This is a genomic window from Nitrincola alkalisediminis (assembly GCF_009821115.1).
Taxonomy (GTDB): Bacteria; Pseudomonadota; Gammaproteobacteria; order Pseudomonadales; family Balneatricaceae; genus Nitrincola; species Nitrincola alkalisediminis.
Genome location: NZ_VYTY01000014.1, coordinates 1 through 57,671, shown reverse-complemented (window position 1 = coordinate 57,671; position 57,671 = coordinate 1). Strand labels below are relative to the sequence as shown.

At 46.5% G+C, this 57,671-nt stretch carries 51 protein-coding genes, 5 tRNA genes and 1 riboswitch (1 of these 57 running past the window's edge); of the genes, 28 read left to right on the top strand and 28 right to left on the bottom strand.

The window, feature by feature from the left end:
• From F5971_RS16785 to F5971_RS16745, 9 genes are all read left to right on the top strand, one after another.
• Positions 1-22, top strand: partial view of a ribose-phosphate pyrophosphokinase gene (locus F5971_RS16785; RefSeq protein ID WP_089503636.1) — the end only. It extends 920 nt beyond the left edge of the window; the window shows 22 of its 942 coding nt (coding positions 921-942); its start codon lies off the left edge, out of view; the stop codon is at positions 20-22.
• Positions 23-156: 134 nt separating this feature from the next.
• A complete protein-coding gene (locus tag F5971_RS16780; protein WP_036512613.1) occupies positions 157-741 on the top strand; it encodes a 50S ribosomal protein L25/general stress protein Ctc in 585 nt (194 codons plus the stop codon).
• Positions 742-765: 24 nt separating this feature from the next.
• On the top strand, positions 766-1,353 hold the full coding sequence (gene pth / locus F5971_RS16775) for an aminoacyl-tRNA hydrolase (protein WP_036512610.1): 588 nt from the start codon (positions 766-768) through the stop codon (positions 1,351-1,353).
• 22 nt (positions 1,354-1,375) lie between these two features.
• Positions 1,376-2,467 carry a redox-regulated ATPase YchF gene (gene ychF, locus F5971_RS16770; RefSeq protein ID WP_036512608.1) on the top strand — a complete coding sequence of 364 codons (1,092 nt, stop codon included), beginning with the start codon at positions 1,376-1,378 and terminating at the stop codon, positions 2,465-2,467.
• A gap of 143 nt (positions 2,468-2,610) precedes the next feature.
• Positions 2,611-2,687 (top strand) — tRNA-Met (locus tag F5971_RS16765).
• Between the two features lie 21 nt (positions 2,688-2,708).
• A tRNA-Gln gene (locus F5971_RS16760) sits at positions 2,709-2,783 on the top strand.
• Between the two features lie 10 nt (positions 2,784-2,793).
• A tRNA-Met gene (locus F5971_RS16755) sits at positions 2,794-2,870 on the top strand.
• Between the two features lie 20 nt (positions 2,871-2,890).
• Positions 2,891-2,965 (top strand) — tRNA-Gln (locus tag F5971_RS16750).
• 122 nt (positions 2,966-3,087) lie between these two features.
• Positions 3,088-5,202, top strand: coding sequence for an EAL domain-containing protein (locus tag F5971_RS16745; RefSeq protein ID WP_193496202.1), 2,115 nt, complete (start codon positions 3,088-3,090; stop codon positions 5,200-5,202).
• A 102-nt stretch (positions 5,203-5,304) separates the two neighbouring features.
• On the opposite strand, the gene serB is transcribed toward F5971_RS16745, so the two are convergent.
• From serB to queA, 7 genes are all read right to left on the bottom strand, one after another.
• Positions 5,305-6,522, bottom strand: coding sequence for a phosphoserine phosphatase SerB (gene serB / locus F5971_RS16740; protein ID WP_193496200.1), 1,218 nt, complete (start codon positions 6,520-6,522; stop codon positions 5,305-5,307).
• Positions 6,523-6,537: 15 nt separating this feature from the next.
• Positions 6,538-8,934: a ribonuclease R gene (gene rnr, locus F5971_RS16735; RefSeq protein WP_193496198.1), complete on the bottom strand. Its 2,397-nt coding sequence runs from the start codon at positions 8,932-8,934 to the stop codon at positions 6,538-6,540.
• 126 nt (positions 8,935-9,060) lie between these two features.
• On the bottom strand, positions 9,061-9,987 hold the full coding sequence (secF, locus tag F5971_RS16730; RefSeq protein WP_193496196.1) for a protein translocase subunit SecF: 927 nt from the start codon (positions 9,985-9,987) through the stop codon (positions 9,061-9,063).
• 9 nt (positions 9,988-9,996) lie between these two features.
• Complete coding sequence (secD, locus tag F5971_RS16725; RefSeq protein WP_193496194.1) at positions 9,997-11,853, bottom strand: protein translocase subunit SecD; 1,857 nt, start codon at positions 11,851-11,853, stop codon at positions 9,997-9,999.
• Between the two features lie 62 nt (positions 11,854-11,915).
• A complete protein-coding gene (yajC, locus tag F5971_RS16720) occupies positions 11,916-12,242 on the bottom strand; it encodes a preprotein translocase subunit YajC (protein ID WP_036512593.1) in 327 nt (108 codons plus the stop codon).
• A gap of 35 nt (positions 12,243-12,277) precedes the next feature.
• The gene (gene tgt / locus F5971_RS16715; protein WP_036512590.1) at positions 12,278-13,399 is read right to left on the bottom strand and encodes a tRNA guanosine(34) transglycosylase Tgt; all 1,122 of its coding nucleotides are present in this window, start codon (positions 13,397-13,399) and stop codon (positions 12,278-12,280) included.
• Positions 13,400-13,413: 14 nt separating this feature from the next.
• Positions 13,414-14,460 carry a tRNA preQ1(34) S-adenosylmethionine ribosyltransferase-isomerase QueA gene (queA, locus tag F5971_RS16710; RefSeq protein WP_193496192.1) on the bottom strand — a complete coding sequence of 349 codons (1,047 nt, stop codon included), beginning with the start codon at positions 14,458-14,460 and terminating at the stop codon, positions 13,414-13,416.
• A 128-nt stretch (positions 14,461-14,588) separates the two neighbouring features.
• On the opposite strand from queA, the gene F5971_RS16705 reads away from it, so the two are divergent.
• From F5971_RS16705 to F5971_RS16690, 4 genes are all read left to right on the top strand, one after another.
• Positions 14,589-14,675: transfer RNA gene (locus F5971_RS16705), tRNA-Leu, on the top strand.
• Positions 14,676-14,917: 242 nt separating this feature from the next.
• On the top strand, positions 14,918-17,506 hold the full coding sequence (locus tag F5971_RS16700) for a putative bifunctional diguanylate cyclase/phosphodiesterase (protein WP_246187833.1): 2,589 nt from the start codon (positions 14,918-14,920) through the stop codon (positions 17,504-17,506).
• Positions 17,507-17,630: 124 nt separating this feature from the next.
• Positions 17,631-18,275, top strand: coding sequence for a histidine phosphatase family protein (locus F5971_RS16695; RefSeq protein ID WP_193496190.1), 645 nt, complete (start codon positions 17,631-17,633; stop codon positions 18,273-18,275).
• Positions 18,276-18,281: 6 nt separating this feature from the next.
• Positions 18,282-20,441, top strand: a complete 2,160-nt coding sequence (locus F5971_RS16690; RefSeq protein ID WP_193496188.1) for a putative bifunctional diguanylate cyclase/phosphodiesterase — start codon at positions 18,282-18,284, stop codon at positions 20,439-20,441.
• Between the two features lie 106 nt (positions 20,442-20,547).
• On the opposite strand, the gene minE is transcribed toward F5971_RS16690, so the two are convergent.
• The 8 genes from minE to F5971_RS16650 all read right to left on the bottom strand — a co-directional run bounded on the left by minE (position 20,548) and on the right by F5971_RS16650 (position 28,413).
• Positions 20,548-20,808, bottom strand: a complete 261-nt coding sequence (minE, locus tag F5971_RS16685; RefSeq protein WP_036512581.1) for a cell division topological specificity factor MinE — start codon at positions 20,806-20,808, stop codon at positions 20,548-20,550.
• Between the two features lie 2 nt (positions 20,809-20,810).
• Positions 20,811-21,632: a septum site-determining protein MinD gene (minD, locus tag F5971_RS16680; protein WP_036512578.1), complete on the bottom strand. Its 822-nt coding sequence runs from the start codon at positions 21,630-21,632 to the stop codon at positions 20,811-20,813.
• Positions 21,633-21,673: 41 nt separating this feature from the next.
• Positions 21,674-22,408 carry a septum site-determining protein MinC gene (gene minC / locus F5971_RS16675; protein ID WP_193496185.1) on the bottom strand — a complete coding sequence of 245 codons (735 nt, stop codon included), beginning with the start codon at positions 22,406-22,408 and terminating at the stop codon, positions 21,674-21,676.
• A 257-nt stretch (positions 22,409-22,665) separates the two neighbouring features.
• Positions 22,666-23,880 (bottom strand): D-amino acid dehydrogenase, encoded by a 1,215-nt coding sequence (locus F5971_RS16670; RefSeq protein ID WP_193496183.1) that lies wholly within the window; start codon positions 23,878-23,880, stop codon positions 22,666-22,668.
• Positions 23,881-24,028: 148 nt separating this feature from the next.
• Positions 24,029-24,123, bottom strand: a riboswitch (glycine riboswitch).
• 124 nt (positions 24,124-24,247) lie between these two features.
• On the bottom strand, positions 24,248-24,955 hold the full coding sequence (locus F5971_RS16665) for a pseudouridine synthase (RefSeq protein ID WP_193496181.1): 708 nt from the start codon (positions 24,953-24,955) through the stop codon (positions 24,248-24,250).
• A gap of 307 nt (positions 24,956-25,262) precedes the next feature.
• Positions 25,263-26,474, bottom strand: coding sequence for a 4-hydroxybenzoate 3-monooxygenase (gene pobA / locus F5971_RS16660; protein WP_193496179.1), 1,212 nt, complete (start codon positions 26,472-26,474; stop codon positions 25,263-25,265).
• Between the two features lie 127 nt (positions 26,475-26,601).
• A complete protein-coding gene (locus F5971_RS16655) occupies positions 26,602-27,486 on the bottom strand; it encodes a helix-turn-helix domain-containing protein (protein ID WP_193496177.1) in 885 nt (294 codons plus the stop codon).
• Positions 27,487-27,492: 6 nt separating this feature from the next.
• On the bottom strand, positions 27,493-28,413 hold the full coding sequence (locus F5971_RS16650; RefSeq protein ID WP_193496175.1) for a LysR family transcriptional regulator: 921 nt from the start codon (positions 28,411-28,413) through the stop codon (positions 27,493-27,495).
• A gap of 327 nt (positions 28,414-28,740) precedes the next feature.
• On the opposite strand from F5971_RS16650, the gene F5971_RS16645 reads away from it, so the two are divergent.
• From F5971_RS16645 to F5971_RS16635, 3 genes are all read left to right on the top strand, one after another.
• Positions 28,741-29,781 carry a TRAP transporter substrate-binding protein gene (locus F5971_RS16645; RefSeq protein ID WP_193496173.1) on the top strand — a complete coding sequence of 347 codons (1,041 nt, stop codon included), beginning with the start codon at positions 28,741-28,743 and terminating at the stop codon, positions 29,779-29,781.
• Positions 29,782-29,857: 76 nt separating this feature from the next.
• Positions 29,858-30,367 carry a TRAP transporter small permease gene (locus F5971_RS16640; protein ID WP_223116352.1) on the top strand — a complete coding sequence of 170 codons (510 nt, stop codon included), beginning with the start codon at positions 29,858-29,860 and terminating at the stop codon, positions 30,365-30,367.
• A gap of 1 nt (position 30,368) precedes the next feature.
• Positions 30,369-31,694 (top strand): TRAP transporter large permease, encoded by a 1,326-nt coding sequence (locus F5971_RS16635; protein WP_193496168.1) that lies wholly within the window; start codon positions 30,369-30,371, stop codon positions 31,692-31,694.
• A 71-nt stretch (positions 31,695-31,765) separates the two neighbouring features.
• Here the strand turns inward: F5971_RS16635 and F5971_RS16630 are convergent, their stop codons facing one another.
• Genes F5971_RS16630 through F5971_RS16615 form a run of 4 tightly spaced genes read right to left on the bottom strand, consistent with a single transcriptional unit; the run spans position 31,766 to position 35,760 of the window.
• A complete protein-coding gene (locus F5971_RS16630; RefSeq protein WP_193496166.1) occupies positions 31,766-32,578 on the bottom strand; it encodes a sugar phosphate isomerase/epimerase family protein in 813 nt (270 codons plus the stop codon).
• A gap of 12 nt (positions 32,579-32,590) precedes the next feature.
• Positions 32,591-33,208 carry an NIPSNAP family protein gene (locus F5971_RS16625; protein WP_193496164.1) on the bottom strand — a complete coding sequence of 206 codons (618 nt, stop codon included), beginning with the start codon at positions 33,206-33,208 and terminating at the stop codon, positions 32,591-32,593.
• A 20-nt stretch (positions 33,209-33,228) separates the two neighbouring features.
• Positions 33,229-34,947, bottom strand: coding sequence for an FAD-dependent oxidoreductase (locus F5971_RS16620; RefSeq protein WP_193496162.1), 1,719 nt, complete (start codon positions 34,945-34,947; stop codon positions 33,229-33,231).
• A 9-nt stretch (positions 34,948-34,956) separates the two neighbouring features.
• Positions 34,957-35,760 carry an IclR family transcriptional regulator gene (locus F5971_RS16615; RefSeq protein ID WP_193496160.1) on the bottom strand — a complete coding sequence of 268 codons (804 nt, stop codon included), beginning with the start codon at positions 35,758-35,760 and terminating at the stop codon, positions 34,957-34,959.
• Positions 35,761-35,937: 177 nt separating this feature from the next.
• Between F5971_RS16615 and F5971_RS16610 the strand changes: the two genes are divergently transcribed.
• From F5971_RS16610 to F5971_RS16585, 6 genes are all read left to right on the top strand, one after another.
• On the top strand, positions 35,938-37,677 hold the full coding sequence (locus F5971_RS16610) for an FAD-dependent oxidoreductase (RefSeq protein ID WP_193496157.1): 1,740 nt from the start codon (positions 35,938-35,940) through the stop codon (positions 37,675-37,677).
• A 13-nt stretch (positions 37,678-37,690) separates the two neighbouring features.
• Positions 37,691-38,500 (top strand): shikimate dehydrogenase family protein, encoded by an 810-nt coding sequence (locus F5971_RS16605; RefSeq protein ID WP_193496155.1) that lies wholly within the window; start codon positions 37,691-37,693, stop codon positions 38,498-38,500.
• A 79-nt stretch (positions 38,501-38,579) separates the two neighbouring features.
• On the top strand, positions 38,580-39,569 hold the full coding sequence (locus F5971_RS16600; RefSeq protein WP_193496153.1) for a tripartite tricarboxylate transporter substrate binding protein: 990 nt from the start codon (positions 38,580-38,582) through the stop codon (positions 39,567-39,569).
• A gap of 419 nt (positions 39,570-39,988) precedes the next feature.
• Positions 39,989-40,984 (top strand): tripartite tricarboxylate transporter substrate binding protein, encoded by a 996-nt coding sequence (locus F5971_RS16595; RefSeq protein WP_036512562.1) that lies wholly within the window; start codon positions 39,989-39,991, stop codon positions 40,982-40,984.
• Positions 40,985-41,061: 77 nt separating this feature from the next.
• Positions 41,062-41,565 (top strand): tripartite tricarboxylate transporter TctB family protein, encoded by a 504-nt coding sequence (locus F5971_RS16590; protein ID WP_036512560.1) that lies wholly within the window; start codon positions 41,062-41,064, stop codon positions 41,563-41,565.
• A gap of 12 nt (positions 41,566-41,577) precedes the next feature.
• The gene (locus tag F5971_RS16585; protein ID WP_193496151.1) at positions 41,578-43,077 is read left to right on the top strand and encodes a tripartite tricarboxylate transporter permease; all 1,500 of its coding nucleotides are present in this window, start codon (positions 41,578-41,580) and stop codon (positions 43,075-43,077) included.
• A gap of 112 nt (positions 43,078-43,189) precedes the next feature.
• Here the strand turns inward: F5971_RS16585 and F5971_RS16580 are convergent, their stop codons facing one another.
• Both F5971_RS16580 and F5971_RS16575 read right to left on the bottom strand, forming a co-directional pair.
• On the bottom strand, positions 43,190-44,038 hold the full coding sequence (locus F5971_RS16580; protein WP_036512557.1) for a class III extradiol dioxygenase family protein: 849 nt from the start codon (positions 44,036-44,038) through the stop codon (positions 43,190-43,192).
• Between the two features lies 1 nt (position 44,039).
• The gene (locus tag F5971_RS16575) at positions 44,040-44,387 is read right to left on the bottom strand and encodes a protocatechuate 4,5-dioxygenase subunit alpha (protein WP_193496149.1); all 348 of its coding nucleotides are present in this window, start codon (positions 44,385-44,387) and stop codon (positions 44,040-44,042) included.
• A 233-nt stretch (positions 44,388-44,620) separates the two neighbouring features.
• Between F5971_RS16575 and F5971_RS16570 the strand changes: the two genes are divergently transcribed.
• From F5971_RS16570 to F5971_RS16550, 5 genes are all read left to right on the top strand, one after another.
• Positions 44,621-45,844, top strand: coding sequence for a LysR family transcriptional regulator (locus F5971_RS16570; protein WP_193496147.1), 1,224 nt, complete (start codon positions 44,621-44,623; stop codon positions 45,842-45,844).
• A 137-nt stretch (positions 45,845-45,981) separates the two neighbouring features.
• Positions 45,982-46,926: a Gfo/Idh/MocA family oxidoreductase gene (locus F5971_RS16565; RefSeq protein WP_036512548.1), complete on the top strand. Its 945-nt coding sequence runs from the start codon at positions 45,982-45,984 to the stop codon at positions 46,924-46,926.
• A gap of 66 nt (positions 46,927-46,992) precedes the next feature.
• Positions 46,993-47,985, top strand: coding sequence for an aldo/keto reductase (locus F5971_RS16560; protein ID WP_193496145.1), 993 nt, complete (start codon positions 46,993-46,995; stop codon positions 47,983-47,985).
• 62 nt (positions 47,986-48,047) lie between these two features.
• On the top strand, positions 48,048-48,788 hold the full coding sequence (locus F5971_RS16555; RefSeq protein WP_051514526.1) for a hypothetical protein: 741 nt from the start codon (positions 48,048-48,050) through the stop codon (positions 48,786-48,788).
• Positions 48,789-48,792: 4 nt separating this feature from the next.
• Positions 48,793-49,611 carry a sugar phosphate isomerase/epimerase family protein gene (locus F5971_RS16550; RefSeq protein ID WP_036512545.1) on the top strand — a complete coding sequence of 273 codons (819 nt, stop codon included), beginning with the start codon at positions 48,793-48,795 and terminating at the stop codon, positions 49,609-49,611.
• 68 nt (positions 49,612-49,679) lie between these two features.
• Here the strand turns inward: F5971_RS16550 and F5971_RS16545 are convergent, their stop codons facing one another.
• The 7 genes from F5971_RS16545 to F5971_RS16515 all read right to left on the bottom strand — a co-directional run bounded on the left by F5971_RS16545 (position 49,680) and on the right by F5971_RS16515 (position 56,727).
• Positions 49,680-50,522 (bottom strand): class III extradiol dioxygenase family protein, encoded by an 843-nt coding sequence (locus F5971_RS16545; protein WP_036512542.1) that lies wholly within the window; start codon positions 50,520-50,522, stop codon positions 49,680-49,682.
• A gap of 1 nt (position 50,523) precedes the next feature.
• Positions 50,524-50,877 (bottom strand): protocatechuate 4,5-dioxygenase subunit alpha, encoded by a 354-nt coding sequence (locus F5971_RS16540; protein ID WP_036512539.1) that lies wholly within the window; start codon positions 50,875-50,877, stop codon positions 50,524-50,526.
• Positions 50,878-50,892: 15 nt separating this feature from the next.
• Complete coding sequence (locus tag F5971_RS16535; RefSeq protein ID WP_036512535.1) at positions 50,893-51,762, bottom strand: amidohydrolase family protein; 870 nt, start codon at positions 51,760-51,762, stop codon at positions 50,893-50,895.
• Between the two features lie 37 nt (positions 51,763-51,799).
• Complete coding sequence (locus F5971_RS16530) at positions 51,800-52,852, bottom strand: 4-oxalomesaconate tautomerase (RefSeq protein ID WP_193496142.1); 1,053 nt, start codon at positions 52,850-52,852, stop codon at positions 51,800-51,802.
• Positions 52,845-53,522, bottom strand: coding sequence for a 4-carboxy-4-hydroxy-2-oxoadipate aldolase/oxaloacetate decarboxylase (locus tag F5971_RS16525; protein WP_036512530.1), 678 nt, complete (start codon positions 53,520-53,522; stop codon positions 52,845-52,847). The genes F5971_RS16530 and F5971_RS16525 overlap by 8 nt, the downstream gene beginning before the upstream one ends.
• An 11-nt stretch (positions 53,523-53,533) precedes the next feature.
• Positions 53,534-54,544 carry an amidohydrolase family protein gene (locus F5971_RS16520; protein ID WP_036512527.1) on the bottom strand — a complete coding sequence of 337 codons (1,011 nt, stop codon included), beginning with the start codon at positions 54,542-54,544 and terminating at the stop codon, positions 53,534-53,536.
• 332 nt (positions 54,545-54,876) lie between these two features.
• Positions 54,877-56,727: a bifunctional sugar phosphate isomerase/epimerase/4-hydroxyphenylpyruvate dioxygenase family protein gene (locus F5971_RS16515; RefSeq protein WP_193496139.1), complete on the bottom strand. Its 1,851-nt coding sequence runs from the start codon at positions 56,725-56,727 to the stop codon at positions 54,877-54,879.
• Between the two features lie 170 nt (positions 56,728-56,897).
• On the opposite strand from F5971_RS16515, the gene F5971_RS16510 reads away from it, so the two are divergent.
• Positions 56,898-57,557: an AEC family transporter gene (locus tag F5971_RS16510; protein ID WP_193496137.1), complete on the top strand. Its 660-nt coding sequence runs from the start codon at positions 56,898-56,900 to the stop codon at positions 57,555-57,557.
• The last annotated feature ends 114 nt before the right edge of the window (positions 57,558-57,671 follow it).

The following is a 57,671-nucleotide window of genomic DNA, read 5'->3' as shown; positions in this document are numbered from 1 at the left end:
CATCAGTGCAATGTTCAGATAATATTGTACGGATACAGGCAATTCAGCCTGAAAGCACTAGCATTGCTAATGCTTTACTCCCTTAGGGGACAACCTAACACTGCAAATATTTGGTCGCGAGTCTTTGCAGTTTTTAACACCAAAAGGTAATTTATAATGTCAAAGTTTATTGTTAATGCAGTTAGCCGTGCAGATCAGGGGAAAGGTGCGAGCCGCCGCCTGCGTCACCTAGGCATGGTTCCAGGTATCATCTACGGAACTGAAACACCAACAGCCGTTTCAGTTATCGGTAAAGATCTCTACCGTATGCTGTTAGAAGACGGTTTTTACTCTTCTATCCTAACTGTTCGCTTAGACGGTAATGACACAGCTGTTATCATCAAAGATTTGCAGCGTCACCCATCTAAACCTGTTGTACTGCACGTTGACTTCCAACGCATTGCTGATGATCAAAAAATCAAAATCCAGGTTCCATTGAACTTCATCAACTTCGAAAAATCTGCAGCGTCTAAAGCAGCAGCTAAATTCGCAGCTGAAGCTTCAACGGCTGAAATCCTTTGCTTGCCAAAAGATCTGCCAGAAGTTCTAGATGTTGATTTGTCTAACATCGAAATGGGACAAATTGCCCACTTGTCAGACATCATTTTACCAGAAGGCGTTGAAATCGTTGCATTGCGTCGCGGCGAAGACCACGACCAAGGTATCGGTTACTGCTACGCTCCACGTGGCGCTAAGAAGTAAGATTCTTGACACTAGGTGTCCGGCATGAATGACCCAATAGCTCTGATTGTAGGCTTAGGAAACCCAGGCACACAATATGCGCACACCCGTCACAATGCCGGCGCCGACTTGGTGGAGCAGCTTGCTGCCCACCTCAACTCCCCTCTCAAGCCTGAACCACGCTTCCACGGATTCACAACGAAAGTCAATCTGAACAACCTCAGCGTTCATTTACTTATTCCATCGACTTTTATGAATCTGAGCGGTCAATCCGTTGCAGCGCTCGCAAATTTCTATAAAATTCAGGCCAATCAAATTTTAGTGGCGCATGATGAACTCGACCTACAGCCCGGTACTGCCAGACTCAAGTTTAGCGGCGGACATGGTGGCCACAATGGACTTAGAGACATCATCTCACGTTTAGGCAATACGAAAGACTTTTATCGCTTGCGCATCGGCATTGGTCACCCAGGCCACGCTAGCCAAGTCTCTGGCTACGTATTAACCAAAGCACCCAAAGCCGAACAATTGCAAACTCAAGCCGCTATAGATGAAGCACTGCGTTTCTTACCGTTAGCCGTCTCCGGTGAGTGGCAACGAGCAATGAATCAACTGCACAGCTTTAAAGGCTGATTAAAAAATACAGGATCTGATCATGGGTTTTAAATGTGGTATCGTCGGACTGCCCAATGTCGGCAAATCGACTCTTTTCAACGCACTAACCAAAGCTGGCATCGAAGCACAGAACTTTCCCTTCTGCACCATTGAGCCCAATGCAGGCGTTGTCCCTATGCCTGATGCTCGCCTCAATGAGCTTGCAAGCATCGTCAAGCCTGAGCGCGTCGTACCCACCACCATGGAGTTTGTCGATATCGCTGGATTAGTTGCGGGTGCATCCAGAGGTGAAGGACTTGGAAACAAGTTTCTAGCCAACATTCGTGAAACAGATGCCATCGCCCACGTTGTCAGATGCTTCGAAGACGACAATGTAATCCACGTTGCCAACCAGATCGACCCCTTAAACGACATTGAAACCATCAATCTTGAGCTTGCACTGGCAGATCTCGATTCGGTTGAAAAACAGCTACAGCGCGTTACCCGTAACGCCAAAGGTGGCGATAAAGAGGCCGTAGCCGCCAAAGCATTACTTGAAAAGCTACTCCCTCATCTCAGCGAAGGCTTACCCGCTCGCTCGCTTGAACTCAACGAAGATGAGCAGCGCTTAATCAAAACCTTCCATCTACTGACTACAAAGCCCACTATGTATATCGCAAACGTGGCCGAAGATGGATTTGAGAACAACCCACACCTCGAGACGGTCAGAACCCTTGCGGCTTCAGAAGGCGCTAGTATTGTCGCCATTTGCAACAAACTTGAATCTGAAATTGCAGAACTTGACGACGAAGAAAAACTAGAGTTTTTACAAGAAATGGGCATGGACGAACCAGGCCTAGATCGCGTTATCCGCTCAGGATACGAACTGTTAGGCCTGCAAACCTATTTTACAGCAGGCGTTAAAGAGGTCAGGGCTTGGACGATTAAAGTGGGTGACACCGCCCCTAAAGCGGCAGCAGTGATTCACACAGACTTCGAAAAAGGCTTTATTCGGGCAGAAGTCATTGCCTACCAAGACTTCGTGCAATTTAAAGGCGAACAAGGTGCAAAAGAAGCCGGAAAATGGCGCCTTGAAGGCAAAGACTACATAGTCAAAGACGGGGATGTTGTTCATTTCCGCTTTAACGTATAAAATCTCGCGCGTAATAATGGATGGGGCGAGAGGAAGATTAACCTCTTATCGCTTCATCAAAAAGGCATTTTAAAGTTTTTTACACATAGACTATTGACAACTAAGCGTAAAAAGCGAATAATTTGCCGCCTTCAAAGCACAGTGGCAATATAGCTCAGTTGGTTAGAGCAACGCATTCATAATGCGTGGGTCGCAGGTTCGAGTCCCGCTATTGCCACCACTTTGAGGACAAAAGGTTTTTAGGGGTATCGCCAAGCGGTAAGGCAACGGGTTTTGATCCCGTCATGCGGAGGTTCGAATCCTCCTACCCCTGCCATATTCATGTTGGCAATATAGCTCAGTTGGTTAGAGCAACGCATTCATAATGCGTGGGTCGCAGGTTCGAGTCCCGCTATTGCCACCATACAAAAGACCTGATTTTACAGGGGTATCGCCAAGCGGTAAGGCAACGGGTTTTGATCCCGTCATGCGGAGGTTCGAATCCTCCTACCCCTGCCATCTATTTTAAAACCCTCCTTTATCCAAACATTCGTTTTTTGTTACTGACATTTCTGAATTTAACCGTTACTATTAAGCCAATGACCCTAACCACGCATTAAGCTATGGTAAACCTAAATTCAATGGATGAGTTAAACGCCTTCTCTAACGATCCGCAACAAAGTACCGATCAATCAGTTTCTGCGTTATTTATCGGTTTTAGTCGCGAGTCTGCAGCCAGCTTGCAAACCTTGATGCTTTCGGGAAATACCAGCCCGAGATATAAGCTCATTAACGATATTGATGGCTTTTCCAACAGCCTCTCCGAACGCAGTTGGGATATCATTCTATACAGCAATGAGCAGGTGCCACTTTTAACCGCTGAGCGTGCAGCCGAAAAGCTCCAGGAGCTTAACAAGGACATTCCTTTTTTATTTCTGACTGACGCCTATCTAAGCGAAGAAGATCACTCAGAACTGCTGACAAAAGGCATCAGGCCAATCTTCACCCAATCACAACCCTTATTAACCTTGATGTATATCACTCAAGAGATTGAACAGCTCAATCATCGGCGGCGCTGTCGACTCTTAGAGTACCAACTTGAAAAATGCGAAAGCCAAATTCAACTCCTAACTGACGACCTAAGATCTGCAGTTTGCTACCTAGCTGAAAATGACATTACCTATGCCAATGAAAGCTTTTTTTATCTATTTGGCCTAGACTTAGAAACGCCCCTTGATGAAATCAGTATCGACACTCTGATTACCCCCCCTTCAAAAGAACTGTTTAAAGAGGCTTTAAACTCAGTAAGAACCGAAGAGAGCACCGAAGTAGACGTTATGCTTCATATTTTAACGTCAACTAGTACCAAAATCGCAGCAAGCGTCAAGATCTCGCAAGCCACCGACGAATCCAAAAACATCCTTCGCCTTGAGTTCAAAGATGAAGCCGCCCAAAGCCCCAACTTTATTCATTCGGCTGATCCAATTAGTGGGCTTAGAAACCGCAATTTTTTAATGACCGAATTGGATAACTGCATCAGCAAAGCAAGCCAGGGCGGACATGACAGCCATCTACTCTATTTGACGCTCGATGCATATAAAACGGTGTTTAACGCACATGGCAGTGAGGGTACGGATCTACTAAGCCAGCAGATAGGAAACTTTCTGCAAACCTTTCTAGACCCTGCTCTTCATCCCATGTCGCATCTTGAGGATGAAGCCTATGGCATCATCCTGCCCAGCTCCAATCTTGAAACAGCACACAGCATCGCAAAAGACCTCGCATCATCGATTAATCAGCTCCGTATTACACTCGGCACGGAGACTCTTTCAACGCAATGCTCGATTGGAATTGCCATATTAAATGAAAACACGGTTCGCAGCAGCGAAGCGCTGAGCCGTGCCCGTATGGCGGCCAAAGACATCCAACATAGAGATACATCCGACAATGCCACAAATGTATACCGGAGTCATTCGAGCCTAACACGACGAAATAACCACTATTCAGCCACTGAAGTCATGGTTGATGCAATTAAACACAATCGCTTCACTTTCTTGTTTCAACCGATCGTTCCATTGAACTGTGATGATCGAATACCGTCGTATGAGCTGCTGTTACGCTTAGTCGATGACAAGGGCAAAGAAATGCAGCCCAGCACATTTCTTGATCCCCTGCACAATGACAAACTTTTAAGCCGAATGGATCAATGGGTTTTAGACAAAGCCACGCATCTATTGCGAGATGCCATCATCGATAAACGTCGCAGCCGCTTATTTATCAATATCACAGGCATCACCCTTCGCAACAAATCGATATTGATAAAGCTGTCTGAACAACTTCGCAGCCTCAGACTACCTGCCGACCACCTCGTGTTTCAGATCAACGAATCCGACGCTTTATCCAGTCCTGAATATTTTAAAGCCTTTGCAAAAGCCCTTAAATCACTCCATTGCAAAATATGCTTAAAGCACTATGGCAGCTCGTCCGAGTCTCAGCACTTGCTTGCGCTTGCCAAGCTGGATTTCATAAAATTGGATCCTAACTTCATGAAAGATATGCTTAGCCAGACAATGACCCTGGACCAGCAACATGAGTTACTCGATCCACTCAAAGAGCGTAATTTAACGCTGATCATGCCGATGGTCGAGAGCACTCAAATTATGAGCAGTCTATTTAAACTAGGGATACATTACGTCCAGGGGTATTACTTACAGCCCCCTCGCCCTAAAATGGACTATGTATTTTTTGAAGACTGAGCTCCATCCATGTGAACCAAACGGATGAAGCTCTAGAGCAGAAAATCAGCAATATTGCGCAAGAGCCATCACCCAATCGGGCGGTGAGCAGTCACAGACGGATTACAACTCGTCTCTGTCACGAAACCCAATTAGATACAGAATTCCATCCAAGCCTAACGTAGAAATAGACTGTTTCGCACTCTGCCTCACTAAAGGTTTGGCACGAAACGCAATTCCCAACCCTGCAATCGACAGCATAGGCAAATCGTTCGCACCATCGCCTACTGCAATGGTTTGCTCAAGACGAACACCTTCTTTTTCAGCAATCTCTCGCAACAACTGAGCCTTACGCTCACCATTCACGATTTGACCTTTAACTTCTCCAGTGACCTTACCTTCTTGAATATCAAGCTCATTTGCGTAGACATAATCAAAGCCTAAACGCCGTTGCAAACCTTCTGCAAAGTAGGTAAAGCCGCCGGAAAGGATCGCCGTTTTAAAGCCTAACGCTTTAAGCTGAGACACAAGCGTCTCTGCACCTTCGGTTAGCCTTAGACTCTGCGCAATCTCTTCCAGCACGCCTGCATCAAGCCCTTTAAGCAAGGCAACACGTTTTCTAAAGCTTTCATTGAAATCTAACTCACCCCGCATCGCCGCTTCCGTGATGGCTGCCACCTGCTCACCGACACCAGCGTAGCGTGCAAGCTCATCAATCACTTCAGCTTCAATCAGCGTAGAGTCCATATCAAATACAACTAAACGTCGATTCCGGCGATAGATATCATCTTTCTGGAACGCAATATCAACATCGTATTCAGAGGCTGCTTGCAGAAATTCCTCACGCAGTGCGGACGCATTGGCAGGAATCCCCCTGACAGAAAACTCAACACAGGCATTGTTTTTCTGGTCAACAAGCTCAGGCTTTAACGAAATACGACCGGATAAACGACTGATATTATCAATATTAAGCCCATGGCGTGCCGCAATCTCCGTAACGCTTGCAATATGATTAGCACGGATTCTCCGCCCCAAAAGCGTGATGATATGGCGTGATTTACCTTGCCCATCAACCCAGTGCTCATAAGCTTCATCAGACACTGGCTGGAAGCGTACATTCATATCCAATTCATGCGCTTTAAACAACACATCCCGTAACAGCGGCGACGACTCGGCTTGGACAGGCACTTGCACCAAAATTCCCAATGAAAGGGTATCGTGGATAACGGCTTGCCCGATATCCAAAATATTAACGTCAAAATTTGCCAAGGTTTGCGTGATAGCAGATGTCACGCCCGGCTTATCTTTACCTGAAATGGTCAGTAAAATTATTTCATTCATTGATTCAGTCTTTAACTAGGCTTTTTTAGCCGCTCTAGGTTTTCTTGAGGACCTTTCCGAAGACCTTGAACGTCCCGAAGAAGGCCGCTTGCCATCTTTGCTTGAGGCTTCTTCAACCTTACCCTTTTTTAGCAACTCACGCTTGCTCGGTTTTGGCGGTGCTTTCTGGCTCAAGGTTTCTTCAAGTTCGAAGTCAATTTTACGCTCATCCAGATCAACACGCACGACCCTGACGGACAAATGATCGCCTAGCTTGAAGACTCGACGCGTTCTATCCCCCACAAGACGCTGTTTCGCAGCATCAAAGTGATAGTAATCGCTCGGTAAAGCCGTAATGTGCACCAAACCCTCGATATACAGATCGCTTAACTCAACAAACAAACCAAACCCAGTCACCGCAGCCACAACACCTCGATAGTGATTGCCGACCTGATCCAACATATACTCACATTTTAACCAAGACACCACATCACGCGTCGCTTCATCGGCTCGACGCTCTGTCATAGAGCAGTGCTCACCCAACGCCAGCATTTGTTCAATACTGTAGGTTTTATCAAACGCCGGATTCGGCACAAACCCTGATGGACGTTCAACCTCTTTTATTCGCTTACCGGAATGAATCGCAGAACGAATCGTTCGATGCACCAACAAATCAGGGAAACGGCGAATCGGTGAAGTGAAATGCGAATAGGCTGGATACGCTAAACCAAAATGCCCTTTATTCTCAGGGCTGTAGATGGCCTGCTGCATCGATCGCAACATCATGGTTTGAATAACATGTTGATCTGGACGCCCCTCAATGGCCGTCGCTAAGGACAAATAGTCCTTTGGCTCGGGTTGACTTCCACCCGGTAAGTTCAAACCCAACTCACTCAAAAAGGCGCGTAGGTTCTGTAATCGCTGATCCTTAGGCCCTTCATGTATGCGGTAGAGTGCGGGCTTCTTGTTCTTCTCAAGAAAACGTGCCGTTGCCACATTGGCGCACAACATACACTCTTCAATGATCTTATGTGCTTCATTGCGATGAACCGGAATGATCTCTTCTATTTTCCGGTCTGGCCCAAACTGAATACGTGTCTCGACGGTATCAAAATCAATGGCACCACGCTCATCACGCGCCTTGCGTAAGGCTTTATACAAGCTAAACAGCTGCTCTAGATGTGGCACAACCTCTCGATATTGCGCTCTGAGTTCATCTTGCTGACCATCTTGAATATCACCCAGGATCGAAGCCACTTTCGTGTAGGTAAGGCGTGCTTTAGAATTGATTACCGCTTCGTAGAAACGATAATCCGTGAGCTTGCCTGACCGATTCAGGGTCATCTCGCACACCATCGCCAAGCGATCCACATGTGGGTTCAACGAGCACAAACCGTTCGATAAGAGCTCTGGTAGCATGGGCACAACATAGCCTGGGAAATAAACAGAATTCCCACGCTTAATACCCTCTCGATCCAAAGGACTGTCGGGGCGAACATAGTAGGACACGTCCGCTATTGCCACCCATAGACGCCAGCCGCCAAGACGCTTTTTCTGAGCATACACGGCATCATCAAAATCCTTGGCATCTTCACCATCAATGGTAACAAAAGGCAAATCACGCAAATCAAACCGATTGGTCTTATCTGACTCGGCAACCTCAGGACTCAGATTACTTGCTGCTTCCTGAACATCAGCAGGCCATTCATGCGGAATGTCATAATTATGAATAGCAACTTTGATTTCCATCCCTTCTGCCATTTGCTCGCCAAGCACTTCTACAACTTTTGCTCGCGCTGGCTGACGACGCGTCGGATATTGGATAATTTCTGCAACCACTAACTGGCCTGAATGGTATTCGAGTGCCAAGCCTTCGTCAGGAACGATCACCACTGACTGCGTAATTTTTTGACTTTCAGGAATTAACGTACCAAATCCATTTTGACCGTCAAATCGACCGACCAGCTTGCGCGTGCCACGCTCCAAGACCTCAACGACTTTGGCTTCTTTGCGACCTTTGGGATCGTAGCCAACATTTTGAACCAATGCTCGATCACCATCGAACACTTCTTTCATATTGCGGGCGCTCAGAAAAAGATCATCTCCGCCTTCATCTGGACGTAAGAAACCATAGCCGTCTCGGTGGCCGATAACTCGCCCGGCTATTAAATTCATTTTTTCGATTAAACCGTATTCATTACGGCGGTTTGAGATTAATTGCCCATCACGGCACATGGCAATTAAACGTCGACGAATCGCTTCTCGATCCGTTTCATCGAACAAACCCAACTCATCACACACATTTGCATGAGAAATGGGTGCACCCCATTTTTTAAGAAATGCCGTCAGAAATTCACGACTTGGTACAGGGCGCTCGTATTTTTGAGCCTCTAATTCGGCTGCGGGATCTTTATCAACCCATTTTTTACTCATATGTCTTCCATTTTAATTTTATTTCTTGAGGACTTTCATCAGCCTCAGACACTACCTTAACTCTAACACCCGCAATGCTCCAGTAAAACATTAAAAAAGCCGGCAACTGCCGGCTTTTTTGTTTGATCAAGGAACTTCTTCAACCTCAATGTCTTCTTTGGGTGGTGGAGGTATCAAGTCTTCACGAGACACCTTCAACATCAACAAGATATTTCCTGCGACATAGATGGACGAATAGGTTCCGACAACCACACCCACCAACAGTGCAATTGAGAAACCATAGATCATTTCACCGCCAAACATTGCCAATACCACCAATACCAACATCGTCGTTAAAGACGTGACAATGGTACGACTCAACGTTTGATTGAGCGAAGTATTCAATACCTCTATCGGCTCTTCCACGCGCAGTATACGAAAGTTTTCACGAATTCGATCATAGACAACGATGGTATCGTTCAATGAATACCCTATCACCGCTAAGGCGGCGGCCAGCACTGTCAAATCGAAGTCGATTTGGAAGATAGAGAAGAACCCTAACACCAAAATCACATCGTGCGCCAAGGCCAAAACCGCGCCCACCGAGAACTTAAACTGAAAGCGAAAAGCCAAATAAAGCATCACCATGGCAAGCGCCACCAGTAAGCCTAAACCACCCTGCTCTCTCAGCTCTTCCCCAACCTGCGAGCCGACAAACTCATTACGGCGCAATGTCACCGTATCGTCTGTGCTCGCCTGAAGGATACTCAGAATTGTATTCCCCAGCTGCGGATCATGCGCTTCGCCCAAGCGAATAAGGATATCATTCGCCGCACCAAAGGTTTGCACGACAGCATCGGCATAGCCTTCAGCACGAAGACTCGCACGCACATCCTCTAACTCAACAGGGTTTCCATAGGTAACCTCAACCAGGCTCCCCCCTGTAAAATCAAGGCCAAATTTCAATCCGTTGATCGCCAAAGAACCAAGCGAAATGAGAATTAAAAGAATAGAGAAGGCCGCTGCAAATTTGCGCGCCCCCATGAAGTTAAAATCACGTTTAAATTGAATCATCATTTAACCTCATAACCACAACTTCTGGACTTTACGACCACCATAGGCCAAATTAACCAAGGCACGTGTAATCACAAGTGCAGCAAACATCGAGGTAACAATACCTACCGATAAGGTCACTGCAAAGCCTTTCACTGGCCCGGTGCCCATAGCAAACAAGATAATCGCAGCTATAAAGGTCGTAACGTTCGCATCCAATATTGTGCTGAATGCCTGACTAAAGCCTGAATGTATGGCTGATTGCACCGGTGTTCCCCTTCGTAACTCCTCTTTAATCCTTTCAAAGATCAATACGTTTGCATCCACCGCCATGCCCACGGTCAAAACGATACCGGCTATACCGGGCAACGTCAGCGTTGCTGACATAAGGGACATCACTGCAATCATTAAGACAAGGTTCAAAGTCAAGGCAATATTGGCTATCAAACCAAAGGCTCTGTAAAACAAGATCATAAAGATCAGCACCAGCGCAAAACCGATTTTAACAGAGGTGATCCCCATCTCGATATTGGCTGCACCCAAGCTTGGTCCAATTGTTCGCTCTTCAACAAAGTAAATAGGCGCTGCTAACGCACCGGCTCTCAGCAAGAGGGCTAACTCAGAAGACTCCCTTGGCGAATCCAACCCTGTAATTCTGAATGAATTACCTAACACACTTTGAATGGTCGCTAATGAAATCAAATGTTTTTCAGTATACGGAATCCGGCGCTCGACCGACTCTCCATCTACGCGCTCGATCACGGTGCGTGTTTTGTGTTCAACAAAGACCACGGCCATACGGCGCTGAATCGCATTCCGAGTGACACGGCTCATCATTTGCCCACCACGTGCATCCAGAGTAATAGATACTTGAGGCATGCCGTTTTCATCAAAGGTCGCATTGGCATTGGCGACACTGGAGCCTGTGATGATGATATCCCGCTCTAATGTTCCTCGACGATTTGGATCGTTACGGAACTCAAAAACCTCAGTGGCCGCACGACTTGCATCGGAGGTAGCCTCTAAACGAAATTCAAGATTGGCCGTTTGACCGATAACACGCTTAGCCGCTGCCGCATCTTGCACACCCGGTAACTGGACAACAATACGGTTACGACCTTGTCTCTGCACTAATGGCTCAGCAACACCTAATTCATTGACGCGATTACGCAAGGTTGTCAAGTTTTGCTGGATCGCATAGTCTTCTATCTCACGCACGGTTTGCTCATTCAATGTGACGTATAAGAAGAAGGCATCATCCACCTGAGTAGACTCAAAGGTGAACTCTGAATAATCACGACGCAAGCGCGACAAAGCCTGATCACGAGACTCTTGATCTGCAAAACGAGCCGCCAATTGACCTGAGCTTTCGTCTAAATCCACCGAGCGATAGCGTATACGCTGCTCACGCAGTGTCGTACGTATATCACTTGCATAAACTTCCAAGCGCTGCGATACCGCTTGAACCGTGTCTACTTCCATCAAAAAATGCACGCCACCGCGAAGGTCTAAGCCTAGTTTCATTGGGCCTGCACCAATGGCCGTTAACCAATCAGGCGTCGTGGGAGCTAAATTCATAGCGACAACAAAATTCTCACCTAAGGCTCTTGCCAAGGTAGCTCTTGCGCGCAGCTGAGTATCTCCATCGGAAAACCTCAGCATTCCGGCGCCGTTTTCTAATTCACTCGACTTAAACGTAATTCCATCACTTTCAAGCGCTCGCACAGCGTTTGACATGACATTTTCATCAACCTGGTGCACAGCTCGGGAGCCTGAGATCTGAACAGCATAGTCCTCAGGAAACAGGTTAGGTGCAGCATAAATACCTGCAACCACCAGCACCAATAAAATCAGTAAATTTTTCCACAAGGGATAACGATTGAGCATGTTGCTCTGTCCTCAGTCATACAAAAAGCGCCACGTATCGTGGCGCTTAGGTGTGTCTAGCCTTAGATATCCTTGATCGTACCTTTTGGCAGTTCCGCAGCAACATGTGCTTTCTGGAACTTCAGCTCTACACCGTTACTTACTTCTAGTACTACATATGCGTCTGTTAAGCGTGTGACTTTACCAATGATACCGCCAGCCGTAATGACTTCATCACCTTTAGCCAAGCCGTTAATCAACGCTTTGTGCTCTTTTGCACGCTTGGCCTGAGGGCGCCACAAAAAGAAATAAAATATCAAGGCAAAACCGACTAGGAACAGCATGTTAAACATGCCTGGGTCCATGCCCGCAGCACCGTCTGCATATGCAGGGGAAATCAAGAAGCTCATTAAGGCTCTCTCCTGAGTGTTGTTTAAGAAACAGGTTATTGGTCAGTCAAGGGCGGTGTTTCAAGCCCCCTTGCCTGATAAAAATCATCAACAAAGTCGCACAATTTACCTTGTTCAATCGCTTTGCGCAAACCTGCCATCAGCGTTTGATAGTAATACAAATTATGCAAGGTATTCAGTTGTGCTCCGAGCATCTCACCACATTTATCCAAATGATGGAGATACGCCCGACTAAAATTGCGACAGGTGTAACAATCGCAATTTTCATCCAAAGGCCGCGTATCCGTTTTATTCACTGCATTGCGAATTTTCACAACCCCAGTCGAGGTAAACAAAAAACCATTACGCGCGTTGCGGGTCGGAATGACGCAGTCAAACATATCAACCCCACGGCGAACGGCTTCGACGATATCTTCTGGCTTGCCAACCCCCATTAAATAGCGAGGTTTGTTTTCTGGCATTTTGTAGGCTAAATGATCCAGCACTTTGATCATTTCATCTTTAGGCTCTCCCACTGAAAGCCCGCCTATTGCATAACCATCAAAATCAATTTCAGCCAATCCAGCCATTGACTCATCACGTAGATCTGGGTACATCCCGCCTTGAACAATACCAAACAAGGCTGAAGGACTGTCGCCATGCGCATCTTTGGAACGACGTGCCCAGCGCAACGACATCCGCATCGACTTAGCCGCTTCATCTTCTGTAGCGGGGTACGGCGTGCACTCATCAAAAATCATGACGATGTCAGAGCCTAATGCCTTTTGTACTTCCATTGAGCGCTCGGGGCTTAAAAAAACCTTACTGCCATCAACTGGAGACTGGAAAGACACCCCTTCTTCAGTGATTTTACGCATTTTGCCAAGACTAAAGACTTGGAAGCCACCCGAGTCCGTTAGGATCGGGCCTTGCCATTGCATAAAATCATGCAAATCACCATGCAGGTTGATGATATCCGTACCCGGTCTCAGCATAAGGTGAAAAGTGTTTCCCAAAATAATTTGTGCACCCAGTGCTTTAATATCCCTTGGCAACATACCCTTAACGGTCCCGTAGGTCCCCACAGGCATAAAAGCAGGTGTTTCAACGGTGCCGCGCGGAAAAGTTAAACGTGCTCGACGCGCCTTTCCATCGGTTGCCAGTTGCTCAAACTGCATAAAACACTGTCTACTCACACTAATTCCTCTGACTGGGTAAGACGCGTTAAAAACATGGCATCGCCATAGCTAAAAAAACGGTAACGTTGCTCAATGGCTTCTTGATACGCCCGCATTATATTGTCATACCCCGAAAAAGCGGAGACCAACATCAATAACGTGGACTCAGGTAAATGAAAATTGGTGATCAACGCATCCACACTTTTGAATTCATAACCTGGGTAAATAAAAATCTGGCTGTCTCCATAAAAAGGGGCGATTTCACCCGCTTGGCTCGCACTTTCTAGCGAGCGAACACTGGTTGTGCCTACGGCAATGACACGTTTTCCACGCGCTCGTGCCGCCTTAACAGCATCGACAACATCGTCTGGCACCTCAATGTATTCAGCATGCATCACATGATCTTCGATACGATCCACTTTTACGGGTTGAAAGGTCCCTGCTCCTACATGGAGGGTCACAAAGGCAATATCAACCCCTTTACGCTTAAGTGCATCTAGTAATGCTTGATCAAAGTGCAATCCGGCCGTCGGCGCCGCAACCGCTCCCGGTTTACGATTATAAACCGTTTGATAACGCTCACGGTCTGACGCCTGATCCTCACGCTGCATATACGGAGGCAAGGGTATATGACCCACGGCGTCTAACACCTCCAGCAAATGACCTTCAATGTTGAAACTAAGTTCAAATAAATTCTCTTTGCGTCCGGTGACCTCAACGTCGACCCCGCCTTCTAACTGCAGTCGACTGCCAGGTTTTGGTGAACGGCTTGAGCGCACATGTGCCAACGCAGTATTAGGAGTCAACACGCGCTCAATTAACACCTCCACCTTACCTCCACTGGCCTTTTGACCATGGAGACGAGCAGGTATCACGCGAGTGTCATTAAAAACCAATAAGTCACCCGGTGTTAACAGCTCAAGAATATCACTGAAGATGCGATGTTGAAGACGCCCCTCTTGGGCGTCAAGACATAACAGCCGACTGTGTGATCGTTCCTGCAACGGAAATCGAGCAATCAAGTCATCGGGCAACTCAAAATAAAAATCACGAACACGCATAGGGCTTCTTCATTACTTAAAAGGTACTGCATTTTAACTGATTAAAATTTTTTTTTCAGTCATCATTGACCTTCTTGTGAAAGTCTCTATAATGCGCACCACGAAATGCTTAGGAAGTTACGAATTACGCCAGTGTGGTGGAATTGGTAGACACGATGGATTCAAAATCCATTGCCCTTAAAAGCGTGCCGGTTCGAGTCCGGCCACTGGTACCACGTAAAGTACACTTACATGGGCGTTTCAATACTTAAGTTATGCCTCCCCTCGAACATCAAATCAGATTTAAACATTTGACCTTTTAAATTTCTTCTGATTCTTGTCAGACATACAAATTTGATTTGTATCAAATTACTTTCAATTTAGAATCTAAGACTTGTCGCTAGATTGACAGTTTCGTGTTTTATCCCTATTTTGTCCTTTTTCGAATTTGTAACAAGACAATAAGAGTGCAATAGGGTTGAAGAATATTTTTAGGCTGTTTAAAACCTTGCGGGGTTTTGTCGTAGCCGCCATTATGGCGGTAACACTTTTTGTGTTTCTAGGTGTCACCTTAGCTGCATCCATTCTTTACGAGAATATTTTCACACGCCAAGCCCAACAAACGTCTGAATCAATCGCTGATCACACCTTCAGTTTGATGTTTGAAATCATGAGTCAAGGATGGACACGAGAAGAGCTTGAGCACTTTATTAGCACCACAAAAGCCGCCTATGAAAACAGCCCTTTCGAATTTGAAATTTATCGAAGCGACAAAGTTTCTGCACTTTACGGCGTTATTAATCAACGGGATGCGGATACGCACGTCCAACAACTTTTTACTGGCAGCGACGCGAAAGTCATTGAAAATGCTAGCCATACTCGCCGACTATTCCCGCTAAAAGCTGAGCAAACCTGCCTTAGTTGTCACACAAACGCATCAATCGGTGATGCCTTAGGCGTGATTGAAATAATAGAAGATAAGCGCTTAATCAGCGATGAAATTCGTCGTGGACACCTGCTTTTATTCATTATTTGTGGCATTTTAACGCTGATTGTGTCACTGATCATTGCCAATAAAGTGGCCAAACGCATCAATCTGTCCATGGATCATTTACGAACCCGTTTAGAGTCAGTTAATACCGTCACTGATTTTAAACACTTGGACATCAGTGATGTTGACTTCTACTTTGAAGAGTTCAACAACACCTTCTCGCATATCCGTATTTTAACTGAGCGCCTGAAAGATGTCGCCGTCGATAAAGACATTCTCGAATTTGAGATTCGTTTACTCAGCAAATTCATCATCACGTCTGAAGTCGTCAAAGATTGGCGAGATTTCATCAAAGACCTTTTGATCGATATCAACAGTATTATTACGGCCCATACACTTGTGACCATCTTTCAAATTGAAGAGGAAGGCTATGAGCTTGAAGTCTTCTGGCATCACGATGTCTGCAAAAAGACGCAGTCCGATTTTGAGGCCGTTGTATCAAAACAACTGGCCTCGAGCCATCATTATCAAAAAGACTGCCCAATCCTCAAAATTGTTCATCACATCGCTCGCCCTTCTTCAGCGAAGGATTCAGACAAACTTACACTGGGCATCCATGAAATAGAACTGCAAACCAAATCCTTATTGCTTGAAACCCCAAAAATCGGTGGTGTCGTGGGCATCGGTGTGCAGTCGGAGATGGCACGCGACCCGATCCGACATATCGTCATTGATAGCATTCTGACAACCTTACTTAACCTGGTTGGCTCAGTAAAAGCCATCTACAAATACACAAAAGATCTTGAATACTATGCAACTCGAGATCCTTTAACCGATTTACACAATCAGCGCATGTTTCACGAGCTTTTAGGCTATGAAGTCGGCCGATCTCAACGCCATCATCAAGAATTCAGCCTCTTAATGCTGGATCTTGATAACTTCAAACACGTGAATGATCGATACGGTCACAGCTTTGGCGATCAATTTTTACACTCTTTTGCACGGGTACTTGCCTTGGCCGTTCGCCCCGGTGATTTTGTGTCGCGCTATGGTGGCGATGAGTTCACCATTATTTTACCTGAGACCAGCGAAGAGCAAGCTCACAGTGTTGCTCAACGTATTGCCAGTTCACTTGAAACATTGGTATTAACAGCCCCTGATGGTTCAAAAGTCAGAGGAACCACATCCATTGGTATCGCTATTTACCCTCGGCATGCAGCTGACCCACGAGACTTGTTTGTGGTTGCAGACAACATGATGTATAAGGCAAAACGTGAGGGTAAGAATCAAATTGCCATTCCAAATGAAGATGAAATGGCTGAGGTATTTAAGGCCGTTGGTGAAAAAAACCTGATGGTACTGAATGCATTGGAAGAAAAACGCATCGTACCTTATTTTCAACCGATTCTCGACGTAGAATCCAAACAGGTCAAAATCCATGAGTTGCTGATGCGAATTGACTTAGGTGATCGAATCGTTTCAGCTGTTGAGTTCATTGATATTGCTGAATCGATAGGTGTTGTCCATAAGATGGACTATTTATTGATTGAAAAGGCCTTTGAACAAATGAATGAGCAAGCCTACGATGGCATGCTCTTTATTAACCTTTCCCCCAAATCTTTGATCATTGGTGAGTTTATTTCAAGAGTGCGGCAATTGGCTTTGGAGTTCTCAATACATCCAAGTCGAATCGTGTTCGAGCTAACCGAGCGCGAAACCGTGAGCAATATGGCTTTACTTGAAAAATTCGTACAGGATTTAAAACTAGAAGGCTTTAATTTTGCAATTGATGATTTCGGCTCTGGCTTCTCTTCCTTTCACTACATCAAGCATTTTCCGATTGATGTCATCAAAATCGAAGGGGATTTTGTACGCAACATGCTAACTGATACAACAGATCTTGCCTTCGTTAAGAGCATTGTTACCCTAGCACAGGGACTGAATATCAAGACAGTTGCTGAGTTTGTCGAGGATGAACAGATCATGGAAGCCATACGTGCCATGGGTATCGATTACGGTCAAGGCTACTATATCGGCAAACCCAGCCCCAAACTGGTGAAGCAAGTGGATATCTAACCTCTTAATTCACATGAACAAATATCCTAAGACGTTCGTCTTAAAGACGATTTTTTTAATCGTTGATATTGAAGTACCCGAATGACTCCGCTAGTCTATTCAATATATTTCATAAGGATATTATATGTTTAAAACATATGCGATGCTTGGACTCTGGACCCTGTTACTCTGGCCTCAATGGTCGTTAGCACAGGCAACCCCTGCGAGGTTTACACCCTTTATCCCTGCAACCGAGACACTCCAACAACTCAACCAAGGTGGATTCATCTTTTTCTTGCGCCACGGCCCATCCGACTCCTCGAAGCCGGATCAAGTCCCGGTGGATTTAACCGACTGTTCAACCCAGCGCCCCCTTAGTGACGATGGCCGTATTCAAATGCAACAACTTGGGACTCAACTGCCCGTTTTGATCCCAAAAATTACTCAAATATTTTCAAGCCCTCTGTGCAGAGCAACAGACACCATCCAACTTGTCTTGCCCAATCACACCTACACCATTGATGATCATTTAATTTATGTAGCCGCCCTAACCACTGAAGAAAAACAACCTATTATTGCCCGAACTCGTGAACTTTTAAGCACCCCACCCCAAGCCGGTGAAAACTATCTACTGGTAGCACACGGCCCCAACCTTGTTGAAGTGATGGATTATTTCCCAACAGAAGGCGCGCTTATTATCTTTAAACCGTCCGGCCAAGAGAGCGGATTTGAGTACCTCGGCACCATTGAATTGCATGACTGGTCATCCTTGATCAGTACGATGGAGTAACGAGGGATGAAAGCCGGTAAAACACTGTTCATGTTGTTGATTCTACCGGCTACACTCACGCTCATAGCGGCTTTTATCTTTAACTATGTGGCATTATCACAGCTGAAAAATCACTTTGTCAAAAACAGCCGCATTTTAGAAGCCAATATTGACACATTAGCACTTGCCGCCCATTTTAATCAAACCGTTGCGCAATTGAACTTCCGAGTCATTGAGCTTTTAAAACAAGCAGATGAGCAGCAACTCAGTGAAATTGAACTTTACTATGCTCATCGAGAAATTGTCGATGAACTTGCTCTGCAAAATCAAATTGTGGATCGCTTAGCGAACTCCGAGTTAGTCAAAATAGTTAATCATGGCTCTGCTATATCTCTACAAGAAGAGTTTAAAAACTACCGCCGCTTAATGATTATGTCGACTGAGATCATTGCAATTGATCCAAATATCGCTTCACGTTTCTTTTCGTCTGCCCAAGATAGCTATGCCCAGTTTTCCTTGTTTAGCAATCGACTTAGCGTACTCCTAACCGAACAATCGAAGAGGAGCCATCTAGCAGAGCAACGGATTTATGAAAAAGAGTTTTTTTATTACCTTGTGTTAGCGATGATTACCGCCTCCTTGCTGATGGTGTTGGTCCTCTTTGTTAGCCACCGAACCTCCAGTCGCATTCGTGTGATTGCCGATGCCCTGAGTCAACTTGCCTACAATCAATCACCCTCAATCAAGCTTGCCAAAATTGAAACCCTCGCCAATAGTGCTTCTGGCGAGTTTAAACGGATTGCGGATTTACTGCTAAACTTCCGAGACGACATGGTACGGCGTATTCGCGCCGAAGAAGAAAACCACCGCTTAATATACTCTGATGCCCTGACTGGACTCCCGAATAGACGCCTCTTAATTGATCGATTAGAACATCTAATCAGCACACTTGCACATCATCCGGCCCATTATGCGCTCTTGTGGATTGATATGGATCGCTTTAAATCAGTTAATGATTTAAAAGGGCATCAAGCAGGTGATCAAATCCTGCAAGAAACGGCTGTCCAATTGGCGTCACTGATCCCTGAGGCAGATACGTTGGCCCGCGTTGGTGGGGATGAATTCGCACTCTTACTTGAGTTACGCTCGAATAGCCTAGCCGAGGCCGCACTTGAAATTGAACCCTTGTCTGAAAAACTCTGCTCACATTTAACAGTAGATTATACGCTAGAAGAGTACACGCATTTTTCCAGCGCCAGCATTGGTGTGACATTATTCTCAGGTTCAGAACTCAAAGCAGAAGCACTGCTAAATCATGCCGAGATTGCCGCTTATCAAGCAAAAGAAGCGGGACGAAACACCGTTTGTTTTTACGATCCTGATCTACAAAAGGCACTTGAACAGCGCACACTTTTAGAAAATGAGCTAAGACTGGCGACTGAGAAGGCACAATTACGTCTTTACTACCAACTTCAATACAACCATCTAGGAAGAGTTATCGGCGCTGAAGCGTTAATACGCTGGCTACATCCAGATAAAGGATTGATTCCTCCTTTTAATTTTATACCGCTTGCCGAACAAACAGGATTGATTATCCCGATGGGGCAGTGGATTCTCAAGACAGCTTGCCAACAACTGGCAAAATGGGCCAACTCTCCAACAACCGAGAGCCTGACGATCTCAGTGAACGTCAGTGCTCGCCAATTCCGTGAGGACAGCTTTGTTGCGGATGTCAAAGACGCGCTACAACACTTTCAGGTCAACCCCAAACGCTTAAAGCTTGAAATTACGGAATCTATTGTCCTTGAACATATAGAACAGACCATTTCAAAAATGCTTGAGTTACGAGCAATTGGTGTCACCTTCTCGATGGATGATTTTGGAACAGGTTATTCGTCCTTGCAATATCTTAAGAGGCTGCCCCTAAACCAACTGAAGATTGACCAGTCCTTTGTACAAGACATCACCACAGACAATGAAGACTCCGTAATTGTTAAAACCATTATTGCAATGGGGCAAGCCTTATCACTGGAGATCATTGCAGAGGGAGTCGAAACCCTAGAGCAACAAAAACAACTTGAGCAGTTTGGCTGCTTAGCCTACCAAGGCTACTACTTCGCTAAACCCAGCCCGATTGATGTGTGCATGTTAGACATCACCAAGGCCAATGCTGAAAAGCCGCTTTAACGTCTTACGCCTTTGTTCACGGAGTGAACTTAACCGATAGCCTGTTTCAAAGCTATCGGTTATGTACTCAACCAAACGTCGCAACCTTAATGCTGGCACCCACGGCTTATTTGCCGATTGGATAGTCAACATTGATTTCGATAACCGATACGTTCTCGCCCTCGTTACGTACTTCCATTTTCAAATCATCACTGGCAATAGGCACGTATTTACGAATCACCTCGAGAATCTCACGCTGCATTTTCGGCATCCAGTCTGGCTGCTGATTGGCAGAGCGCTCGTGAGCAACCAACACTTGCAGCCGATCCTTTGCGATACTGGCCGATGTTTTTTTGTTTGCTCTCCAGAAGGTAAAAATACCTGACATCTTTATCTACCTCCGAATAAGCGTCCGAGGAAGCTTTTTTTCTCAATTTCCGTAAATCTCATAGGGACATCGTCACCCAATAAACGCTTTATCACATCTTCGTAGGCTTGCCCGGCAGGATCTTGTGAGTTCAGTACAACGGGCTTACCTTGGTTCGATGAATCCAAAACGACTCTCGATTCGGGAATAACACCAACCAGAGGAATGCTCAAAATATCATCGATATCTTGTATGCTCAGCATTTCGCCGCTCTCCACCCGATCCGGCGAGTAACGCGTGATCAACAAGTGCTGAGGGATGCGCTTGCCCTCTTCTTCGGCCAAGCGTGTGGAACTGTCCAGGAAGCCAAGGATTCGATCAGAATCGCGCACTGAAGAAATTTCAGGATTGGTCACGACAATGGCTTCATCCGCAAAATACATGGCCATTTTAGCGCCCTTTTCAATACCTGCGGGTGAATCACAGATCACGTAATCAAAATCTTCAACCAACTGGCTGATGATTTCTTTAACGCCTTCGTGCGATAAATGATCCTTGTCACGCGTTTGAGATGCCGGAATCATATACAAATTATCACTAATTTGCTTAACATGAATAATCGCTTGATTCAGCTTGCACTCTTTTTTCAAGGCTTGAATAAAATCAAACACCACTTTACGCTCACAGCCCAAAATCAAATCCAGGTTGCGCAAGCCTACGTCAAAATCGATTACAACGGTTTTTTTACCAGCCAATGCCAGACCTGCCGCAACTGAGGCACTTGTTGTGGTTTTACCCACTCCACCCTTACCTGAGGTGACGACAAATACTTTACCTTTACTCATGTATTCCTCCCGAAAAAGCCCAAACAAATCAACAAGGCCAGTTAAAGTAAATCAATAATCATTTTTTGATCGTGCTTAAACGTCTGACACGGTTTATGCAATACATGCTCGGGTATGGAGTCACGTATTAGGTAATCACCGTCAATCAACAGCAACTCAGCATCCATCGATGAACAAAAGATCCGAGCATTTTCATTTCCAGTTACACCAGCCATTGCACGCCCACGCAACGCCCCATAGACATGAATACTGCCATCCGACATGACTTCTGCGCCATTACTGACGTTCGAGACAATAATCAGATCACGCTGTCTTGCGTAAATTTGCTGGCCTGAACGCACGGGCGTGGTGATAATAAGGGCTTCATTTGCGATCGGTGTTTCAATGATCACAGGGGCTTGGCTAACACTGGGCTCAGATTTTACGGGTGCTGCACGACGTTGAGTGTCGAGTTGATCACCTAAATAGCTAACGCCCTGTGCTTCGTACAGATCTTGATACTCTGGACAACCTCGAACCGCAAAGGGGTTTGCTCCCACACGCCGAACAAGACTTACAATGCCTGCAAACACTCGGCTATCTAAGTAACAGTTCGACATTTCCAGAATCACGGGCATGCCACGAATAAGTGCCGGTGCATTATCAATAAAATCATCTAACTTATCTTGCAACAGGTATAGCTGATGCTCATCCATTCCTGTTAACTGAATACAGGCTACACTGGTCATACTTCCTTTTATACGCACACTTGCCTGTGCTGAAGAGGTCATATCCATAACCACTCCTTCAGGTGAACAGATTCATTCATATCGTTACTCTTAAAACCAGACATCGGATCGACGCACTTACTATTTGAATTGTGCCTTGATTACGCTTTTATAAGCGTCAGCCGTTATCGACAGAACATGATACCTTATTCAACAAACCGAAAAATACTGATTAGGCCCTGTTCAACCATAAAAAAACCGCACACCTCCGTCTTTTTCAGAGATATGCGGTTATTTATGCATTAAAACGATGTTGGCAATACGCCTCAATCGAGAGGAATAGACTCAGCCAAGATATCGGCGGTAATGGCCGAGAGCGTCCAGCCCAAATGGCCGTGGCCTGTATTGTAAAAGACAGTGGGTAAGTTGCCTTTGCCGACTTTAGGCATCATATTCGGCATCATCGGACGCAATCCCGCCCAAGGGACAACGCTGCGGGTGCATACCCCAGGAAAGCAGGTTTCGACCCAATCAATCAAGGGTCGAATACGATCCGCTCGAATATCTTTGTTCAAGCCATTAAACTCAGCCGTTCCCGCCACACGGAAACGATCATCGCCCAAACGACTGCTCACCAGCTTGGTTTCATCGTCCAGCAGACTCACCGTCGGCGCAGACTGCTGGCTGACCTCATCCGTCAAATTGACGGTAATTGAGTAACCTTTTACAGGGTAAATGTTGACTCGATCACCCAGCGATGCGGCCAAACCACGACTGGCGGTTCCAGCCGAAATCACAATCGCATCGAAGTCAGAGGTTGAGACTATCCCTTCCGACTCCGCAGTGACTTGCGCAAAAAACTTGTCGGCACGAACCGACTTAACGGTTTGCCCATATAAAATTTTGACACCACGTTTTTCGCAAGCCGATGCTAAGCCAAGGGTGTATTTATGAATATCGCCCGTTGCATCACTTTCTGTGTAAAAACCACCGTAATACTGGCCTGCCAGGGTAGGTTCTATCGCGCGCATTTCTTCTGGTGTGACGGCGTAACGCTCAAGCCCACCTTTAGCCAATAAAGCACTCACGGTTTGGGCATGGTCAAAGCCTGACTTGTCACGGTAAATATGGAGAATTCCACGTTTTTTCAAATCAAAGTCTATGCCTTCGTCCTCCGCCCAGCTGAAAAGATGCTGACGCGCGGCGATGGCTAAACGTGTGGTTTCAATGGTGTTGCGCTCATATTGGGGAATTGATGCGATAAATTCAGCAAACCAAGACAACTTGTGCCAAGAAGGCTTAGGATTGACTAATAGGGGAGCATCCGATTTTAAAATCCATTTCAAGCCTTTGAAGATGGTTGACCAATGCGTCCAAACCTCAGCATTAGAGGCCGACAGTTGTCCTCCATTAGCAAAGGAGGTCTCCATTGCGCAATAACGGCTTTTTTCAAAGAGAGTGACATCAAAGCCACGTTTGGAGAGTGCATAGGCGGAAGTAACACCAGTGATGCCACCACCAATGACAGCAATACGTTTCATATTTTTCCCAAAAACGTCAAAGGTTAAATCCCACCTTAAAATGGAATACCCCCTCCGTTTCGGGACCTGAGAGATTCACCCAGCATAACGCCAAGCTTGCTCCTTCGGTGTGCCGGGTGACGATTCACCGACAGCTCTTCGGAGTTTTAATCAATAATCGGTCCATTTGCCTGAGAGTTTCCGGGGTGGTTGCTCCTTCGGCGCTGCTACGGCTATGCCTGCAGTCTCTCCCGATATATTTCAAAACGCCGTGAAGTTTAGCAAATACGACACAAATGAACAGCCCATATCGACTAAAGTTATAGAAAAATACAGGAGCAGTCATTATGTGAGATCCGATGTATTCTATAACTTCAAAATCACAGACTTAATAAAAAACCTGTGCCTTAATGGCGTCAATTTCACTCTGCGTTAAATAACGCCACTCCCCTTCAGCAAGCCCTTGCACACTCAACTGCAGAATGTGTGTTCGTTGCAAATCAACCACCTGATAGCCCAGTGCTCGGCACATTCGCCGAATTTGTCTATTTAGACCCTGAGTTAAGCCTATCTTAAAACGATCTGGGGAGCGTAATGTGACTTGACAAGGGTGAGTGAGCCTTCCGTCCAGCATCACCCCCTGCTCCATTTTTTCTTTAAACTCAGTGGTAAGGCCTGTGTGTTGAAAATGAGGGATAACCTGAACCTCGTATTGCTTAGGATGCTCGTATTGAGGTGAAAGCAATCGATGGCACAAGTGACCATCGTTTGTTAATAACATCAAACCTCGTGAGTCCTTATCAATCCTACCCACTGGAAATAGACGCTGTGGCAAAGAGAGATGATGAAGAATACTGGCAGGATCATCGACTCGACAATTGCAATCAACGCCTACGGGTTTGTTATAGAGCACATATAAATGCTGCTCAGACAAGAGAATCGGTTGGCCATCAACCGCCACATGCTCATCGCCTCGAAAAGGTGTATGAGGCGTAGCGATTGTTTGATTCAGCTGAACACGCCCTTCTGCAATTAAACGACTCGCTGCTCTTCGTGAGCACACGCCTGCTTGACTTAAATACTGTGTCAGCCGCATCTTTCATCGATCACTGTAAAATGAACGAATCATAGCATTAACGCAGTGTATAGTGACCCACATCTTTTGCCATTTGCCCAAACGCCGTGGTCATTTGATCGAGGGAAGCATTCATATGAAGAACAGGATCACGGGGAGATTGCGCTAAATTAGCGACATTTTGATCGGATCTCTATCAATAGTTGTTGTGACCTTTGTCACAACAAAGCCTAGTTGCAAAGACACCTGGATTCTAAAAAAGAGTGCTGACAGCAACTGCCAGCACCCAACCTATGAACCCTATCTCAAAAACATGCTTTTCCAAGTGTCACTTTGGATCTTCGTAAGGAAGGCCAACATACTGTTCAGCAATCACGGCTTTTCCTGATTCTGACGTTAAATAATACGAAAACTCTGAGTCCATAAAGCGTGAAAAGGTGTGGGAGTCGGTTCCATAGGTACTGACATCACCAAAATCATGCATCATATTGGTCATCCACCAAGAGAAACGCTCACCATGCCATACGCGACGCAAGCAGATTTCGGAGTACTGCTGAACACAGGCCTCATCCCCATCATTGATTGCCCTTGTTAAGACTTTGTAAAGCGTAGCAACATCGGAGGCGGCTAGATTCAAGCCCTTGGCTCCGGTGGGCGGTACGATATGGGCCGCATCCCCAACGAGGAACAAACGCCCATACTGCATCGGCTCGCAGACGAAAGAGCGCAAGGGTGCAATGCTCTTCTCAATGCTCGGCCCCGTTACTAAATTCTGTGCAACCTCTTCGGGTAAGCGTTTTTTGAGTTCGTCCCAAAAGGCCTCATCCGACCAATCTTCAACCTTATCGGTTAAGGGTACTTGGAGATAATAACGTGAGCGAGTCTCAGAACGTTGGCTGGCAAGCGCAAAACCACGCGAATGCTTTGCATAAATCAATTCATCATGAACTGGCGGGGTGTCAGACAGTAAACCCAACCATCCGAAGGGATAAACACGCTCATGTTCTTTTTTAAGATCACTGGGGATTGTCTTGCGCGAAACGCCATGGAAACCATCACAGCCAGCAATGTATTGGCAATCCAGTCGGTATTCTTCATTTTCAAATGAAAAGGTCACGTAAGGTTCGTTGGAGGCAACATCATGAAGCTGAACATTGGACGCTTCATAGTAGGTTGGCAAGCCTGCAGCTTGACGAGCATTCATCAAATCCGCAGTGATTTCGGTTTGCCCATAGCACATCACTGTTTTACCAGCGGTTAATGCTTTTAAATCGATGCGGTAGCGTTCATTTTCAATCGAAAATTCAACCCCCTCATGTACGTGACCTTCACGATCCATGCGTTCGGCAACGCCAGCTTCTCGAACCAGATCAACAAAGCCTTGCTCTAGTATGCCCGCTCTGATTCTGCTCAAAACGTATTCACCATTCACCCGTTCGAGAATAACGTTATCAACACCTTGTTTGGCCAATAGCTGACCGAGCAATAGCCCTGAAGGACCGGCACCGATGATAGCAACTTGGGTGGTTAAGTGTTTCATGATCGACCTCTTTTCTGATTATTGTCTGTCGGCTGACACGTTACAGCCAAAACGCATTTTTATAATCGAGAAAAGTTCGAACTGAATGAATGCACTTAAACAACAAAAAATTGTACTTTTGAACTCTTTACTTCGAATCAAGATCGCTCAAAACGCGATAACGAAGTGGTGTCTGACCCGTATGACTTTTAAAAAAACGTGAAAAATATCCTGGATCATCAAATCCGAGATCAAACGCGATTTGATCGATATTGCCACGTGTATACATGAGTTTACGTTTCGCTTCGAGCAATAAACGTTCAGATAAAAGGACTTTCAAACTTTTACCAAATGCTGTATTGCACAACCGATTGAGGCGAGTTTTAGTCATGTTCAGAGCTTGCGCGTAATCAGTCACCCGCCAGTGTTCAACATAATGATCTTCGATTAGCTCACGAAGCCGAGTCAACTCCAGCATCGCTGGCTGCTCAGCGCCCATTTCCCTATGCGTCTGTAATACTCGACTCAGCGTCATCATAACTGCACGAACCAACCACTCACACATCAGAGTTCGACCTGCATAGGCACCTCGAAACTCATCTTGTAAGGTGTCCAAACACTGAACTAAGCGTGTAAATAACATAGGGGCCTCATCAAAGTGCAAGCAATGTCCCTGACTTAAAAGAGGTTCGAAATAGGGACGTGTTCTGTCAGCATCCTGCTGCAGTAAAGACTGTGCAAAAGTGAGTACATACCCCTCGGTTTCAGGCTGGAATTGAAATCCATGCACAACACCCGCTGGAATACTTACGCTCATACAACCTGTACCTTCGAAACGGGTTTCATCAACGATCGCTCGTACTTGACCTCGAACGATAACTATAATCTGAAACAAACGACTATGCCGATGTGGATCAATCACCCAGTCATTTTCGCGACTGCGTGCAGAGATGCGTTCGATGTGGACAAACTCTGTCGTCTCTTGTGAAACAGTTTCACCGTACAACACAAAATGGGGCACTTGCAGTGACATACGCGATTACCTTTCAGAAAGTTGCCCTGAAACATAGAATTGGGTTTGCTCTTGTATCAATTTAAGCATCGCAAGTTGAGTGTGTGTTGAGGGCCGTCGATTACTCGTGGCAAGATACAGCTTAATACTGAGATCAGGATCCACTATCGGATGGATATCGAAGCAATGATGCCTTCCCAAACTTTTGACCGCATTCATGGACAACACACCTGCACCTTGCCCACTTGCAACCAAGTCTAAAATGATCGCAACGCCATCGATTTCTAGAATAATATTAGGACGCAATCCTAAGTTAACCATCTCGGATTGAAGAAACAAACGCATCGCATTGTGAGAACTGGGCGTAATCAAGCGCTCATGAGTCAACGTTTTTAATGAAATAGCGTCTCCGACATGAATCCGATCCGCCGTTGTTCCTTTTCGAACCAAGTAGAGTCGCTCACGCCCCAACGGCAGTAGTTCTATATCATCAGCGGCTTGCGCATTATACAAAAGGGCAATATCTAGATTTCCCGATTGCAAGGCTTCCGCCATTTGACTCGATAAACCTTCAGAAATGGATAAACTCACATCTGGCAACACTTGATTGAAGCGATTGACCAACGGCAAGGTTAACAGCTTAGACAGACTGGGGGGCATACCGACCGCCACGCGCCCTACTAGACTCCCTTTCAATTTTGACAACTCTTCGCGCGTTCGCTCAATTTGATACATGATACCTCGTCCATGCTCCAGCAAGAGCTTACCGCCCTCTGTTGGAGAGACACCGCGACCATTGCGAAGCAATAACGACTGACCTAATTCCACTTCAAGCAAGCGCACTTGGCGACTCAATGCTGGTTGAGCAATATTGAGGTCGATGGATGCTTTGGTGAAACTGCCGAGCTCTGCCACTCGAACAAAGTATTCGATTTGTTTTAAGTCCATGAGGCTAAGCCTTTAGTCGTATAAAGATTAACGTGTGCGTTGAATCCACTCATTGAAAATGCGTCTCATATCACCAGCAGCATTCACATTCCGATTTTTCACGCCTTTTTATAATTCAAACAGTTACTGGCTTTATTTATATTAAAGATGCTTATTTTGACGCTGAAAACGATCAAATACCAATAAGATTGCAGCACAAGCTATAGCAATTTGATATAGCTGATAGATTCATTCAGCTATGGCTCATAACGCGCTCTGACAACATTATCACCTACATCCGACCTCGAATCGGCTTTCCCAAAACAACTATAATTTGAAGGTACCCCCATGAAACTCCGAAAACTACTACTCGGTTTGTCTGTACTTTCCATACTGCCTATGGCCTCTCACGCCTTAGCCAGTGAGGTAAAACTGCGTGTCCATCACTTTCTCCCACCCATGTCCCCTGCTCATCGAGACTTCATCGAGCCTTGGTGTGAAAAAATCAAAACTGAATCAGAAGGGCGCTTGGTGTGCGAGATCTACCCCTCCATGCAGCTCGGCGGCTCTCCTCCACAATTAATTAATCAAGTTCGAGACGGTATTGCTGACATTGTCTGGACGTTACCAGGCTATACCTCTGGACGCTTTCCCTTGTCAGAAGTCTTTGAGCTTCCCTTCATGACGGCGGCACAGCAACCCGCCTCCAAAGCACTCTGGGACTTTGTTGAGCAATACGCACAAGATCGAGAATTTCGCGGACTCAAGCCAATTGGCATTTTTGTTAACGGCGCGAACCAAATTCATCTACGCGATAAGCAGGTCAATAGTCTAGAGGATTTGAAAGGGATGCGAATTCGCGCACCTTCGCGGATGGGTAACCAAATGCTGGCCGCATTAGGTGCCACTCCAGTGGGTATGCCCGTTCCACAAATGGCAGAAAGCTTGTCTCGTGGAGTTATTGATGGCGCCCTCGTTCCTTGGGAGGTCATTCCAGCCACACGTGCACATGAACTGACTAAATTTCATGCTGAAGCCGACAACCAACGAAGTCTGGTCACGTCAACCATGATCTTTGTCATGAACCAACGTAAATACGATAGCTTACCGGATGATCTAAAAGCCGTGATCGATGCGAATTCAGGTCGTGAAACATCGGCTTGGATTTCAGCTCAATTTGAAGCGGCCAATGAAGCCGGTCGTCAAGCCGCTCTGGGCCGTGGCAATACGGTGTATCAAATTGACGCAGATGAATTGCAACGCTGGGAAGCCGCTTCGCTATCCGCTCATCAGGACTGGATCAACGACGTGAATAAACTCGGTGAAGATGGACAAGCTCTGCTGGATGCAGCCAAAGCGTTAATCGAAAAATACTCTACGGCGAACTAACACCTTTTTGATTATGGCCTGCTTTTATCTGAAAGCAGGCCATTTCCGTTTTATTGATTACGAGATGATGACACTCATGACACATCCAATGCCCAACAAAACAGCTCAGCTTTTCATTAGGGTGATTGAAATACTTTGTATTGTGTTTGCTTTTCTAGGGGGAGCACTGTTTGTAATTGAAGCGCTAATGACCTTTACCAGCGTGGTTGGACGCACGTTTTTTAATCGTCCGATTGCGGGAGATTACGAATTGGTTCAAATGCTTTCAGCGATGGGAATCGTCTTATGCCTTCCCTACTGCCAATTACAATTTGGACATGTGTTCGTCGATTTTTTTACCCTTTGGGCCCCAACATTACTTAAACGAATCCTCGACATGTTCGCCGCTGCCTTGATGTCTGTATTTGGCTTCTTTATTGCGTGGCGGGTCTGGCACGGCATGCAAGATATGATTGATTACCAGGAAACATCAATGGTGCTTCGACTTCCACTTTGGTGGACCTATATCCCGATGGTACCGTCCTTCGTTTTACTCGGGATTAGCTCAATCCTGACAATCTTCATACTGGCCAAAAAGGAGTACTAACATGAGCGGTACTACTATTGGTATTATCATGGGCTTGGCATTGATGGGGATGCTGGTCATTCGCATTCAAATTGGAATTGCGATGTTTCTGACAGGCGCTATCGGCTACGCCTGGATCACAGGCTTAGAGCCTCTCATTAACTTTATGAAAACCATGCCCTACAGCCGATTTTCGATTTACGACTTATCCGTGGTCCCACTGTTCTTACTGATGGGGCAGTTTGCAACCAATGGCGGCTTATCTCAGGCCTTGTTTCGTGCCGGAAATGCCTTTATTGGTCATTGGCGCGGCGGCATGTCCATGGCGGGGGTTGCCTCTTGCGCCGGCTTTGGTGCCATCAGTGGTTCATCCTTAGCCACCGCGGCAACCATGACACAAGTTGTCCTCCCAGAACTGCGCCAGCGTCAATATAAAGATACCCTATCAACGGGTTCCTTAGCCGCAGGAGGATCCTTAGGAATATTAATACCACCGTCAGTGCCCTTGGTCATTTATGCCATGCTGGCCGAACAGAATATCGCAAAGCTGTTCATTGCGGCCTTTATTCCTGGCATTCTTGCCGTCGTCAGTTATTTAATTGTGATTGATATCATTACGCGTATTGATCCCGATGCCGCAGGCCCTCGCCAAGCACCGCATTCGTGGAAAGAACGCTTTTTCACATTTATTGATACCTGGCCTGTGCTACTGATCTTTGCAGCGGTTATCGGCGGAATTTACAGTGGCATTTTCACCCCAACCGAGGCTGCATCCATTGGCGTGGTCGCCACAGGCTTTATGGCGTGGAAAAACGGGGGGCTCAAAAATGGAGGATTAAAAACCTGCATTTTGGGAACCGCTGTTGCGACGGGTATGATGTTTTTAATCTTACTGGGCGCAGATATGCTCAATTCGTTTCTGGCGTTAAGCCAGATTCCTGTGAATTTTGCCAATTGGATACAAAGCTTAGGGCTTAACCCCTTCTTGGTTTTGTTCTGCATTATTCTGATTTACTTGGTTTTGGGCTGCGTTATGGATTCACTGTCCATGATTTTGCTGACCGTGCCCATCTTCCTACCCGTGGTGCTCGGACTCGACCTGTACGGACTTGACCCCGAAGCCAAAGCCATTTGGTTTGGAATTGTCGCCCTCGTGGTGATGGAAGTAGGCTTGATCACTCCGCCCATTGGGATGAATGTCTATATTATTGCGAATATTGCCAAAGATATTCCAATGACGACCATCTTCAGAGGCGTGATTCCTTTCTTGGGCGCAGATATTATCCGCATTCTCATCATCATCGCCTTTCCAAGCCTGTCATTAATCATGTTGACCTGGATGGGCTAGCCCATCCTTGACCATAAAAAAGCCTTTCGACTCGACAGTCGAAAGGCTTTTTCCAATCTGAATCTATGTCTTTATGCACCCAAACTAGCGATGACCTTCTGCATCCCTGCTAAGGCTCGTGCCGCACGTTCATTCGCACTGAACGTTTGATGCAATGCCTTCGAAGGCACTTCGATACTCAGCAGCATATCCCTTGGCAACACCGCTAACAAGCCTGCCAAATCAATGCCTCCGTCCCCAGGATTCATTCGAGCATCACGTGCAATCCGAATCATTTCACTAAAATCAGGGTCAAATTCTGCTGGCGCATCGCAAAATTGCACATAGTGCAAATACGCTGGATTGATAGCGGCCACCGCCTCTGGCTGCACACCGGCTCGATGATAATGCAGTGCATCAATCAATATACCCGCATTGGGTTGATTGACCGCTTGTACGATACGATGTGCTTTTTCCAGATTGGGCACCTGCGTCCAAGGCATGAATTCCAAATCAGCGGTCATGCCAAATGACGCGGCGTGCTCACAAAAACGGCCAAAATTATCTGTGAGACGCGACTCATCTGGATCATCACCCGCAACCAGAATATTTTGAGCCCCTAACTGCTGCCCTTTATCCAAAAATGCATCGGTCGATCTCAGATCAAACGGCTCATTAATCCGCACAATTTCAATGTCCGCCAACTGAATCCCTGTGGACAGTAACGCTTGCTGAGTTTCTTTAAACAATGCGGCATCCGACATAATCGGAAAAGGGCCTTCTGTCGATGCAGGCAGGAGCCGAAAACCGATATGTGAATACCCGGCTTCAGCCGCAATACGCACAGCCTCTGGGGGACTTACATCCATCACCGTCAGATAGGCCAATGAAAACTGATAACTCATCTCCCCTCTCCTTTACTGTAAAGGAGAGAAAGGCATCGGAATCGCTAAGGTCGACGTCATATCCGACGTCAGCCAATCAGGTCCTCCTTTTGGTGGCCACACGCCCTCCGCTACAGATTTAGCACGTACCTCTGCACGCTCATTGGCCGAGGCATAGGGCCAAATTTGTGTAAAACGAGGGCTGCCGTCAATGGCATACATCGCAATCGTCAGTGCAGACATTTCAGCTCGCGCAGGCACCGCTTCACGCCATTTTTCAATGGTCGGGGCCAGTCCATTTAAGCGAGTATGGTATGTCCGAATCTCATACACCTTGCCAAACTCACCCGTTTGTACAGGTGGCATAAAATCAAAGGGTAAGTAACTTTGCATATCAATATTTAACAATAGATCAACACAGTTAAAGGGGTTGTCGGACAAGCGTACCCGCTTACGCTCAGCAATCAATGCGTCGTAATTTTCAAAGCCTTTAAGCAGATACACTTCATTCAAGCTGCCAATATCTGAAAACCAAGCACCCAACAGGGTTCCTTGCGCATCAGGCGCGGCCAAAAATTCTTGTATACCTGGAGCCGCTTTACCAGCCCCAAAAATAACCGTTTTTAAGGTGGTTAATTCATAATATTGCATAGAAACCTCTTTATTTAATTTTAGGAGAGCGATTGAGACGCGGCATGCAGTGCTGCGATGTAACCAAAGGTCATTGCTGGCCCTAGGGTAATGCCACCACTGGGGTAGTGACCGTTGAAAATACTCGACATGTCATTACCCACCGCGTACAGGCCCGGAGTAACCTGGCCATTGGCATTGAGCACCCGTGCATGGGTATCGGTTGGAATACCTGCAAAGGTTCCCAGACTACCTGACTGAATTTTGACGGCATAAAAGGGCCCCTGATGTAAGGGAGCCAAGGATGGGTTAGGCCGATGATCAGGGTCACCTTGAACACGGTTATAGGGTGATTCACCTCGATGAAACTCAGTATCGATGCCCTTTTCCGCATCGGCATTAAAACGCTTGAGTGTGTGATTCAAGGTGTCGGCATCGATTCCACACTGCTCAGCCAATTCTGTGAGCGTTCGCCCAGATTTAAGATAGCCTGAACGCACATAAGGCGATAACGGAAAAGGAAAGGGTTTCGCCCACCCCAGCCCCCAGCGACGCTGGGCTTTATGATCGGCAATTAGCCAGCATTCGGGCTCTTCCCCTTCACAGGTCACGTCAAATAAAGCACGCATAAAATCATGATAGGATTCGGCCTCGCTTACAAAGCGACGCCCTTGACGTGTCACTGCAATAATCCCAGGCTTCGCGCGCTCAATTAAGTGCGGGAAATGAATTCCGCTTTGATCCGCACTCGGCACAACGGACACCGGTGCCCAAGCACCCGCTTGCACAAGCGAGTCCTGTATCGTGACACCGATACTCTCCGCTAAACGTAACCCGTCACCGGTATTGGCTTTCGGAGCCGCCGAGAAATGCCGATGCCCTGCTCTAGCGGGAAAGAGTTCGCGTTGTCGCTGCGGATCATGAGGAAAGCCTCCTGCTGCAATCACAACGCCACAGCGCGCAGTCAAAGACAGGGTTTGCCCTTGAATCACGGCCTTTAAGCCCGTCACACGCTCATTTTCTGTCTGCAGCGCTAGCACCAGCGCAGATGTTTGAATTTCAACCTTTCGATCCAATGCGCTTTTAAGCAAAGCCGCCATTAACGCATTCCCATTCACCAACTGCATTCCGCGTCGAAAGCGAATCAGATCCCACAGGTGCTGACTCAAACGCTTAGTGACATACCAAGCCGATTTGAGTGAGCGGGTCGCATCAAAAAAATGCTTGAGGTCTTGACCACTTGCAATCCCCATACCCTGTAATGACAGGACACTTAAAGGTGACCGTAACTGATGTATCCAAGCCCCCAGTTGCTTACCATCAAATGGGGCCGCGGCTACCGAACGTCCGCCAGCAAGGGCTCCAGGAACTTCATGAAAGTCCGGTACTCGGTTGCCATCAATAAACTTAAGCGCCGTATGGGATTGGAAAAACTCGACCATCTCAGGGCCTTTTTCCAAAAAATGGTCGATACGAGGATCTTGGCTTTCATACCCCAGTACACTGTTAATATAGGTTTTAGGGGCTCCCTCTAGTTCGTGGATACCTGCGGCTTTCGCCAAAGGGTTTCCTGGAACCCATAACCAGCCACCTGACCACGCAGAGGTACCGCCAATAACGGCTGCTTTTTCCAACACCAAAACTTTAAGGCCTTGATGAGCTGCAACGACCGCCGTCGACATGCCTCCAGCCCCCGATCCAATGATAATTAAGTCCCAATTTTTCTCGATTTTCGATTGGCTTGAGGGCTGATCTTGCATCATCTGTTCCTAATCTGGTGTTGTCACAATTTTTGAAAAATACACTGAGGCTCGACTCGCCTCTCCTAATTCTTTTGCAGCGTCATACAGTGCCGGAACCAGTGTCTCCATCCGCTGAAGCGTCAGCCTCACAGAGGGGCCGGCGATACTGACAACGCCGATGGGCGCACCCGTTGATGGGCTGTGTATGACTTTTGCCATCGCCGCCATCCCGGCTAAAAAACTATCCGCATTACGGCTGTAGCCCTGAGTACGCACCTCTGCCAGTACGGACAATAAATCTTTGACCGTCGTGGGGGCCGACTGCCCTGGCTGTAAAGGCTTGAGTAAGCCTTGCTTCATCACGCGGGCGATGGCTTCTTCATCTGACATTTCAGCCAACCACGCTTGCCCACCAGCAGACGACGCCAAGTGCACCACCTGCCCTTGCTCACTGCCTGGGTCATACCTCAGTCCAGATGTCGCACCTTGAGCGACGCCCACCCAAATCAATTGCTCACCGTCGGCTAAGGATAACCGCACGAGCTCTCCGCATTTGGCGGCCAAACCATCCAGTATTGGCTGGCTAATATCGGCAATGCCGGTCTGACCTAAAAAGGCAAGGCCTAAGGACGCAAGCTTTATGGTCAGCTCGTACTCGCCCATATTCCGGTTTTGTCGGACGTACCCAATACTTTCCAATTCTTTTAACAGTCGATGCACCCCACTGATCGGCATATCGAGTGTTTTAGCAATATCACTCACCGTCGCCCCCATTGGGCACATCACCATGTATTCGAGCAAAGACAACGCTCGATTTAACGCACTGCTCATATAACTCACCTCTTTGCTTCAGCCTGAAGTCAATTTCAATGAGTCATTGTATTTACAATACCAAAAATTCTCCACTTGTAAAACATTTTTTAAAGTTGAAACTGTTTCCATTTTATGAAATGATGCAAAAAATATAACAAAGCGCTCAGTCACGAGCACCCCATGCAGGAGAACACTATGCCCACGCTCTACGCCACAACATCCTTTAACGCATTAAAGAACGATGAGGTCTTCGACCAAGTGGTTATTGGCTCTGGCGCGGGCGGCATGGCCGCCGCACTATTCGCCGCCATCAAGGGCTTTAAAGTTCTGATCGTTGAGCGAACGGAGTATGTAGGCGGCACTACGGCCCTGTCAGGGGGCACCACTTGGGCACCCTTAACGCGTTATTTAGCCGACACAGCAACAGACGACTCCTTTGAAAAGGTCATGACCTTTTTAGATGCAGCAGTGGGTGAGTTCAGTGATCGGAGTCAACGCGAAGCCTTTGTCAGCGCTTCTGCCAACGCAATTCATACCCTAGTTGATCACACTGAGGTTGCGTTTCGCGCCTGTGGCTTTCATCCTGACTACCTGGCCGACCTGCCTCATGCCACAACATGTGGACGCGCCTTAGAGCCCCTACCCTATGTTGGTCGGGCCTTGGGCACTCATCTATCTTTATTGCGCCCCCCTATCCCTGAATTCACAGTGCTCGGTGGGATGATGGTTAATCGTGAAGACATAGGTCATCTACTCAAGCGCTTCAAAAGTCCCAAATCCTTTGCCTACACGGTTAAACTCCTGCTCAACTATCTGTATGACCGTATCCGGTTTAAGCAAACCTCACGCAGCGTAATGGGGCATGCACTGATCGCGCGCATGTTGAAATCCGCCTTGGATCGAAACGTTTATTTAGTCACTGAAACCGAATTGACCGCAATAAACTCAGCTCAGGATGGCGGAGTTGATTCCATCCAGTTAACACAAGCAGGGCAAAGCAAACGTCTGAACATACAGCATGGGTTGATTTTGGCATCCGGTGGATTTTCTCGTCACGCCCAACGCCGTCAGCAATTGATGCCAAGTGGTTTATCAGCCTACAGCCCAAGCGCACCCGGCAATACGAGTAATCTTCATGATCAAGTCGAAGCCCTAGGTGCCTATTATGATGACGATGCTGATCAACCTTCTTTTTATGCGCCGGTCTCGATTCGACAGCGGGCAGATGGATCAATCGCCGTTTTTCCCCATTTTGTTTTTGATCGCAGCAAGCCGGGGACCCTATGTGTTAACAATGAGGGACAACGCTTTGTCAACGAAAGCCTGTCCTATCACGACTTTGTCAAAGAGATGCTCAAAGGGGGTGCTAACACTCAGACCGCATGGATCATTGCCGATGCAAACGCGATAGCTAAGTATGGGTTAGGTATGGTGCGTTTAGGCGGTGACGACCTTCGCCCCTATATTGACGATGGCTACTTGATTAAAGCTGACTCGTTGGAAGAATTAGCCGAAAAAACAGGGACTCAATCTAAGTATCTCATTGAGAGCATCAGGCAGATCAACCAAAGCGCTGAAACGGGTATAGATCTCTCTTTTCATCGAGGCTCAAATGTATACCAGCGCGCCAACGGTGATCCACACCATACACCCAACCCAACCTTAGGCAAGCTTAGCCAAGCCCCTTATTACGCGGTCAAGCTCTACGCAGGTGATATTGGTGCGGCAAAGGGCTTTAAGGGCAACGCTAATGGACAATTGCTCAAGCGTGATGATCAGCCCATTCCCCGCCTGTATGCCTGCGGTAATGATTTAGATTCAATTATGGGCGGCACCTATCCAGGTCCTGGCATCACAATCGGTCCAGCCATCGTGTTTGCTTACTTAGCCATTGAACACCAATTCACACTTTCGCAACGCAATAACAACAAATAAAGGAGCCAATACCATGTTTTTAAACGGTGAAACCCAACTCTACCCCATTTTGGGGGATCCGATTGCTCAAGTCAGATCGCCCCAATTTTTAACCGCCCTTTTGCATCAACGTGGAATCAATGCACAAGTGCCACCCTTTCACGTTTCGTCTAACGACTTTGCAGGTGTCATTCATGCGCTAAAACAGGTCCAGAATGTGAAAGGGTTTGTCATAACCATTCCTCATAAAATCCCTTCACTTGATGTATGCGATCAGGTGTCTGAGCGGGCTCAGTTTATTGGCTCCGTCAATATCATTCATAAGTCGGAAGACGGCCTTTTGCACGGGGACAATGTCGATGGGCTTGGCTATCTAGACGGCATAGAGAAGGAGGGCTTCTCTGTATTCAATAAACGTGCATTGTTAATAGGTGCAGGTGGAGCCGGATCTGCGGTTGCGTTTGAAATACTTCAACGCGGTGCCACACACCTGTCGGTGTATGACGTCGACACTCAACGTCTTGAACGCCTGATCAACGCACTGAATCTACACTTTCCAGGACAAGCCAGCCTAGGTTCGACCAACCCTGAAGGGTATGACTTAATTGCCAATGTTACTCCCGTGGGTATGCGACCCAATGACCCCTACCCTGTTGAAGTTGAAAAGCTTTTACCCCACCAATTTATTGCCGATGCGATCACCAAACCCGAAATCTCTCCGATGGTTGAATATGCCCGTTCATTGGGCTGCAACACCATGGTCGGTGCCGGGATGTTTAATGCTGAAGCGGAAATACTGGTTGATTTTATGGTGACAGGAGGTGTTGCACAACACACAAAATAGCTCATTGATAACGCGATGAACATGACTCAGATACGCCACACCTGAGCATTAAAAACCGACAAACACTTTGGAGAAAAACATGAAAAAAACAATAATGACAAGTTTTGTAGCACTCGCCCTTTCCGCTAGCGCGTGGGCTGACTTTCCAACCAAAGATATTCAAGGAATTATTCAATGGGGCGCTGGCGGTTCAACCGACACCGTCATGCGCTCCGTCACCCCGCATGTTGAAAAAGAACTGGGTAAAAGCATTGTTTTATCGAATCGTACTGGCGGAGTTGGGGTTATTGCCATGCGCTATGTAGAGTCTCGACGCGCTGACGGCTATACCCTTTTAATGGGTGCTGAAAATCCACAGATGTATAAAGTGCTTGGTCTTGCGGATGTCGATTACAACGACATGGTGCCCATTAATCTATTGGCACGCGGCATTCCCATGTTTGTTGCAAACAACGATGCGCCCTACAACACCATGTCCGAAATGGTTGAATATGCAAAGGCCAATCCCGGCAGTGTCAAAGTTGGATCAACGGGTACAGGTGGATTAACCTCCATCGTATTGGCCATGCTGGAGTCTCAGGTAAGCATTGAATTAACGAACATTCCCTACGATGGTGACGGCCCTGCGTTGACCGCTCTGCAAGGGGGTGCAATCGATATTATGCCCGCCGTATTGGGCGCAGCAATTGAGCATGTTCGAGCAGGGCGCATGAAGGTCATTGGTTTAGTAGACACAGCGTCCCATCCTGTACTTCCGGGGGTCGCACCGATTACCGATGAATTCCCTGGATTCAAAGACTATTTACCCTGGGGGCCTTTCTTTGGTGTTTTCGTCAAAAAAGGCACACCCGACGCGGCAGTCGATACGTTAGTGAACGCATTTAACAAAGGTGCACAGCATCCAGAGTTTGTTGAATTAATGGAAAACCGTGGCTTCATCATCATGAATGCCTCTGGGAAAGAAGCGGAAGACTTTTTAAGCAGCTATCGCTCTGTCTCATCTTGGGTTGTTCATGAAGCCGGATTTTCAAAGCACTCACCTGAGGAGTATGGAATACCCAAGCCTTGATGCAGTACAGCATTTAAAAGCAGCCTTCTGGTGCTTATCTCTTAGGAGTAAGTGCCAGATTTCTCGAGTGAGCCACACATACTAAAATAGAATAATGCCCTTGAAAGCCAATATCAAACTAACAAAAAATGAAAAATATATACTTATAAATCAATAAGTTAAGAAATAAAAGAAATTTCAAAAATGCAAAAAATCTAATCGCTATCTAAAAATACAATATTATTGTCAGAAAAATGGAATTGTCTTATGGCGCGGGCCAAACAATACTTCGTACCAAGTCTGAATCGTTATTTCTGTAGGCCTTTCTATCAGAATAGCATTTTTCAATCAGCCTTAAACAAGTATCTCATTGTTAACATAGAGTTTATAATGAGAGAAAATTTGTTTGCTAGTCAGAATGATAATAATTGGAGTAACCTATGAAAAAAACAATAATAAGCGCGATTGCCGCTATCGCCTTTTCAAGTGCCGCGTTGGCTGACTACCCCACTAAAGACATTCAAGGCATCATTCAATGGGGTGCGGGTGGCTCAACAGACACCGTCATGAGAGCCATCACGCCTCATGTCGAAAAAGAGCTGGGTAAAAGCATTATTTTATCAAACAGAACAGGTGGCGTTGGCGTCATTGCAACACGCTTTGTCGAATCCAGACGCGCTGATGGCTACACACTATTACTGGGCGCCGAAAACCCACAGATGTACAAGGTCTTGGGACTTGCGGATATCGATTACAACGATATGATCCCTGTGAACATTATTGCACGTGGTACCCCCATTTTTGTTGCGCATAATGATGCTCCATTCAATACAATGACTGAATTTGTTGAATACGCCAAAGCCAACCCAGGTAAAGTCCGTACAGGCTCAACCGGTGCCGGCGGTTTGACATCCATCGTCCTTGCCATGCTTGACAGCCAAGTTAAAGTCGATTTAACCACCATCCCGTACGATGGTGACGGCCCTGCCTTAACCGCACTTCAAGGCGGTACAATTGATATTATGCCAGCGGTACTCGGTGCAGCCATTGAGCATATTCGTGCAGGCCGCTTAAAAGCGATTGGTCTCGTCGACGTTGAAGCGAACGATCTATTACCCGGCGTTGCGCCAATCGTCGATGAAATCCCTGGCTTTAGCTCTTACTTGCCTTGGGGACCCTTCTTTGGTGTCTTCGTTAAAAATGGCACGCCTGACAGTGTTGTAGAAACACTGACCAATGCGTATAGCAAAGGTGCAGAGCATCCTGACTTCGTCGACCTGATCAACGGTCGCGGCTTTACCATGATGAACATTTCTGGTGATGAAGCACGTCAGTTCCTTGACAGCTATCGCTCAGTATCATCTTGGTTAGTGCATGACGCAGGTTTCTCTAAAAACTCGCCTGAAGAGTTTGGTATACCTCGCCCAAATAACTAAGGTTATTACACGATGGGGCAAGGCTATATGCCTTACCTCATCGTTCATATTAAAAATTTGTAAAATTCGGAGGCAGGATGACTGGTATCAGCACACGAATGCCCGGTGAAGTTGTTTTTAGCTTCGTACTGGTTATATTAAGTTTAGTGATTTTTTGGCAAGCCTATTCAATATCAGGATTTTCATCAATCAGCTCGCCCGGCTCTTTGCCCTTAGCTGCTTCCGCTATTATGGTTATGTCGGCCTGTTTTAGTTTTGTGAAAACGCTAAAAAAACCTTTAGAAAACCACACGTTGTTTTTTACACACGTATTACCTCCGATTGTTTCAATTATATTAGCGTTTATTTTAATTTATTCCGTTGTACTTGAAAAACTAGGATTTATTGTTTCCACGTTTACCTTTTTGGTCATCAGTATTCAGTTTTTATACCGAAAGCACTTTTTAATTACATTAGGATTAGCGCTAATTTCTTTAATTACTGTTTACGTTGTTTTTCGCCTCATCTTTCAGGTCATTTTGCCTGAAGGGATCGTGCCTGAGCGTGAAATCATCGCTGCAATTCGAAACCTATTCAGTTAGCAGGAATGTACCATGTTTGAAGCTTTGCAATATTTCAGTATTTCCTGGGTTTCACCTGAGCTCATGTTTCTAACGGCACTGGGTACTTTTTTAGGTATTTATGTCGGTGCCATTCCCGGCCTGTCAGTGACCATGGCCGTCTCCATTTTAATATCCTTTACATTCTCTTGGGATGTAAACAGCGCCCTCTGTTTAATGGTGGGCGTTTATATGGGTGGAGTATACGGCGGCTCTAGAACAGCTATTTTGTTAAATATTCCAGGCGCCCCCTCGGCAATCGCAACGGCCCTTGATGGTTACCCATTGGCGCAACAGGGTAAAGCCGGCGAAGCCATTGGTCTTTCAACCGTCATGTCCGTGATCGGTGGTTTTGTGGGCATTATCGTACTTGCCGTTGCTGCACCGCATGTCAGCGATTTTGCGCTGACGTTTCAACCACGCGACTATTTATTACTCGGCCTTCTCGGTATTTTACTGGTTGGATCTTTATCCGGCGGCAATATGGCAAAAGGGCTATTTGCCGGTGCGTTTGGTATTCTGATCGGTACAGTTGGCCTCGACCCTCTCACGGCTGAGGAGCGCTTCACCTATGGTGTGGTTGAACTCTGGAGCGGTATTAACCCAATTGCGGTAATGATCGGGCTTTTTGGTATCACCGAAGCACTCTCGCAGCTGCATCACATGGATAAAGTTGCCGTCAAGCAGCGCATTGATCGTCTGATTCCTAAATGGGGTGACGTTAAAAAATACCTACCCTTAAGTTTGCGCTCGTCTGCAATCGGTGTTGGCGTGGGTTCTTTGCCTGGCGTTGGAGGCGATATTGCTGCACTCATGGCATATGACCAAGCGAAACGCTCCACAAAAAATCCAGAGGTCGAGTTTGGTAAGGGTGCTAAAGAAGGCTTGGTAGCCCCGGAGTCTGCAAATAATGCCGCCGTTGGTGGTGCGTACATCCCCATGCTGACACTTGGAATTCCTGGCGATGCCGTGACCGCAGTCTTCATCGGTGCATTGTTCATTCACGGTTTGAATCCCGGGCCTATGCTGATGATTGAGCGCCCTGAGATGTTCTGGTTTACAGTGGGGAACCTGACGCTCGCCAATATATTTGTGCTTATCTTCGGCTTAACGGGCATTCGCCTCTTCTCAAAAATAGTCGAGTGTCCAAAAGGCATTCTAATACCCGTTATTTTCCTACTGTCGATTGTTGGCGCTTACTCCATCAACAACTCCATCGCGGATGTTTGGTGGATGCTAGGCTTCGGTATGCTGGGTTACTTTTTTAAGATGTACGGTGTACCTGTAGGGCCGATTATCCTCGGGGTGATTTTAAGCCGTCTAATTGATGATAACTGGCGTCGTGCCATCATGTCTGAGAGAGGTGATCTTTCGAACTTCTTTATCAACATGATTAGCAGCCCCTTGTCAGCCACCTTGCTGCTGGCAATCATCTTGATCTTACTATCGCAAACACCGATCTGGAAGAAAGTTTTCAAGCCCAAAAACACGTAACAGTTCATAGGCCTTCAAACTCAAGCATATACCCTTTGCCCCAGTACACTGCTGGGGCTTTTTTTCATCCAAATCGAACCAGCCCACCCTGTTTTTTCAGGGTGGGCCACGACTAGCCTTCGTTCATCGCTAACAGCTGCACTCCCGCACCTGTATTTGAAATCGGCAAATGATAGCTGCGATGCAACTCGGTTAGAACACCGCCCTCAAGTGCACCTCGCATCGCCAACCACATATTCAACTCAACACCCTGCGCACCCGCCTCTCTGACTAAGTCGTGAATGCTTAAACGCGTCAAGGCTTCCGGCTCATGGACGATTTTATCCATACAATACAGATCAAACGGCTTATTAATAAACCCTGCACGCTCACCATCCAACTGATGCGATAAGCCCCCCGTCCCCATAATAATAACCTTTTCAGATCCGGTGTACGAATGGACTGCCGCCCCAACCGCTTGGCCTAGCTTGAAGCAGCGTGCGGGTGTCGGCATCGGGTGACGCTCACAATTAATCGCAATGGGTATCACTTTGACGTGCCCATATTGATGCCCAGGCCACATTAGGGTTAAGGGGACGGTCAAACCATGATCGACACGCATTTCCTGACACACGGTGATATCAAATTCAGCCGCAATCAACTCATTAATGATGTGCCATGACAACTCAGTTTCACCGGTCACCGGAGGAATAGGCTGAATTCCCCACCCTTCATCGGCATTGTGATATTCAGGTGCCGCACCTATAGCAAAGGTTGGCTTCTTGTCATGGAAAAACTCTAAACCATGATCATTATAAAAAATAATTGCGATATCCGGTGCTTGTGCATTTAACCATTCACGTATTGGTGGGTAAGATTCAAAAAAAGCTTTCCAATACGGCGTCTGCTCTAATTGCTTATCCATTGCCATACCGATAGCCGGAATATGAGACGTTGCAATTCCACCTAGTATTTTAGCCATTTTACTCTCCTGCCTTCACTAACATTGCTTTGAACTCATCAACACTCATACCAGTTTGCAAAGCCCCCACATCCTGGACATTTAAACCTAAAATACCTGCAAATTTTGCCAAATAGTAAATACTGCCACCCTGCCTTAAGAGCTCCAGAACATCCCGATCCTTAATCGCTTTTTTCTGAGCATCACTTAAGCCAAACAGTTGACAGTAAGCCTCTTCATCCGCAAAAAACGCATTGCGAGCCTCAGCATCGTTAAATGAGTAGCACATTTTATTGAGTGGATAACCTAAGGTGGCCATCTGGCCATCAAACATAATAGTTCCGGGTATATCTTCATATGAAGTGTTCATTTAAATCACCTATTTATTCTTGATAGATGATCAATATAAACACGACTAAAGATATTTTTTTATGACATAAATCAACATAGAACTTAATATAAAAAAACAAAATTTAACAAAAAGAATTTAACCTTTAAATAAAGCACAAAAAACGCATTTAAAAAATAAATCTTTATTTGATTATGCTTTATTTATCATTCAATTTTGATATAGTTAGCTGAGTTACCGCTGAGGAACCTAGCATGAACATGACCATACCCAACCTAAGACATTTACGCGTTTTTTTAGAGGTTGCGGAGCGCAAAAGCATAACCCGGGCATCTGAAAGTATTTTTCTTTCTCAACCCGCTATTACACAAGCGATTGCAAAACTTGAAATACAACTCAACACACAACTCTTTGAACGTCACTCCGATGGCATGTATCCAACAGAAGCCGGAGCCGTATGGCAACGCCGTGTTCAACGTGCATTGGAACACTTACAGCTGGGCTGCTTAGATATTGCAAAAGAGACACCCCATAAAACGGTAACGTCGGGAAAAGGCCTTCTAACACTCATCACCACCACTCAACTCAGGGCACTCATCGCCGTCTGTGATGCGCAAAACTTTAGCATTGCCAGTCGCAATATTGCGGTGTCTCAATCCTCTGTTCATCGCGCTGCCCGCGAGTTGGAACGCTTACTGGGTGTGGTGTTATTTGAAAAAACGAGTCTAGGCATTGCATCCACTAAAGCGGCTCGAACACTGACAAAAGCCACCAAACTTGCCTTCTCTGAAATTCGTCAGGGATATTACGAAATAAATTCGCTCCAGTTCAAGGAGGTCGGCAGCATTGCCATCGGCAGCATGCCGCTTGCGCGCACGCATTTATTGCCACAAACCATCAATGCGTTTTCCAAAACCTACCCTGATATCAACCTCACCATCATCGAAGGCCCTTACAACGACTTACTCCATCATTTACGTCAAGGGGATATCGATTTACTGCTCGGTGCCTTACGCTTCCCCACTCCAGCCGACGACATAGAGCAAACCGAGCTACTCTCTCCTCCTTTATCCTTAATCGCACGCAAGGGTCATCCCCTAAGCCATTTTTCGAAGATTACGGCCAAAGACCTTGTCGACTATTCTTGGGTTATTCCCGCGCAAGGTACGCCAACTCGTCGCTCATTTGAAGATCTTTTTAATCAAGCGGAGCAGCCATTACCCCATCGTATTACGGAGTCCAGTTCTCAAATACTTATTAGAGAACTGCTACTGGAAAGCGACCGACTGGCCCTCATTTCTGCGCATCAAATGCATCGTGAGCTATCGCTTGGACTACTACAGGTCTTGCCGCTACCCCTTGAGCACACAAGGCGGCCCATCGGCTTAAGCCTTCGAAAAAACTGGCTACCGACACCTCGACAATCCTATTTCATTGACCTGCTGAAGGAGGTTTCTAAATCCTACACTGCGGAGTAAGTCATCGTTCACTTTCAAAAAATGAATAGCTATCGCGGTTTATCGATTGTTCATATTCCAAACTGAATGCTAGATTGAAATCAATCCAATTAACCCTAGCCTTTAAAAAAGATACGTCTAATCAGTAGGAGATACGCATGAGAATTTGTGTAGCGGGCGCCTCAGGTGCCTTTGGTATGAAACACCTTGACGCTTTAGCTCAAATTGAAGGGGTTGAGGTTACCTCTGTTGTCGGGACACGTATTGAGAGCATCAAAGCGTTTGCCGAAGAACGAGGCATAGCTCACTATACAACCGATCTTGCTGAAAGTTTAGCACGCGAAGATGTGGATGGCGTGATCTTAGCCACTCCCACACAAATGCATGCATCTCAAGCGATTCAATGCTTAGAAGCAGGCAAACATGTCATGGTTGAAATTCCGATGGCCGACAACATTGAAGACGCTCGTCGTCTAGTTGAGGTTCAACAACAAACGGGATTGGTTGCCATGGCGGGACATACGCGCCGCTTTAACCCTAGCCATCAGTGGATTCACAACAAAATCCTGGCAGGTGAACTCACTGTTCAACAAATGGATGTTCAAACCTACTTTTTCCGTCGCTCAAACAAAAATGCATTAGGACAGGCTCGCTCATGGACCGATCACTTATTGTGGCACCATGCTTGCCATACCGTTGATCTTTTCCAATATCAAACAGGTCAAACCGCCGACAGAGTACAAGCATTACAAGGGCCTATCCACCCAGAATTGGGGATTGCCATGGACATGAGCATTGGCATGAAAGTGCCTAATGGAGCCATTTGCACTCTGTCACTTTCGTTCAATAACGATGGCCCATTCGGCACTTTTTTCCGTTATATTTGCGATAAGGGTACATACATCGCGCGCTATGATGATCTTTACGATGGTCACGAAAATAAAATAGATTTAACGGGTGTTGCGGTCTCTAACAACGGTATAGAACTGCAAGATCGTGAATTTATCGCCGCCATTCGTGAAGGCCGTGAACCCAACTCAAGTGTTGCTCAGTGCTTACCTGCAATGGAAACCTTGCACAGACTGGAGCAATCACTCAACTAAAACTCATTTTTTGAGTAGATCGTGAAGTGCGCTGCACTTCACAGCATATAAGGATACTTTACTCCCATGCCTCATATATTCGAGCCCCATTTTCAGCAGTCTAGAATAGGTTTAGGCTGCATGAATCTTTCCCATGCGTATGGCACTCCTTTATCCGAAACTGAAGCGCTTAGTGCCTTACGTAAAGCGTTTGATTTAGGCTATCGCCACTTTGATACAGCGACACTTTACGGAAAAGGCACCAATGAGCGCTTAATTGGAAAAGCCCTCTCAGACATCCGCGAGGATTTTTTTCTGGCCAGTAAATGCGGTATGGCCATAAACGAAGAAGGCAAAAAAGTGATTGATGGGCGCCCATCTACACTTCGTCAACAGTGTGAAGACAGCTTACGTCGACTCAATACAGACGTGATTGATCTTTACTACTTGCACCGCAAAGATCCAGCCGTTGATATCACAGAAAGTGTCGGCGCGCTTGCTGACTTAATGCGTGAAGGCAAAATCAGATCGATTGGCTTGTCTGAGGTTTCAGCAGCCACTCTGACAAAAGCCCATAAAGAAGCGCCCATCAGCGCCGTGCAATCAGAATACTCCTTGTGGACTCGCAACCCTGAAATTGCCGTTAAAGATACCTGCCAAGACTTAGGGATCAGTCTAGTTGCCTTTAGCCCTCTGGCACGTGGTTTTTTAACCGCAAGTGTCTGCTCCACCGAGCACTTGGTGGCTCAAGACATTCGCTTGAACATGCCCAGATTTCAAGGTGAGCACCTGAATAACAATTTGAAGTTATTAACCAAATTCCAAACCCTTGCCGAATCATGGGAACTGAGTTTGGCCCAGTTAGCACTGGCTTGGGTGTTGCATCAGGGTGAGCATATATTGGCCATTCCGGGCACTCGCTCTATTGAACACATGCAGGATAACTTCACAGCAGGAAACATCGCGCTTACCCCTGAGCAGCTGTCATGCTTGAATGAATTAATCAATCAAAAGACGGTCAGTGGCCCGCGTTACAACGCAGCTCAACAGCAAGAAATTGATACAGAAGAGTTTAACTAAACGTGATTCAAGCCTAGGTAAAATGCTATAGTGGGCGAATATGATTAGACTTAGGGCACCTTATGAGCAGTGATAAAACCGATACTTCTGACTTTGAAATTTTAGGCATTGAGTTTATTGAGCTGTTGGCCAATGAACTCAACGAGGTTCAAACATTTCTTGAGGACTATGGATTTTCGTTAATTGCTCAGCATCGCCGTAAACGTGTTTATTTATTTAAACAAGGTGCCATCAATATCATTGTTAACTGTGCCGATGACTCTATTGCCAAAGCCTACCTTGAAGAGACAGGCATCTCCATCTATGCCATTTGCTTGAAATGCTCAGATGCCATCAAGTGCCATACTGAACTGTTAAAACGCGGTGGCTGGAACTGCACCAGCCGCTCTGGTCCCATGGAGCTGAACATTCCTGGAATCGAAGGTGTCGGCGGCACTCAGATTTACTTAGTGGATCAACTGCGTGAAGACGTCAGCATTTATGAAATTGACTTCAAAATGCTAGACTCACCCAAGATGCAGCCGGAACGACTGTCTCACATTGACCACCTTTCAATTAAAATTGAAGAAGGCCGCTTACCCGCCTGGATGGCGTTCTTTAAAAACCTGCTGGGCTTCGAGTCCTTAAATGAATCCACCTTGCGTATTCCGGGTAAACAAGGCGTGGAACTGAGCCTAGCTGAAAATACTGACAACTCACAAAGTGAATACTTTGATGAAATTGGTTTTAAGGCGTGCGAAGAACACACAAGCGTCACACCCTCACGACCTTCAAATCTTGCCGTTAATTTTAAAGTGATTTAGGCCTATGTTCTCCATTTCTGCCAGCTTAGTGAACTCAACTCACCCTGAATCCTTAAAGCTGATTCGTGATGCAGGCTTTACCACTATTGATTTGAGCCATCATGATTTCGGTGCGGATGTACGCGATATCGACCAAATCCGCGAGTTCATTCAAAACCATGATATAAAGATTGGCAGCTCTTCAGGCTTGCGAGAGTTCGGGGGCAACAACAGCCATATTCATGAATACGATATGGATTTGGCCAAATCCTATATTAAAACCATGAATCGCTTAGGCTGTGAATTATTAATTGTCACCCCTCCAACGATTCGATCACGCAATATTCAAGCGGAACGCATTAAAGAAGATTTACAAGCTCTAGCCAACCTGGCCATTCCTTATAAGGTTAAAATTGGCCTGAAAGCCTTATCTTGGTCGCCGTATATTGGCAGTTATCAAGAGGCGTTATCGCTTGTTGATGAAATCAACAGCCCTAACTTAGGACTGGTATTAGACACTTTCCATTTTTTTAGCGAATCCGAAGACCTGTCCGTTGTGGCATCCATTCCAACGTCTCGTATTTTTCTGGTTCAATGCTCAGATTTTGCGTCAAGCATGACCTACTCGCTCGAAGATCAAATAGAAACCTATCACCACAAGCGCTTAATTCCCGGACAAGGATTCCATGAGCTCGGCATTCAAAGCCTGATTACGGAGTTAAATCAACGGCAATACAAAGGCTTATTTTCGATCTTTGCCAATGACCAACAGTATCAACTGCTTGACCCTTACGAGTCGTTAAAGCAAGTGTTAGCCTTCACATCAAAGTTTACTACGCGATAAACCTTGAGAATAACGCAAAAAAAACCGCATCTGCCACTGACAAAATGCGGTTTTTTTACGAGCCAATCTTAGTGTTCATGCTCCAGCAACAACAACCCAGCGCCTGTATTTGAAATAGGCGCATGATAGTTGCGATGCAGCTCCGTAATATTACCGGTTAACGCACCGCGCATTGCCAGCCACATATTCAGCTCAACACCCTGCGCGCCACCGATTTCCATCAGATCGTAGTTGCTCAATTTAGTCAGCTCTTCAGGTGCCGTCACGATCTTGTTCATGCAGTCAATATCAAACTCACGATTGATAAAGCCAGCACGTTCCCCATCCAACTGATGAGACAAGCCGCCAGTACCAAACAGAACAACATTCAAATCCTGATCAAAGGACTCTATCGCACGGCCAATGGCCTGACCCAGCTTAAAGCAGCGTGCGGGTGTTGGCATTGGATAACGCTCACAGTTAATGCAAACCGGAATCACCTTCACATGACCGTATGCATGGCCCGGCCACATCAAACTTAACGGAACGGTTAAGCCATGATCCACGCGCATTTCTTGGCAAATCGTGATATCAAACTCGTTCTCAACCAGATCCGTAGCGATATGCCAAGACAGCTCTGTTTCACCCGTGACCGGTGGAATCGTGTTAATCCCCCAGCCCTCATCTGCATTGAGGTATTGAGCCGCCGTTCCAATCGCAAACGTCGGCTTGCGATCCAAGAAAAACTCTAAGCCATGATCATTGTAAAAAATAACCACCACATCCGGTTTTTTCTCATTTAACCAGGCTCGCACAGGAGGATAAGCATCAAAAAATGGCTTCCAATAGGGCGTTTGCTCCAGCTTATTGTCCATTGCCATGCCAATCGCTGGTATATGTGAGGTTGTGACCGCACCGATAATCTTAGCCATTTTACTCTCCCGCCCCATTTTTTCTGAGCATTTCTTTAAACTCATCTACGCTCATACCCGTTTGTAAGGCGCCAATATCTTGCATATTTAACTTCAAGAGGCCTGCAAACTTCGCTAAATAATAAATGCTGCCCCCCTCGCTCAATAGCCCAATAATATCGCGATCAAGAATGGCTTTTTTTTGTGCATCACTTAGGCCAAACTGATCGCAATACGCCGCTTCATCCGCCATGAAGGCTTCGCGGGCGGTTACATTATTAAAGGAGTAGCACATTTTATTCAGCGCATATCCTTTATTGGACAGTCCCCCATCAAAAATGTAGGTCCCGGGTAAATTAGGTTTAGGTAAAGGCATGGTATTCTCCGCCGCTTAGGACCAATAGAGTCTCATAGGGTTATCGACCAGCAGAGCTTGCTGGAGTTCGGCTGTCGGCGCAATCTGTGGAATCACATCCACAAGATGACCATCATCAGGTACATGAGACTTCATATTCGGATGCGGCCAATCGGTGCCCCAAAGCACACGATCCGGGAAACGCTCAACCAGTTTTTTGGCAAACGGAACCACATCAGAATAGTCCGGCGCTTGCAGCGTCAGACGCTCTGGACAGCTGACTTTGGTCCAGATATTCGGATTATCGGCCAATAGATTCACAAAACGTTCAAAATCAGGATGATCTACACCCTTTTCAACATCAGGACGTCCCATGTGATCAACCACGATGACACTATCCAGTTGCTTTAAGAAAGGAATCAACCCTTCAAGATCCGGTGCTTCAAAATACACAACAATATGCCAGCCCAGAGGTTTTATTTTCTCGGCAATCGACAAGAAAACCTCTTTAGGCGTTGTGTCTACTAGACGCTTCACAAAATTAAACCGCACCCCACGGACACCTGCGTCGTGCATTTCTTGCAACTCCGCTTCAGTAATGGCCGGATCAACAACGGCCACCCCTCTAGCGAGCTCTCCCGCTGCGTTGAGGGCGTCGATCAATGCGGCGTTATCGGTGCCATGGCAGGACGCTTGCACAATCACATTACGTTCAAAACCCAAAAAATCACGCAGGCTGAATAACTGCTCTTTCGAGGCATCGCAAGGGGTATACTTGCGCTTTGGGTGGTAGGGAAACTGATCCGCTGGACCAAAGACATGACAATGCGCATCTACCGCTCCGGCTGGCGCTTGATACTTGGGCTTACTGGGGCTGGGATGAAAGGGTAAATAATCAGCATCCATCGTTTTTATACCTATATTATTAAAATGTTCACTATGTTTAGACAAAGACTTGGCCGTCAAACAGCTTGCGAGCCGTTCGTAAAATAGCGGCGGAAGTGACGTGCCCGCCCTCACTCTCAAGGATCACGGTCATGGAACCGATGGGATGTTCAACTTCACACTGCGTTGAGTGAGAAAGTGTTAAATCAGCCACTTTGGCTGCGGGGGATCCGGGTAGCATGGCTGCGGTCGCAACGCTCACGGCTCCTAGAACGCCAATGGAGGCATGGCAACGATGAGGAATAAAGGTCCGCGTTGACAAACTCCCGCCCCGCGTAGGTGCGCTGACCAAGCTCATTTTAGGGACGGATTTGTGAGTCACATCCCCTAGGTTCATGAGGGGTCCTGCCTTTAAGCGAATCACCTCTAAGCGCGCTTTTAGAACCTCGTTCTGCTCCAGCTCGTCTCGTGTTTCTTGCCCAGTGATATCAAAATCCGCTGCATTCAGCACAACGACAGGCATACCGTTATCGATTAAGGTCACTTCGACCCCTTCAATAATATCCACTGTATTGCCTGTTGGCAGTAAGCTGCCACAGCTTGAGCCCGCCGTATCCATAAAGGTTAAGGGGATCGCTGCTGCGCTGCCCGGTACACCGTCAATGCGCGCATCACCTTGATAGCTCACTTGCCCCCTAGGCGTTGCGACACGAGCCTGCGTCACTTGCCCTGTGTTTTCCATGAAAATTCGTACCAGCGTTTCGTCGGCATCGGCGTGAACCAGTCCTCTCTCAATGGCAAAGGGCGCGACGGCGGCTAGCATATTGCCGCAGTTTTGCGCATCACTCACCAAGGCTTGATCTACATAAACTTGCAGAAATAAGTAATCGACATCCGCATCTTCACGCACAGAGGGTTTGACCACGGCAACCTTCGACGTTAACGGATCGGCTCCCCCCATACCGTCAATTTGACGCGGGTCTGGTGAGCCCATCACTTTCAACAACACTTCATCGCGCAGCGCACTGTCACTGGGTAAATCAGAGGCCAGAAAAAAGCCACCTTTAGACGTTCCACCGCGCATCCACATACAAGGAATGGCGTTAGACATACTTAAGCCCTTTTTCAGCCAAACGCGGGCGCATATCATAGATATCCAACCCCAACTCACCGTTGGCCAGACGTACACGCTTATCTTCTTCGCGCTGCATGCGCTCTAAGGATAAACGCAACACCTCAGCGGCCTCCTCCCGACGTACCACAACAACGCCGTCATCATCCGCAACAATAACATCGCCTGGCTGGATGTAGGCTTGTGCACAGACGATTGGAATATTAACGGAACCAAGGGTTTCTTTTACCGTGCCCTGAGCGTGTACGCATTTTGACCAAACTGGAAAGTGCATTCTGCGCAAATCACGAATATCACGCACGCCAGCATCAATAATCAGTCCGACAACACCGCGCGCTTGCGCAGAGGTCGCTAACAAATCGCCAAAAAAACCATCATCGCAGGCAGACGTCGGTGAAAAGACCAACATATCACCGGCTTGGGCTTGTTCAATGGCCACATGCATCATCCAATTATCACCCGGTGCACCGGAAATAGTGATGGCACTGCCTGCGATGCAAATATCATCGATGATTGGTCGCATATAATGCGCCAGCAGCCCTTTACGTCCTTGCGACTCATGAATGGTCGCTACACCACATTGCGCCAATCCTTCAATAATGGATGACTCTACACGCTCAATAGTTTGTACTACAACTGGCTTATTCATGGAGACTCCTATTACACCTTCAGACGGCTAAAAACACGGCGAATGTTATGCTCAAATATTTGTGCTTTTTCACTCTCATTTAAGCGCGTGTTGTTGTCGATGTAACGTTTGGTATCGTCAAAATAATGACCCGTTTCAGGATCAATTCCGCGGACGGCACCAATCATTTCTGACGCAAACAGGATGTTTTCAACCGGAAGGATATCCAGCAATAGATCGATCCCTTTCTGGTGATATACACAGGTATCGAAGAACACGTTTTTCAACACCAGCTCTTCCAGAGGTGGCAAACCTGCGTCTTGCGCCAAGCCACGGAAGCGTCCCCAATGATACGGAACAGCACCACCGCCATGCGGAATAATGATCTTTAATGTGGGGAAGTCTTTAAACACATCAGACATCATGAGCTGCTGGAAGGCCGTCGTGTCCGCACCTAGATAATGAGATCCTGTGGTATGAAAGCAGCTGTTGCACGACGCACTGACGTGCACCATCGCTGGAATATCATATTCCACCATTTTTTCGTAAATGGGATAAAACGCTCGATCCGACAAAGACACATCGTTCCAGAAACCACCGCTGGGATCAGGGTTCAGGTTAATGCCGATAAAACCCATTTCTTCCACCGTCCGCACGATCTCGGCAACAGACTTAGCTGGAGAAACACCCGGTGATTGGGGTAATTGAGCCACTGGCGCGAAATTCTGTGGATATAAATCGCACACACGGCGGATTAAGTCATTTTGTTGTTCAGTCCAAAAACGGCTGGTGTGCTCATTTCCGATGTGATGGCCCATCCAGCTCGCCCGTGGCGAAAAAATGGTCATATCGGTGCCGCGTTCACGCTGTAAGCGCAACTGGTTCTTTTCTATACTTTCACGGATTTCATCGTCACTGATGATAATCTGCCCCTTTTCACCGATGTGGTCTGGGTTTTCAGCCAGTAACGCTTTTTGTTTTTCACGGTACTCACCTACTTGGGGAGGCGTGGTGGTGTAATGACCGTGGCAATCAATGATCATGTAAGTATCCTCTATCCAGCTCGGAGCTCGTATCCGAGTGCGGCCTGCAAGTCATCTTTATAGTGCTTTTAACACGCGAAGACGCGCACTTTTCAGACCGCTCAATGTTATTTTAAGACACGATCAGTATTGAGGCAGATGGGACGGGAAGCCATTTCATTTTGACAAAAATGCTATTGTATTTTTAGATAACCAAACCTCATAATAGCAAAACAACCCAACCAATAGCCTCTAATATCAAGGCATACATCCCTAACAGCCTATAGGAATTTGTGTAATAGCCAAACACCAACCTAAGAAAGCGTCCGGCATAACTCATAGGGTTAACGCCACTAACCGCTGGCGAATTTAGCCGCTTCATGACGCGCTTGCGCCGCTAAACGGACAAATGCATTCCCCTCGCCGTAACGGTCATAGTTGCCAAGACGTTGGACCACTTCAAAAAACACACCGTTGGTTTCCAAGGTATAGAAATGTATAAACTCGCCGTCCTCGTTGCGATCATAGAGAAGGTTATACCTTTGCAAGCGCGCGACAAACTCAGCCTCCAAATCAAAACGCGCATCAAGATCCCGATAGTAATTTTCGGGAATCGACAATAAGTGAACCGCATCAACCTGAGCGACCACCTCAAAAATATCCTCGCAGGAAAAGGCAATTTGCTGAACGCCAGAGCCTTTGGATTTATTCAAAAAACGCGAGGCGGAAGCATGGCGAGCATTGGTCATATTCAGTGGAATACGAATTTTCTTATTAGGGCTAACCGCCACTCGACTGACCACCAAGCCGTAGATATCCGACAAGTCCTGACTGGCTTCAATCGAAAAATCGAATAAGGATTTGTAAAAGAATCCGGCTGAAAGAAAGTCCGTATTGGAGACCGTTTGCCCCATATGATCAATGCGATTCAGGCCTATGCCTTTATCGGACTCATCGATCTTTTCAAAATCGACATCAAAAAAACGCACTTTGCTTTTAGCATCCACAAAATAGACAAGACTGTTACCAATGCCGCGTATGGCGGGAATATTCAGCTCACCCGGCCCTGTTTGATGACTGAAGCGCTCACATTGATAACGCTCGGCTAACGCCAGAGTCGATTTAATATCATTGCACGCTAAAGCCAATGCACAAACAGACACACCGTGTTGCTGATAGTGCTCCCGCGCTTGGCTTTGCGGCTCTCTATTCAAAATCAGATTAATATTGCCCTGCCGCATCAAGCTTACATCTTTAGACTTATGGCGGTGCGTCTCGCTAAACCCTAAGCTCTCGAGCAAATCGATCAGCTCATTTGATCCTTGCACATCTATTCCAAACTCTACAAACTCAATATCCTCAACACTTGGCGTTTTAAATGCAGGCTCAAGTGTTGAGGTTTGATCATCCAGCCAAAGCAAGGAGCGCTTTCCATCAATCGCCTTTTTCAAGGGCGAGGAGGAACGGAACTCATCATTAAAAATTTCATGCGAAAGGTAATCATCAAATCCCTTCGCTTTGAGCACATTCAAGAACTCAACAACGGGCATATCCCCTTGTCCTGGAAAACACCGGAAATGACGGCTGTATTGAAGAACGTCCATTTGCAAACTAGGCGCATCAGCCACTTGTACCAGGGCAATTTTATCGAGCGGAATTTCATCGCGCAGGCAATCCAATGTATTGCCTCGGGAGAACATGTGAAAGGTATCGAGCACTATCCCTAAATTAGGATGGTCCGCACGCTTGACCAAATCCCATGCATCTGGGTAGTCTGCAATGTGATACCCCCAAGCCAAGGCTTCATAACCCAACTTGATATTCTCTTGAGCGGCCATTTCAGCAAGTTCATGTAAATCAGCCGCACAACGCTGGCGATCCGCCGAAGAATAGGGTTGTACATTACTGCAGAAAAGTAAGCGATTGGTTCCTAACTCATGCGCCAACTGCATCTTTTTTTGTAACATTGAAAACTTAAGACTGCGCTGAGGCTCGGGCATGCCTTCCATATCTCGAAATGGCTGCAAGGCTATAATTTCAAGTCCAAAATCTTCGGCCATTAAACGCACATCCTTTGCACTGCCTTCGAACTGGGTCAAATCATTTTCAAAAATCTCGATCCCATCAAATCCTGCTCGCGCAGCGGCTGCAAATTTTTCACGTAAGGTGCCAGATAATGTCACCGTCGCTAGAGCTGTTTTCATTTTATTGTCCTGTTATCTTTTTTTCTTATACGAAAATTGAACTATGAATTATGCTTAGTCGGCATAAAAGCCAATACTTGATAGGAAAATGCTAGCACAAATGCGCGGACTTACCCTGCGTTTGCCTATGCAATCTATTCTGATTCACATTCAAAAAAAGTAACGCACGCATGTTTGCAATTATGGCCACCACCGCGCCAATATTTATTTTGATCTCACTGGGGTACATGGCTGTCAAAACGAAGCTTGTCCCAGTCGAAGCGGTACAAGGCATGAGTAAAATCGTTTTATTCTTTACGCTGCCTGCCCTGATTTTCAGCACCTTGGCCCGTATGGAATTTGATGAGGTGATCATCCCTCTCTTCTTAACCACCTATGCTGGCGGCTCTTTATTAGCCCTAGGCCTGGGACTTATGATCACCCGCTATGTATTTAAAAAGAACTTAACCGAAAGCGGTTTAAAAGCCCTGGGCATCTCGAACTCGAACAGTGCATTTTTTGGCTACCCGGTCATGCTGCTCGCATTCGAACACCCTCCGACAGCCGCATTTGCCATGGCGTTGATTATTGAAAACATGCTGATCATTCCCATTGCTTTATTCATTTTAGAATTGAGCGTGGCGCGCAGACAGGACGTGAGTCCATTACGAACCTTCTTTAGCGTGATTTGGCGTTTACTAAAGCACCCATTGGTGTTGGCCGTTATAGGAGGCGTTTTAGCTTCAACCTTGCATTTAGACCTTCCTGAAGTCATGGACCGCGTGCTCAACATGCTTTCAGGTGCATCAGCAACGCTTGCTCTGATCGTGTTAGGGGGTGAACTGGTCTAATAGAACTGGACACTTTAATTAGCGACAATATCAGTCAGCTATTGAGGTGTCATTATGAGTCAGAAACGAACCTACAAACAGTACTCAACTGAGTTTAAAGAAGAAGCTGTATCT

What these genes read in the sequence shown, in the direction of transcription:
- minE (WP_036512581.1), bottom strand. Translation starts at nt 20,808, where the DNA reads ATGTCAGGTATTTTTACCTTCTGGAGAGCAAACAAAAAAACATCGGCC.
- F5971_RS16695 (WP_193496190.1), top strand. Translation starts at nt 17,631, where the DNA reads ATGTTTAAAACATATGCGATGCTTGGACTCTGGACCCTGTTACTCTGG.
- F5971_RS16595 (WP_036512562.1), top strand. Translation starts at nt 39,989, where the DNA reads ATGAAAAAAACAATAATAAGCGCGATTGCCGCTATCGCCTTTTCAAGT.
- F5971_RS16525 (WP_036512530.1), bottom strand. Translation starts at nt 53,522, where the DNA reads ATGAATAAGCCAGTTGTAGTACAAACTATTGAGCGTGTAGAGTCATCC.
- F5971_RS16745 (WP_193496202.1), top strand. Translation starts at nt 3,088, where the DNA reads ATGGATGAGTTAAACGCCTTCTCTAACGATCCGCAACAAAGTACCGAT.
- secD (WP_193496194.1), bottom strand. Translation starts at nt 11,853, where the DNA reads ATGCTCAATCGTTATCCCTTGTGGAAAAATTTACTGATTTTATTGGTG.
- F5971_RS16690 (WP_193496188.1), top strand. Translation starts at nt 18,282, where the DNA reads ATGAAAGCCGGTAAAACACTGTTCATGTTGTTGATTCTACCGGCTACA.
- secF (WP_193496196.1), bottom strand. Translation starts at nt 9,987, where the DNA reads ATGATTCAATTTAAACGTGATTTTAACTTCATGGGGGCGCGCAAATTT.
- F5971_RS16585 (WP_193496151.1), top strand. Translation starts at nt 41,578, where the DNA reads ATGTTTGAAGCTTTGCAATATTTCAGTATTTCCTGGGTTTCACCTGAG.
- yajC (WP_036512593.1), bottom strand. Translation starts at nt 12,242, where the DNA reads ATGAGCTTCTTGATTTCCCCTGCATATGCAGACGGTGCTGCGGGCATG.
- F5971_RS16665 (WP_193496181.1), bottom strand. Translation starts at nt 24,955, where the DNA reads ATGCGGCTGACACAGTATTTAAGTCAAGCAGGCGTGTGCTCACGAAGA.
- tgt (WP_036512590.1), bottom strand. Translation starts at nt 13,399, where the DNA reads ATGCAGTTTGAGCAACTGGCAACCGATGGAAAGGCGCGTCGAGCACGT.
- F5971_RS16655 (WP_193496177.1), bottom strand. Translation starts at nt 27,486, where the DNA reads ATGTCACTGCAAGTGCCCCATTTTGTGTTGTACGGTGAAACTGTTTCA.
- F5971_RS16645 (WP_193496173.1), top strand. Translation starts at nt 28,741, where the DNA reads ATGAAACTCCGAAAACTACTACTCGGTTTGTCTGTACTTTCCATACTG.
- F5971_RS16620 (WP_193496162.1), bottom strand. Translation starts at nt 34,947, where the DNA reads ATGCAAGATCAGCCCTCAAGCCAATCGAAAATCGAGAAAAATTGGGAC.
- F5971_RS16605 (WP_193496155.1), top strand. Translation starts at nt 37,691, where the DNA reads ATGTTTTTAAACGGTGAAACCCAACTCTACCCCATTTTGGGGGATCCG.
- F5971_RS16640 (WP_223116352.1), top strand. Translation starts at nt 29,858, where the DNA reads ATGACACATCCAATGCCCAACAAAACAGCTCAGCTTTTCATTAGGGTG.
- F5971_RS16615 (WP_193496160.1), bottom strand. Translation starts at nt 35,760, where the DNA reads ATGAGCAGTGCGTTAAATCGAGCGTTGTCTTTGCTCGAATACATGGTG.
- serB (WP_193496200.1), bottom strand. Translation starts at nt 6,522, where the DNA reads ATGAATGAAATAATTTTACTGACCATTTCAGGTAAAGATAAGCCGGGC.
- F5971_RS16535 (WP_036512535.1), bottom strand. Translation starts at nt 51,762, where the DNA reads ATGGATGCTGATTATTTACCCTTTCATCCCAGCCCCAGTAAGCCCAAG.
- queA (WP_193496192.1), bottom strand. Translation starts at nt 14,460, where the DNA reads ATGCGTGTTCGTGATTTTTATTTTGAGTTGCCCGATGACTTGATTGCT.
- F5971_RS16580 (WP_036512557.1), bottom strand. Translation starts at nt 44,038, where the DNA reads ATGGCTAAAATACTAGGTGGAATTGCAACGTCTCATATTCCGGCTATC.
- F5971_RS16520 (WP_036512527.1), bottom strand. Translation starts at nt 54,544, where the DNA reads ATGATCATTGATTGCCACGGTCATTACACCACCACGCCTCCCCAAGTA.
- ychF (WP_036512608.1), top strand. Translation starts at nt 1,376, where the DNA reads ATGGGTTTTAAATGTGGTATCGTCGGACTGCCCAATGTCGGCAAATCG.
- F5971_RS16610 (WP_193496157.1), top strand. Translation starts at nt 35,938, where the DNA reads ATGCCCACGCTCTACGCCACAACATCCTTTAACGCATTAAAGAACGAT.
- F5971_RS16600 (WP_193496153.1), top strand. Translation starts at nt 38,580, where the DNA reads ATGAAAAAAACAATAATGACAAGTTTTGTAGCACTCGCCCTTTCCGCT.
- minD (WP_036512578.1), bottom strand. Translation starts at nt 21,632, where the DNA reads ATGAGTAAAGGTAAAGTATTTGTCGTCACCTCAGGTAAGGGTGGAGTG.
- F5971_RS16550 (WP_036512545.1), top strand. Translation starts at nt 48,793, where the DNA reads ATGTTCTCCATTTCTGCCAGCTTAGTGAACTCAACTCACCCTGAATCC.
- F5971_RS16515 (WP_193496139.1), bottom strand. Translation starts at nt 56,727, where the DNA reads ATGAAAACAGCTCTAGCGACGGTGACATTATCTGGCACCTTACGTGAA.
- F5971_RS16560 (WP_193496145.1), top strand. Translation starts at nt 46,993, where the DNA reads ATGCCTCATATATTCGAGCCCCATTTTCAGCAGTCTAGAATAGGTTTA.
- F5971_RS16650 (WP_193496175.1), bottom strand. Translation starts at nt 28,413, where the DNA reads ATGGACTTAAAACAAATCGAATACTTTGTTCGAGTGGCAGAGCTCGGC.
- rnr (WP_193496198.1), bottom strand. Translation starts at nt 8,934, where the DNA reads ATGAGTAAAAAATGGGTTGATAAAGATCCCGCAGCCGAATTAGAGGCT.
- F5971_RS16625 (WP_193496164.1), bottom strand. Translation starts at nt 33,208, where the DNA reads ATGCAATATTATGAATTAACCACCTTAAAAACGGTTATTTTTGGGGCT.
- F5971_RS16555 (WP_051514526.1), top strand. Translation starts at nt 48,048, where the DNA reads ATGAGCAGTGATAAAACCGATACTTCTGACTTTGAAATTTTAGGCATT.
- minC (WP_193496185.1), bottom strand. Translation starts at nt 22,408, where the DNA reads ATGGATATGACCTCTTCAGCACAGGCAAGTGTGCGTATAAAAGGAAGT.
- F5971_RS16630 (WP_193496166.1), bottom strand. Translation starts at nt 32,578, where the DNA reads ATGAGTTATCAGTTTTCATTGGCCTATCTGACGGTGATGGATGTAAGT.
- F5971_RS16510 (WP_193496137.1), top strand. Translation starts at nt 56,898, where the DNA reads ATGTTTGCAATTATGGCCACCACCGCGCCAATATTTATTTTGATCTCA.
- pth (WP_036512610.1), top strand. Translation starts at nt 766, where the DNA reads ATGAATGACCCAATAGCTCTGATTGTAGGCTTAGGAAACCCAGGCACA.
- F5971_RS16570 (WP_193496147.1), top strand. Translation starts at nt 44,621, where the DNA reads ATGAACATGACCATACCCAACCTAAGACATTTACGCGTTTTTTTAGAG.
- F5971_RS16565 (WP_036512548.1), top strand. Translation starts at nt 45,982, where the DNA reads ATGAGAATTTGTGTAGCGGGCGCCTCAGGTGCCTTTGGTATGAAACAC.
- F5971_RS16635 (WP_193496168.1), top strand. Translation starts at nt 30,369, where the DNA reads ATGAGCGGTACTACTATTGGTATTATCATGGGCTTGGCATTGATGGGG.
- F5971_RS16590 (WP_036512560.1), top strand. Translation starts at nt 41,062, where the DNA reads ATGACTGGTATCAGCACACGAATGCCCGGTGAAGTTGTTTTTAGCTTC.
- F5971_RS16670 (WP_193496183.1), bottom strand. Translation starts at nt 23,880, where the DNA reads ATGAAACGTATTGCTGTCATTGGTGGTGGCATCACTGGTGTTACTTCC.
- pobA (WP_193496179.1), bottom strand. Translation starts at nt 26,474, where the DNA reads ATGAAACACTTAACCACCCAAGTTGCTATCATCGGTGCCGGTCCTTCA.
- F5971_RS16780 (WP_036512613.1), top strand. Translation starts at nt 157, where the DNA reads ATGTCAAAGTTTATTGTTAATGCAGTTAGCCGTGCAGATCAGGGGAAA.
- F5971_RS16530 (WP_193496142.1), bottom strand. Translation starts at nt 52,852, where the DNA reads ATGTCTAACGCCATTCCTTGTATGTGGATGCGCGGTGGAACGTCTAAA.
- F5971_RS16540 (WP_036512539.1), bottom strand. Translation starts at nt 50,877, where the DNA reads ATGCCTTTACCTAAACCTAATTTACCCGGGACCTACATTTTTGATGGG.
- F5971_RS16545 (WP_036512542.1), bottom strand. Translation starts at nt 50,522, where the DNA reads ATGGCTAAGATTATCGGTGCGGTCACAACCTCACATATACCAGCGATT.
- F5971_RS16575 (WP_193496149.1), bottom strand. Translation starts at nt 44,387, where the DNA reads ATGAACACTTCATATGAAGATATACCCGGAACTATTATGTTTGATGGC.